This is a genomic window from Bacteroidota bacterium (assembly GCA_036522515.1).
Taxonomy (GTDB): domain Bacteria; phylum Bacteroidota; class Ignavibacteria; order UBA10030; family SZUA-254; genus VBOC01.
Genome location: DATDFQ010000058.1, coordinates 1 through 57671 on the forward strand (window position 1 = coordinate 1; position 57671 = coordinate 57671).

The following is a 57671-nucleotide window of genomic DNA, read 5'->3' on the forward strand; positions in this document are numbered from 1 at the left end:
ACTACAAATATAATACACTAACGAGCTTTTGCGAGGGGCACAGATAGATTTTTTTCTCGCATGATCTCACGCTCGGAGCCCCTTCGACGGAGGAACATCCGGAGGGGTTTTCACACAGTCTGAGAGCGTGGGAACGAGAAACCTTCAGGTTCGGTAGCCGCAAGCTTTAGCTTGCGGGCTTTTCTAGCGTATAAAGAACAAAAACCAAACCAGCGCAAAGACCGGGAGCAGCACCGGCAGCGAATACCGGAGGATGTAGGTGGAGAAGGCGGGACATTCTGCCCCCATCTGTTCGGAGATCGACTTCACCATGAAGTTGGGCCCGTTGCCGATATAGGTCACCGCCCCGAAAAAGACCGACCCGATCGAGATGGCCTTGAGATAAAGGGCCTGGTTTGCGATCAGAAACGAGACCTTGATCAACTCCGGTGAAACGGTCCCCGCCGCCACAAGATCGGCGTGGTAACGCTCGAGCACCCCAAAGGTCATTCGCGCCTGATCCGCGGTCGCTCCCCCAAGGGCCGCCGCGTCCCCCCCGTGCCTCGCCACCAGGAGCTGCACTTGCGCAACCATATTCTGGTCGACGAAAAGGCCGATCGCAGCACTCAGGAAACTCCGGTACGCCGGCGCGTTGTCGAGCACGCCCGAAAGGATTCCGGACCCCCAGTAGAACTGGCCGGGGCTCGCGATCCCGACGTGAGCCGCGTTCATTTCGAGCCAGTCAAGAGCCGGCACCATGGTCGCGAAGATTCCGAAGAAGAGAATCGCCACCTCCTTCATCGGCCTGAAATTGAACTCGTTCGCCCTGTGTACTTCCTTCTTCGTCGTAACGTACGAAGCCGCCGCAGCCGTGATCATCAGCCCCTCCCGCAGGAGCCTCGGGTGCTCGACGAATACCGACAGGACAATCACGCAGACGAACAGGAAATTGTGCGTCCCCGCGGTCCCGGCCTCCTCATGGCGTCCATCCCTTTCCGCCGCAGGCCCGATCCTCCGGAAGTTGACCGTATCCACGGCGTAAAACACGAGCGCAAGAAGCGCGACAGCGACCGCCCAGATCGGCCAGGTGTTTTCCAGCACCCAGAAAAATGGAACGCCGCTCAAGTATCCGAGGAAGAGGGGCGGATCACCGATCGGCGAAAGCGCTCCGCCGATGTTGGCGACGAGAAAGATGAAGAACACGATGTGATACCCCCGGAGGCGGCGCCTGTTCGATCGAATGAAGGGCCTGATCAGGATCATCGAAGCGCCTGTCGTCCCCAGAACGCTCGATGCCAGCGCGCCGGCGGAGAGCAAGAGGGTGTTCGAAAGGGGTGTCGAATCCCCCCGGATCCGGAGATGGATCCCTCCCGCCGCCACGAAGAGCGAGCCGATCAGCACGATGAAACTGAAGTAGTCCATGCCGGTCGCGGCCATGCGATCCGGGTTTCGAAGGACGACCAGATAGTAGAGAATGGTGACGCATCCCAGGCCTGCCGATACCAAAGGATATCTCTTTTCCCACCAGATCCGGCGCAGAAAGGGCATGACCGCGATCAAGAGGAGAAGGAGCAGAAACGGAATGAGCATGAAGGGAGAGACGGACGCCGCTCCGTTTTCCGCGCAGGCAGGTGCGGGGGCGCCAAAGAGCAGGGCAGCTACCGCCGGGAGTGAGCTCCTGCGGAGCCTGAGTTTCATTTGGGCGCCGGCACCGACTCGCCCGGCCGGCCGGCGGCCACCGTGCTGCGGTCGTGCGGTTGCACCGTCGAGATGATCTGCCTCGAAGAGGCGGCAGTCTTTGCCAGAAACGGGGCGGGATAGACTCCGATCCAGACGATCAACGCGAGGACCGGAAGGAGGAGCGCGATTTCGCGTTTCGAGAGGTCGCGGAGGCCGCGGTTCGCCGGATTTGTAACGGCGCCGAACATGACCCGCTGGTACATGGTGAGGAGATAGACCGCCGCCAGGATGACGCCTGTGGCGGCGACGATCGTATACCAGGGGGAAAGGTAGGCGGAGCGGAACGATCCGAGCAGGATGAGGAACTCGCCCACAAACCCGTTCAGGCCCGGAAGCCCGATCGAGGAAAGCATCACGATCATGAACGCGGTGGCGAAGAGCGGCATCACCTTCGCGAGGCCTCCGAACTCGGAGATGGTCCGTGTATGCCGCCTTTCGTAGATCATCCCGACGATGAGGAAGAGCGCTCCGGTCGAGAGCCCGTGGTTCACCATCTGGAGAATGCTCCCCTGGACCCCCTCCTCCGTGAAGGAAAAGATTCCCAGCGCGACGAAACCCAGATGGCTGACCGAAGAGTAGGCGACGAGTTTCTTCATGTCCGTCTGAACCACCGAGAGCAGCGCCCCATAGACGATCCCGATGACGGCGAGAGTCGCGACGACAGGCGTGAACGCGACCGCCGCCTGTGGAAAGAGCGGAAGGCAAAACCGCAGGAAACCGTACGCCCCCATCTTGAGGAGCACGCCAGCAAGCAATACGCTCCCCGCCGTGGGGGCCTCCACGTGGGCGTCGGGAAGCCAGGTATGGAACGGGAAGAGCGGAATCTTGATCGCAAAACTGAGCGCGAACGCGAGGAACATCCATGATTGGATGTGGAACGGTATCCCGGGCCCGACCGTATAGAGGACGGAGAGATCGGTGGTGAATTTCCCTCCCGGCGCCAGGGACGCCTCAACCCCGAGCACCACGATCGCGACGAGCATCAGCATGCTTCCCGCCATCGTGTAGAGGAAGAATTTGAACGCAGCGTAAACCTTTCTCTCTCCCCCCCAGATGCCGATGAGGAAATACATCGGGACGAGCATCGCTTCCCAGAATATATAAAAGAGGAAGAGATCGAGCGCGCAGAAGACTCCGATCATTCCCGTCTCGAGGAGAAGCAGCATGAACGTGTACTCTTTGACCCGGGCCTGCCCGGTGCGGCTTGAAATGGATTCCCAGGAGGAGAGCATCGCGACAGGGACGAGAAACGCCGTGAGGAGAACGAGCATGAGCGAGAGTCCGTCGATCCCGATGGAGAATGAAACGTTCAGACCGGGGATCCAGAGGACCCGGCTCGCATATTGCATCCCGGAGGCCGCCGTATCGAATTTGACGTAGAGGACCAGGGCGAGGACCAGGGTGGCCGCACTCACCGCGAATCCCAGGGCTTTGATCAGCCCCTCGCGTTGCCGCGGCACGAAGAGCAGGAGCAGGCCTCCGATGAGCGGGAGAAGTATGACGGTCGTGAGCGCCATTCAGGATTCCAGGATCTGTCTCATCGCAGGGCCAGGAGTGCGAGGATCAGAATGATCCCCATCACGAAGGCGAGGGCATAGCTTTGCGCGACTCCCGTCTGGAGTCGGCGCGCTCCGTTGGCGCATGCGGCGACCAGGCGCCCGGCGCCGTTCACAACCCCGTCGATCAATCCGGTATCGACTCCTTTGGAGAGAATGGAGCGTGACGCCCGCTCGACCGGGATCACCACACCCCCCTCGTAAAGCTCGTCGACGTAATACTTATGGAGCGTGAGCGTATAGAGGGGGCCGAACAAGGCCGCCGCCCTCGCTGCAAGTCCGGTCCCTCTCCTGTAGAAAAGATACGCGCAATAAATTCCCCCGGCGGCAATTCCGACCGAAGCGACCATGAGGAGGTATTCGGTGGAAAGGCCGGCCTCACCCGCGGAGGCGATCCGCGCATTCGCCTTCTCAAAGACGGGCTCAAGCCATCGTTCCAGCCACTCTCCCCCGCCGAGGCTCGCGGGGATTCCGGCAACTCCGCCGATGGCGGAAAGGAGCGCGAGGACCCCGAGGGGAACGGTCATCACTCCGGGCATTTCGTGCGGGTGCTTGCCGGGCGACCAGCGCGACGATCCTTCGAAGGTCAGATTAAAGAGCCGGAAGATGTAGAAGGCGGTTAATCCGGCGGTCAGCCATCCGACCAGCCAGAAGACCGCCCCGCCGCCCGAGAAGGCGTGCAGAAGAATGGCGTCCTTGCTGAAAAAGCCCGAGAGAGGCGGAATTCCCGCGATCGCCAGCGCCCCGATCAGGAATGTACGGCGGGTGACAGGCATCGCCTCTTTCAGCCCCCCCATCTTCTGTATGTCCTGTTCTCCCTTCATGGCGTGTATCACGGCACCGGCCCCGAGGAAGAGAAGCGCCTTAAAGAACGCATGAGTCATCAGGTGGAAAATGCCGGAACTGAATGCCCCCACGCCGAGCGCAAGGAACATATACCCGAGCTGGCTTATGGTGGAGTAGGCGAGGACCTTCTTGATGTCGTTCTGCACAAGCCCGATGGTGGCCGCGAAGATCGCAGTCAGGAGGCCGACGGCAGCGACGATGTGCATCGTCGCGGGGGAAAGAGCGTAGAGAATCGAGCAGCGGGCGATCATGTAGACGCCCGCCGTGACCATCGTGGCGGCATGAATCAGGGCGCTCACCGGAGTCGGTCCCGCCATCGCATCGGGGAGCCAGACATAGAGCGGTATCTGGGCGGACTTTCCGGTCGCCCCGACAAACAACAAGAGCGTGATCCAGAATATGGTCGATTCGCCGGCGGGTGTCACGGCCGCCGCCCGCGGAAAGACCTCGCCGAAGGAAATGCTCCCGAACGATTTGAAGATCAATAAGATCGCCAGAAGGAACCCGAAGTCGCCGATCCGGTTGACGATGAACGCCTTTCTCGCGGCGTCGCTCGTGGTGGAGGTCCCGGGGGGGTACCCTCCCGTCTCGAAGGGCCGGTCGTGCCAGAAACCGATCAGCAAATAGGAGCAGAGCCCCACGCCTTCCCACCCGAGAAACATCAGGAGGAAATTATCCGCGAGGACCAGGTTGAGCATCATGAAAATGAAGAGGTTCAGGTACGCGAAAAACCTCCAGAAGCCCGGGTCGCCGTGCATGTATCCGATCGAATAAAGATGGATCAGGAATCCGACGCCGGTGATAATCAGGCAGAGGATGATCGAGAGCTGGTCGATCCGGTACGCCGCGGAGACGGACAGGTTCCCCGCCGCGATCCATTGAAACAGGGTGACCGAAAGCGGGCGGGTCTCCGCGGGCGAACCGAGCATCCCGGCGAAGATGGAAGCCGAAAGGAGGAACGAGAGCCCGACCGCGCCGCTCCCGATGAGCCCGCTCAGGCGCTCGGAATTGATTTTCTTTCCGAGGACGCCGTTGAGCAGAAAACCGGCGAGCGGAACAAGGACGATATAGCCGATGAGGTTCACCATTTCATGATGTTGATCTCGTCGATATTCACCGTCTGCTTGTTGCGGAAGAGCGCGATGACGATCGCGAGTCCCACGGCCGCTTCGGCCGCGGCGACGGCCATCACGAAGAAGACGAACACCTGGCCGCGGGGATCGCCGAGGAAGCTGGAGAACGCCACCAGCGTCAGGTTTACCGAGTTGAGCATCAACTCGATGCTGATGAACACGATGATCGCGTTCCGCCGGATGAGAACTCCCAGCATTCCGATCGTGAACAGGATGGCGCTCAGGACCAGGTAGTGGGAGAGCGGGATATGGAGTTCACCCATGGTCAGCCCGGTTTTTTCTTGGCCAGCACAATCACCCCCACCATCGCCGCGAGGAGCAGGATCGAGGTGATTTCAAACGGCAGCAGGTAACCGGTGTACAGAACGGCGCCCACCGATTCGACGGTCCCCATGCCCGCGGCCCGGTCCGACTGAGCCGGGGCGCTCTGCAGATGGAGGACCCCCGCCCCGATCAGGATCTCCGCCAGGACCGCCGCCGCGAGGGCGATGGCGCCCAGTTTCGCGACCCCCGGCTTCACCGCCGTTCGCGTTTCATCCCCCAGGTTGAGCAGCATGATGACGAACAGGAAGAGCACCATGATCGCGCCCGCATAGACGATGATCTGTATGACCGCGATAAACTGGGCCTGGAGAGTCAGGTAGAGGACCGCGAGGCAGAAAAAATTGACGATCAGGAACAGGACGCTTTTGATGGGATTCGCCCGCGTGACGACGAGCAGGCCGGAGACCACGGCGAGACCTGCCACGAGGAAGAAAAAGAGAGTTTCGGTGTTCATGCCGGAGCAATTCGCGTTCGCAAAATGTGACCCAAGATAGAAAAAACCGGGATAAGTATCAACGGGAGCGCATCAACTTCAGGAGTTCTCCCACTGACGGGCGCTTCCCGTAGAGGAGCATCGTCGTACGGAAAATCTTCCCCGCCAGCCACATCGCCCCCGCCGCGGAGGCCGCCAGGAGGATCATCGTCGACGCCAGTTCCGCGGGAGGCGGCATCTCGATCGGTATCCTCAGCGCCATCATCGAGGGGGTAAGAAGGGGAATGAACGACAGGACCCTGATCATCGTGGAATGGGGATTCTGAACGACCATGAAGGCCACCGCGATCGGGATGACGAGGATCAAGACGAGATAGCTCGTGATCTGCTGCGCCTCCTGTTCCGTCGAGACCGGCGCTCCGGCGGCGACGAAGATCGACGCGTAGAGCAGATAGCCGAGAGCGAAGTAGCAGGCGAGAATCAGGGCGCTTCCCAGCGGGATCAGGGTGATCGCATACCTGGCGCTGACGGAGAGGCCGATGACGACCCAGAACGACATCTGCGTTAGCCCGAGCGCGCTCAGCCCCAGGATTTTGCCGGTCATCAGGTCCCGGGAGGAACACGACGAGAGGAGAAGCTCCACGACCCGGTTTGATTTCTCCTCCAGGATGCTGCGAACAAGAAGCTGCCCGGAGGTCATGACAAGGAAAAACAACATCATCATGAAGACGTAGGCACGGAAGAACACCTGTGTAAACCCCGATTCCTCGGCCTCCCCCGTTTTCGAGAGCTTGATGGTCTTCAGTTCGATCGGGGCGGTCAATTCCTTGACCACCGACGGGTCGAGGCCGCGCGAGCGGAGCTTGCGCTCGGTGACGATCTCCCTGACCGCCCCCGTCAGGCGTTCGGTGGTCTTGAAGTTCCCGATGTTTCCGGAGCGGTATTCGAGGACCGTGTCGTTCATGACCGTGGCGGGGATGATCACATACCCTTCGATCTCTTCGCCGGTCGCAAGCGAGTCCGCCCCATGAATCGTCGCGGGGAGGCCGCCCGGACCGTCGACCGGAATATCGCGGATGAGGTAATTGGGCTGGCCGTCCGGAAGCTTGTACCGGTCGACGAGCGCACGGGAGAGGGCGCCGGTGAAACTGCCCGATTGATCCACCACCCCGATGGTACGGGTCTCCGTATCGCCCCGGGTTGCGAGCACGCTCGGAAGGAACGCGACCGTGAACATGATCACCGGCATGAGAAAGAGCGAAAGAATGAACGCCTTGGACTTGATCCGTTCGAGATACTCCCATCGTGCGACCGAAAGGGCCTTGGTCATGGGAGCGGGTTCCTTCCCACCGGTTGCTCGTTGCCCGATCCCACCGCGCCGAGGAAGATGGCGTTCAGCGAGGGCGATGTGACCTCGAATTTCGAGAGATCGAGCCGCTCCGCCAATTCCCGGACGATCGCGGGGAGGCGTTCGTGGTCCCGCAACTCGATCTCGGCGAAATTCTCGTAGAGGTGGACCGATTTGACCCACTCGAGCGACGGGATGAACGACCCGTCTCCGGTGAATTCGATCAGCAGGGTGTTTTTCCCGTACCGGTTCTTCACGTCGCCGAGCGCCCCCTCGAGCACCACCTTTCCCTTGTTGATGAGGCAGATCCGGTCGCATAGTTTCTCCGCCTGATCCATCTGGTGGGTCGAAAAAATGATCGCCTTCCCCTGCTGCTTCAACTCCATCAGGATGTCCTTGAGGACGATCTGATTCACGGGGTCGAGCCCGGAAAACGGCTCGTCGAGGATGACCAGCTGCGGCTGGTGGATGATCGAGATGATAAACTGCACCTTCTGCTGGTTTCCTTTCGACAGCTCCTCCACCCTCCTGTCGAAGGCGGTGAGGAGATCGAATCGCTTCAGCCAATCATAGGCCCTTCGCTTCGCCTCGGCGGGCTCGACGCGCTTCAAACGGGCGAAGTAGAGAATGGTGTTCAGCACCTTGCTCTTGCGGTAGAGGCCGCGTTCTTCGGGCAGGTATCCGACTCCGTCGCGCGTGGCTTCGGTGAATTCCCTGCCGTCGAACGTGATTCGTCCGGCATCGGGGGGGTTGATGTTCAGGATCATCCTGATCGTGGTGGTCTTGCCCGCGCCGTTTGGCCCGAGCAGACCGAGGATCTGGCCCCGCTCCACCGCCAGAGAAACATTATCGACCGCCAGGACGGTCGAGTATGCTTTTCTGACCCCGACAACGCTCAGCATCGGCCGGTCCTCAGGGGGTGAGCCGGTAGATCATCCGGGGAAAGGGAATCGTCTCCCGCACGTGGTCGAGCCCGCAAATCCAGGAGAGGGTCCTCTCGACCCCGAGGCCGAAACCGGAGTGCGGCACCGAACCGTATCTGCGGAGATCGAGATACCACTCGAAGGCCGATTGGGGAAGGTTATGTTCCTTGATTCTCCCGAGGAGGGTTTCGTAGTCGTCCTCCCTCTGGCTTCCGCCCACGATCTCGCCGTACCCCTCGGGGGCCAGCACGTCCATGGCAAGCGCGAGCTCAGAATTGAGCGGATCACGCTTCATGTAAAACGATTTTATCCTGGCCGGGTAGCGGTGGACGATGACCGGACGGTCAAATTGTTCCGAGATCACGGTTTCATCCGTTCCCCCGAAATCGGTACCCCACTCCACCTGCACGCCTTTCTTGTGGAGGATGTCGATGGCCTCGTCGTAGGTGATCCGGGGGAGCGGTTTCTTCACGCGTTCCAGATAGGACGTATTCCGCTCCAGCACCTTCAGCTCCTGGGAGCACTTTCCCAGCACCGCGGAAACGACATGTTCGAGGAACTCCTCCACCAGCGCCATGTTGTCGTTCAGGTCGTTGAACGCCACCTCCGGCTCGACCATCCAGAACTCCGTCAGATGCCGCCGGGTCTTCGATTTCTCCGCCCGGAACGTCGGACCGAACACGTACACCTTTCCAAGCGCCGCCGCCCCCGCCTCGCCGTAGAGCTGACCCGACTGCGTCAGGTAGGCCTTGCCGAGGTCAAAGTAATCGGTTTCGAACAGGGTGGTCGTTCCCTCGCAAGCGGCCGGAGTAAATATCGGGGCGTCGAGCAAAATAAACCCGCGCCCGTCGAAGAAGTCACGGATCGCCCGTATGAGGTGGTGCCGGACCCGGAGGATCGCGGTCTGGCGCTGCGAGCGAAGCCACAGGTGGCGGTGATCCATCAGGAAATCCACGCCGTGCTCCTTGGGCGTGATCGGGTACTCCTGGGCGATGTGAACCGGCTCCACCATGGAAAGGTCCATTTCGCATCCCCCGGGGGCCCTCGCGTCCATCTTGATCAAGCCCGTCACGATGACGGAGGACTCCTGCGTCAATTTGTCGAACACCCCGAACACTTCGTCGGTGACGGCGTTCTTCGCCATGACGCACTGAAGGATCCCGGTCCCGTCGCGAACGACCAAAAATCGAATTTTTCCGCTGGACCTCTTATGGTACAGCCAGCCGCGGATGGAAACGGTTTCTCCGGCGTGCCGGGGAAGATCCTCAATGGAAATGCGTGACATATGGGGTGCTCTCAGGATAAAATGATATTTAAATGGGTGGCCGCAACATTCAGGCTGCGGGCCGGTTCACGCGGGCTGAAGCCCGCGCCTACCGATCCCTCGCGGAGACGATCCTCTCCAGCTCCGACACCACCAGCCGGGGATTGTCGTCGAGGAAGTGTCTCGAGAATCGCCGCGCGCGGCGCACCTCGTTCTCATCGATGGTTGCGAAGACCAGATCTTCTTCGAACAATTTCGCCTGGACGGAAATCTCGCCGTTGGGGGCGACCACCTCTGACCCGCCCCAGAAGTTCACCCCGTCCTCAATCCCGACGCGGTTGCAGAAGACCACGTAGGAGCTCAGCAACCTCGCGTACGCCTTGTGCTGTTCGGTGTTGACCCGCGCGTTCGCGATCCGCTCCCCTTCTCCCGCGAGCCGGGTGGGACTCGCGGCAATGCCGATGATGACCTGCGCGCCTGCCTGGGCCAGCAGATACGGCAGCGGCAGGTGCCAGAGGTCCTCGCAGATCAGGACTCCGAGCCTGCCCAGGATGGAATCGAACGCCCGCACCGAATCCCCCGGACTGAAGTACCTGAGCTCCTCGAACATGCCGTAGGCCGGCGGGTAGACTTTCCGGTGAACCGATCGCACCGTCTGCCGCTCGAAGAACAGCGCGGAATTGTGGATCCCGAATCCGGCCGTCTCCTCGACGCATCCCAGAAGAATGGAAATATCCGAGCTCGCCCTGATGATATCGCGGAGCGGGTGGGCGTCCTGGCTGCCGGCTCCGGGGGCTGCGATCGCGACGTCCCAGTTGCTGTCCTTCAGGGAGTACCCTGTCAGGCTCAGCTCCGGAAACACCACGAGGTCGGCGCCGCCCTCGCGCGCCCTCGCGATAAACTCGAGGTGGTGCTGCACGTTCTTTTTGAGATCGGCAAGGACGTTGTCCACCTGCGCGAGCGCCAGCGTAAACTTCATCGGATTCCCCCGGCCGGGGTCGTCTGGAGGCCTCCGCGCATCAGGAGAGATCGATCATCCGGATGTCCTTGATGTACTTGATCGTCCTGTCGACCTTGAGGGAGCGGAGCTTTTCCAGCTTGTCGGCGATCCTCGCGACGTTCTCCTCGATGATTTTCACGAAGTTTTTCTGGATTTCCGGCGGAAGCACCGCCCTGAGGCTGCCGGAAGTCCGCTTCATCTCAACGAGCGGGGTCTCGAAATCCTTGATGACGCGGGCGAGGGTCTCGTGAATCGCCTGGAGCCTCTGCCGGCTGATCTCGATTCCCATCAGCTGGTCCTTCAGGCGGCGTTTTTCAATCACGCTCAGGACCGTTTTGGGCAGCACCGGCGAGCTGATCTCCTCCTTGACGAGGTAATCGTCGATTCCAACCTTCATGACGTCGACGGCGAGATCAAAGTCCTTGTTGACGGTCAGGAACACGACCGGCGTCGTGATGTTCTTCTTCCGCATCTCTTTGGTGATCTCGAGGCCGTTTTTGCCCGGAAGAAAGTAATCCATCAGGACGATATCGATCTCCTGGTTGGTCTCGAGCTCCGCGATCGCCTCGGCGTGATTTTCCTTCCATACGACCGAAAATGCGTCCTTGTCAAACCGGCGAAGGTAGACCTGCACCAGCTTGGCGAAATCCTTATTGTCTTCGACAAGGAGTATGTTGATTTTCTTTTCGTCCAAGGTTCTCTCCTAGCAAATGATGGAACAACCCTAGCCATCTGTCATCCTGAGGGAGCGCAGCGCCTTCTTGTCATCCTGAGGGAGCGGAGCGACCGAAGGATCTGCGGCGTCTCCCGGCAAGATCCTTCGCTGCGCTCAGGATGACAACTTTGAGCTCAGGATGACAGGCGCGCTATGTCCCGGTGATGCCGGACGCGGGGAATGACAAATAAAACGTCGAGCCCTTCCCCAGTTCAGATTCGACCCAGACCCTTCCGCCGTGCCTCTCCATGATCTTCTTGACGATCGCGAGGCCGGCGCCGCTCCCCTCGTACAGCTCGCGGGGATGCAGACGTTGAAAGATGACGAAAATCTTTTCGAAGAACTCCGGCTCGATCCCGATCCCGTTGTCCCTGACGCTGAAAAGATATGAATTATTTTCGCCATTGTGAAATCCGATTTCGACGACCGGATCGGGCCGGTCGGTGAACTTGACCGCGTTGCCGATCAGGTTCCGGAACAGGACTTTGAGCTGCGTCTCGTTTCCGTACACGCTCGGGAGGTCCGCCGGGACGATCATCCGGACCTTCTTCTGACGGATCGTGAACTCCATGTCCGCCGTGATCTCGTCGATCAGGGACTTCACCTGGACCATCTTGAACGCCTCCATCGGCCGGCTCATCCGGGAGAGCATCAGCAGGTCGTCGATCAGGCCTTTCATTCTGGTCGAAGCCGCGACGATGGAATCGAGATATTCCCTTCCCTCCGCTTGTATGACGCCGCCGTAATCCGACTGGAGGATCCGGCTGAACCCTTCGACGCTGATCAGCGGCTCCTTCAGATCGTGCGATACAACGTAGGTGAAATCATCCAGCTCCTTGTTCCGCTGTTGAATCTCGTGGGAGATCCTGATCGTTTCCTCGTAAAGCTTTCCCTTTTCGAGCGCGATCGCGGTGAGGCTCGCTACGCTCTCAAGCACCCGGGCCTGCGCGTCGGTGATCTGGCCTCCCGCAGCGGAGGTGATCGACATGATCCCCATGATGGCCTCCTTGGAGAGCATCGGGACGTTGATCGACCTGCCCGAGTGATCGCGGTAGGAGCTCTTCGTGGAAAGGACCGACCATTTCGCGCTGTCGAGCCGGACCGGAGCGGGTGGGGCGATCTCGGTCATGACGATCCGTTCGCCCTCCGCGACCCTGACGCGAAACGCGGGGCGGCTTGTCTCGGTGGAAGGGTCGTAGAAATCGATCCGGAACTCCTCGTAGGGAACGATCCGCTCGCTGCTCTCGCACACGGCAAGAAAGATCTGGTCGATGTCCAGAGTCGAGGTAAGCTCCTGGCTCAGCTCGTAGAGAGCCGTCAGGCGGTCGATCTGCTCGCGCAACTGGGCGTAGAGCCGTGCGTTCTCGATGGCCGCTCCGAGCTGATTTCCCACGAGGGAGAGGAGGCGGCGCTCCTGTTCGGGAAATCCGTGCGGTTGCCGGTACAGGAGATTGAGGGCCCCCTGCGCGACCTCCTTCGAGGCCAGCGGAATAATCGCCATCGCATCCAGGCCCGTGGCTCGAAGCAACTCCCTGTTCTTCGGAATGACCCGCTGATCCTGATACGCCTTCTCGGAGATGTACGTGGGCGTGTTGCGCTCGACGGCCTTGCCGGTGACCGAGTCGGAGGGGGTAAGCCGCGAGATCGACGGGACAACCGACTCGTCGAAGCCCGACTGCTTCACCAGCAGGAGATCGGTCCCTTCGGTCTCCCTGAGATAGACGAGCGCGACATCCGCCTCCATCGCCTTCTTGAGGAGGGGAACCGCGCCTTCCAGTATGTCCTCGATCCGGAGCGAGGTGCTGGCGAGCGCAGAAATCTCATTCAGAGCCAGGAGCTGCTCGTTGTTCCGCTTGAGCACCTCCTCGGCGTGCTTGACCTCCGTGATGTCCACGTGCGCGAACACAAGCCCGGTGATGCGCTGGCCGATCAGCATCGGGTTGATCGTAAGCTGGTAGACCCGATCCCGCGCCGGAAACCGGACGGTGTGCTCCTCGGAGAAAAACCGGATCGATCCTGCCAGCAATTGATCCACCACCGCCTGAATCTTGAGTTTCAGCGCGGGGTCGGGGAGGAAATCGAACAGGTTGGGGTTGACCCCGTCGGCCGGCGAATCCATTCCGCATTCACGGAGGTATTCATGCCATGCCTTGTTCCCTTCCCGTATCCTGCACTGTGGATCGACGGTGTAAACGATGCTGTCGATCGAATTGAGAAGCGTATGGACGTACGCGGCGTCGTCGCTCACCTGCCGGAACAGGTTCACCCGGTCGATGACACTGCCGAGCTCCTGGGCGAGGGGCTCGAGGATTCCCACGTGCTCCTCGGAGAAGGCGTACGGCTCCGAGCTCCCGATATTGAGGGCGCCGATCAGCTGTCCCTTCAGCCTGATGGGAATGGCGATCTGGGAGCGCAGCCCCTTCGCCAGCGACGCCATCTCCCGGAGCTTCGGATCGGCTGCAAGGTCATTCACCACGACGGGACGGTTTTCCCGGAGCGCGAACTGCGTGATGGTCTTCCCCAGGGGGATTGACGAACCCTTGAGCGAGGAGCGCGTGCCGGCGGCTGCGAACACCACCAGCGTGTCCGCGCGGTCCCCGACCAGGCCGATGTCGATCATGTCTGAGGCGAGTACGTCGTTGATCTCCTTCACCACCGCCGCGAAGACGACCTCAAAATTCATGGTTTGGTTCGCGGTTCCGATGACCCTGTTGATCATCTCGATCTGCTTGTTCCGGTGCTCAAGGTCCTTCGTGAGCCTGGCCCGCTCGGTGATGTCTCTCGCGATGTTCAGCATGGCGACCGGCTCGCCCATAGAATTTCTGAGAAGCGTCGTGCTCAGGCTTACCGAGATGGAGTGGCCGGCCTTCCCTTTCCATGTCATGTCGAAATCATGAAGCCAGTTCCGGTCCCTCAGGTTGGAGATCCACGTGACGTACCGCCCCATCTCCTCCTCGACCAGCCACGGGTACGGGAACGAGAGACCGAGGGCCTCCGCGCGGGGATAGCCGAGCAGCTCGACGAACGGCTTGTTCACCTGGAGAAGTTTCCCTTCGAGGTCGGTGATGATAAGGATGTCGGCCATCGTATCGATGATGTTCCGGAGGACCTGCTCCGATTCGCGCAGATCGGTCTCGAGTTTCTTCCGGAAGGTGACGTCGGTGACAATACCCATCAATCCCGTGACCGAGCCCGAGGCATCGCGGAGCGGCGAGAACGAGCCGCGGAGAATTCCCTTTTTCCCGGTCCGCGGAATTTCATACGATATCCCGTCCGACCTCACCGTCTGGCCTTCGAGCACCTGGGAGAGCAGAGAAGAGAGATCGCGGTCGTCGTATCCCGGGAGAGTCTCGGCGGCAGGCCTGCCCGCCACCTCCTCCGGGCTCAATCCGGTGATTTCCTCCATTCCCCGGTTCCATTGCAGGCACCGAAGCTGCCGGTCGTACGCGAACACCCCCTCTTCGATTTTGGAGACGATTTCATCCCTCCGGCGGGCATCCGCGCCGGCGCTCTCCTCGCGGAGCCGCTCATCCGTGATGTCGGTGATGATGCCCGAAGGACGAGCGTCCCCTTGTTCGCCCTCCTTCCCCTGTTTCATCGTGTCCCGCACCCACCGGTAGGAGGCCTTCCCCTTGGGACGGACCCGGTATTCCCTGACCGCGCTTGTGCCGTCGGAATGCCCGCGAATCGTGGCCTCCAAAAGCAGCTTCTTGTCGTCCGGATGGATGAGTGAGAGCCAGAGAGTCTTGTTCCGGTAAAACTCCCGTTGTGCATATCCCACAAGGCGTTCGACCCCGGGACTTATGAATTCAATCGAGCCTCCCGGAGATCCGATATAAAGGACGTCCGGGATGCCCGCAATGAGGGCTGCATACTCTTCCTCCCGGGCCTTGATCTCGTTGTAGATCATCGAGGTTTCAATCGAGGAGCCGAGCTGGTGCCCGATCGCCGAGAGGAGATCCGGAGAGTATCTCTCCTCCCGCTCTTCGCGCTTGGAGCAGAGGAGCAGGATCCCCACTAATCGTTCGCGGCTTACCAGAGGGATGAGGCAGATCGCTCCCACTCCGGCCTCTTTCCAGAGGGCCCGGAACGGGAGGTGGCTCGGATATTTTCTGATCTGGAAGAGATGAGGCGCCAGCGTCTTCGTGACAAATCCGCCCAGCCCGGTGTCGCGTTCGAGGGTATCGAGTGTCTTGAGAATCGTTGCGGGGAGGCCGCGGTGCGCGCTGATTTTTAATACCCCTGTCGCAGGGGGCGAGGCCGAGTAGAGGGCCCCCATTTGCCAGCCGAGAACATCCATGATATTGGCGAGGCTCGACCGGAGCATCTTCGGGATGTCCGCGGTGACCGCGCCCGAAGGAACAACCTCGCGCAGCAGCTTTTGTTCCTCAAGCCTTCGGCGCACCTCTTCCCCGGCCAGCGTTTCGCGCGTGATATCGCGCAAATAGACGAGGGTTCTCCCTTTGACATGCTTGAACGGAACGATCGCCGCTTCGATTTCGACCTTCCCCCCGTCCTTCCGGAGTCCTCGAAACCGGACGACTTTCAACGGCTCCCCTCCCAGGTCCTTCCGCGTGCCCCCCTCCTTCAGCCATGAGAGCTCCGGGTCTTCCTGAAACCGGGTGTATTCCTTCCCGACGATCTCCTCAACGGCTTCGTATCCGAATAGGTCTAGAAACGCACGGTTCACGTAGAAGTACTTTCCGTCCTCGATCATCGCGAGGGCCGCGGAGGTCCGTTCGACGAGCTCGCGGTTCTGCGCCTCGGAAGCCGCCAGCTTCCGAAGCTGATCATGCTCCCTTTCCATCTGCAACCGGGGGCCTGCGTCCCGGATAATGCCCAGATAGATACCGTGGTCGAGTTTCCCAGCGCTAAGCTCAACCTGAAGCGTCTTTCCATTTTTTCGGATCAGGTCGACGTCGACCCGCCCTTTCTTCTTCTTGCGGAACTCTGCCAGGAATCTCAGGAAACGGATGCGATGAGCGGGTGAGATCAGGGTTAACGGATTCAGAATGCGCAGTTCGTCTTCGGAATACCCCACCGCCCTCTCCAATTCCGCGTTCGCTTCGCGGTACCCCCCGTCGAGCGCGAAGAGGAACATCGCCTCCTGTGCCCTTCGGAAAACTTCCTGATACGCGCTTGTGGCGGGGAAGACGGATCCCTCCAGCGCCCTCATGCGGTTCCCCTGGGCTTCGTTCGGGATCGCCTCAACCGGCTCATCCGTGCGGGAGGGGGGCCTCGACAGATCCTTCGGCTCAAACCGGAACGGGATCGAGCCGCCGGGAAGATATTTACCCCTGAGCGCGATGAGAGAACAGAAGAGATCCTGCTTGTAGGTGTTGAAATCGAGGCATGCCGTGGCTGAGTCTTTGAGAAGACCGAGAGTATCCAGCCCCAACCCCGGCTTCAACGCGCTGGCGATGAGGACCGACCTCTGCTCCGATGCAATCTTCGAAAGAAGCCTGAATAATTCCACTACCCGACGCTCGCTCCGGAGAAGAGCCTTCCATGCCGAGAGGTCCTCGAGGACGATGTATCGTCCTTTCCCCCATTTTTTCACCGCGCGGCCGATCGCCCCGGGTGAAGATTGGGATTTCGGACCCGCAAAGGTGAGGGACTTCAAGCGGTAGGCGTTGCGCAATTCCTCGCAAGGAGAGTCGTCCGCAGCCAGGTAGAGGACAGGGATCTGCATGGAGGAGGAGTATTCGGAGAGGGGTTGAATCAGATCCCGCCGCTCTCCTTCCGAGGAGATCAGCGAGAGAAGCACATCCCCGGGTGTCACATTTCCGATGGCCTGATCGAGCCTAGGGAGCCCGGTGGAGAAAAACTTACGCGGCATGTCGGAAGAATCGAGCGCTGGTCATCTCTGCGTTAAATGTACCAAACTTTGAAGAGGGGGTCAACTCTGCTGTCATCCTGAACGAAGTGAAGGATCTCCCCGGCATCGAGACCCTTCGCTGGCGCTCAGGGTGACAACGCGCGGTCCATCCAAGAAAAAGGGCGATCCGTTTGCGGCAGATCGCCCTTCGAACCAACAACCGCTACCGTTCGATTAGTCGCCGAAAGCGAAGCTGGCGGTCAGGTAGCCAAACGAATTGATATTGTCCGAGGCGCCGATCAAACCGAGGCCGCGGCGGAGCGCTTCTTCGCTCACCGTTGCATCGATACACGCACCGCCGAACTTGAATCCGAGACCCATCGTCACCATACCGTCATAGTTCCCCGGGTTGATCCCACCGATCGACACAAAGCTGTTCGGGGCGGAGAAGTTCGACTCGCTCGTTCCCCCGGTCGATTCCGATTTGGTATTAATCTTGCCGATCGAGCGGAAATACCCGGCCCGTCCTGCAAGCCAATCGGTAAACCACCACTCACCGCCGAGGTTTAGCACGGGTATGGCGGTATAGGTGATTGTGTTTGTGATGGATCCAGTTGGCAAAGGCGCATTGTATTCGCCCTTCAGACGCAAGGACTGCCAGCTCACACCGCCCGCGAAATAGAATGAAGATGTGCGGTACTCACCGCCGGCGCCGAGTGCGTAGGCGAGAACCGTCGCTTTTTCGCTAATCTGAGTACCCGATACGGTACTGGGCGGAACATCTTCCTTCGGTTCCGCGGAGATCGAAACGAGGGTTCCGTACGGCACGAAGTTGAATTTGCTGCTGACGTTTAGCTTGAAACGCAGGTTTGCCTGAAACTCGGACGCTGAAGAGGAATAATTCCCCGAGTTCGCTGCAACCACCGGTGAGCTCGTCCGGTTGTCAGTTGCTTTGTCGTTCCTATATGCGACGCTCGCATCCAGCGATGAACCGCCGCCAAGATTCGCATTCACGCCGCCACGAACCCCCCACATACTTGAAGAAGCTTCCCTGGTTCCGGAAGTGGGTGTGGAGGTATTGAAATTATTGTCTGAATTGGACCAACCATACATAAATCCAACACCGAAATCAATCGAGCTGGCACGATAGGCGGCGCTGGCTTCCCAGACATTCGCAATCGCTGGAATGCTTTGCGCTGTGCGGGGGGCCTGCGTGAAGGCGGGAAATAGTCCGCCGCCGGCGATCAGGGTGTTGTTCAGGTTTGCCGCTGACGGGTCGTAGCTCAGAATGGCACCCACCGACCATTGGTCGTTAAGCCCGAATGCCACACCGGCAAACTGATGGCCGTACCCGTCGTCTCCGATCGGGCCGCCGCCACTCGAGAGTCCCGTCAAGGCGCCTCCTGCTACATTGGCCCAAGCATAATCGCGATAAGAGGCCTGATATGCAGGATTCACCAGCATCAGAGACGGATCATCCATAATGAATGGATTGAGAACAAGCATCGTTCCGGCGTTGGAGCCGCCCATCGCTAATTCGCGGGCGATTCCACCGGGCTTGGCCTGCCCGAACAGGCTGACGATGCCTGCGACCAGGAGGAACGCTACCAGAGTAAATCTTTTCATATTACCCCTCTATGAATGTGAAGAATAGTGTGATTAAAGGTACATAATGAGTTCAAATAAGACGCACACAAAGCGCGCAACCGATATGGAATTAAACTTATCATTATGTACGATACAGCGAACGGAAAGAGTATAGCAAATTATTAAATGTTTGTCAAGTCTTTTCTGCTTTATCCTTTAACTAATGCCCATAACTCCTTATATTCGAGTAATTTAATCGACCCGGACCGCCCGAAAACAAGAAAGGAAGCCCTTGGGGCTTCCTTTCGAGTCTGGAACTGAAGAAATGACCTACTGGAGCATGAATTCCAAACCGATTCCAAAATCGATCCAGGCTGTGCTGGAAACGTCTGTGAAAACATCGGTATAGGCGCCATGCACGTCGACATTCATCTTATCCCCTGCCTTGAACTGGACTCCAAGCGTCGGGTTGATACCGAACTTTGATTCATTCGTGCTTGCGCTGACGGTAACGCCATTGACGGTCGCATCGGCTGACGCGTTCAGCAGATAGAGACCCGCTTCTGCCGCACCATAGACGCGAGTATCCCCGGGCATGAAGTAGTAGCGCAACCCGGCCGTTATCGGAACGACGCCATAATTTGTCTTGACTGTCACGCCCTGGATGATATAATCCTTGCCGGAGAACCGTGTGTATCCCGATCTGAGCGTGACGGCACAACTCGGGTCAAACATATAACCAGCCCAAACTGTCCCTCCAAAGCCAAAATCAGTCGCATTCTTAAAATCGCCGGTCGGGACGCCGCCTTCTGCCTTAACGCCGAGAACCCACTGGCTGGCTGCTGCGCCCTGCCCGAATGCAGCGCATGAAGTCAGAACAACTAGTGCAAACATCAATAGTGCCAACTGTTTCATCAGAGATACCCCTTTCAAGTGTTTTTGTAAAAGTACCTATTTATTAGTAAAAACTTCGACCTGAAAATAGTAAGAAAAAACCACGTTGTCAAGTAATATCTTGGCCCCCGTGATAAGGCCCCGGACATCCCTCTTTAGCGCCCCATTTTGGCCAAAACGGTGTCCGAGGACACAGCATCTGGCGGCCGGATCATCTTGCCCTGTAAAGAGATACGAGATTATGGGAGCGTATACCGGATCCCTGAGGTAAGCGCCAGATAAAACGTTGTGGAACCGGTGGTGAAGACCGGTCCCAGCTGTATATCCGCCGGTACTTCGAGGTCGGGGGCGATCCTAAACAAGACCCCTCCTCCCGCCCTGATTCCGAAGTAAGGACCGCCGGTAAGGAACCACAAACCGAAACCCCCGTCGAGATAGGGCTGGTACGTAGCTCCTTCAGGCACCTGGAGAAAGTATTTGACCGAATTAGCCCATTCCGTCGGCGTACCCCCCTGCGTGTTCACGTTGAGATCCGACTCGAAATACATCCCGTGCTGAAATTCATAATCGAACGTGGGGCCGATCTGTATTCCCGCCGAGGACCCGTTTCCATAGCTGAAGAAGGAAAGCCCGCCCCTGGCTCCCACGGTGATCTTCTGGGCCCGGGCCGAGATCGGGTAAAGTGAGAGTATCCAGAGGAGGATCGAAACACGCAAAACGGTTCTGTTCATGTCGCACTCCGCGTTGATGTTGGGGTTAGTTCTTGAGCAATCCGCGTGAAATCACGATCCGCTGAACCTCCGACGTTCCTTCATAAATCTCCGTAATCTTCGCATCGCGCAGGTATCGTTCGACCGAATAGTCTTTGATATATCCATACCCGCCGTGGATCTGGATGGCCTCCAGGGCGCATTCCACCGCGATCTTCGATGAATAAAGTTTTGCCATCGCCGCGTTCTGGGCGAACGGCTTGTCTGCGTCCTTGAGCGCCGCCGCCTTCAGGGTGAGCATTTGAGCGGCATCTATTTTTGTGGCCATTTCGGCGATCTTGAACTGGATGGCCTGAAGATCGGAGAGGTAATGGCTGAAAGCTCTCCTCTGCTTGGAGTACCGGATCGATGCGTCTCTCGATGCCATCGCGATTCCCAGAGCCTGGGCCGCGATCCCGATTCGGCCGCCATCGAGTGTTTTCATCGCGAACTTGAATCCGAATCCTTCCTCCCCGATCCGGTTCTCCGCCGGTACGCGACAGTCCTGGAACGCCAGCGAGACGGTGTCCGAGCTTCTGATCCCGAGTTTGCGCTCCTTTTTGGCGACAGAAAAACCCTTCGTCCCCTTCTCCACGATGAAGGTGCTGATTCCGTTGGCGCCCTTCGACTTGTCCGTCGTCGCCATGACCAGGACGACATCCGCATTCGCGCCGTTTGTGATGAAGTTCTTGGTCCCCGTAAGCAGATATCCGTCTCCGGACCCCACCGCCACCGTGCGCTGGTTCGTGGCGTCGCTGCCTGCCTCGGGTTCGGAGAGGGCGAAAGCTCCGAGCTTTCTCCCCGATGCGAGGTCGCGGAGGTACTTCTCCTTCTGGACGCCGGAGCCCCAGCGTTCGAGCCCGTAGCAAACCAGTGAGTTGTTCACGGACATGATCACCCCGCAGGAGGCATCCACTTTCGAGATTTCCTCCATGGCGAGCACGTAGCTGACCATGTCGAGTCCGGCGCCCCCATACTCGGGAGAAACCATCATTCCCAGGAAACCGAGCTCTCCGAGCTTCTTTACCGCTTCGTGGGGAAACTCCTCCTTCTCATCCCGTTCGGAGGCCGAGGGAGCAAGCTCCTCCTCCGCAAACTTGCTCGCAGTCTCGCGAATCATCAACTGGGTTTCGGTAAAATCGAATGTCATCTCAGTTCCGCCCTTTCACTCATGCCTGGGGAGCATACGTATAGAATCCCCGGCCGGTCTTTCGTCCGAGGTGTCCCGCCGCCACCATCTTTCTTAACAGAGGGCACGCCCGGTACTTCGGGTCTCCGAGACCCTCCTGGAGAACGTCCATGATGGCAAGGCAGACGTCGAGGCCGATGAAGTCGGCGAGAGCCAAGGGCCCCATCGGATGATTCATTCCCAGCTTCATCACCGTGTCGATGGCTTCGGCGGAAGCGACCCCCTCCATCACGCAATAGACCGCCTCGTTGATCATCGGGAGGAGAATCCGGTTCGAGACGAAACCGGGGTAGTCGCGGACTTCCACCGGGACTTTCTGAAGCTTGGCGGCGAGCGACGAGACGACGGCAAACGTTTCATCCGAGGTGTCAAGCCCGCGGATGATCTCGACGAGCTTCATGAGGGGGACGGGGTTCATGAAATGCATGCCGATGACCCGGGCCGGCCGTTTGGTGGCCGCGCCGAGCTCCGTGATGGAAATGGAAGATGTGTTCGAAGCGAGGAAGGCGCCGGCCGGCGCGGCGGAGTCGAGCGCCCGAAACAGTTGCTTCTTGACCGCCTTGTCCTCCGTCGCCGCCTCGATGACCAGATCCGCGAATCCGACCGAACTTCCGAGATCGGCGCTCGTCGTGATCCGGGAGAGAACTTCTTTCCTGGAATCGTCGGTGAGGGTCCCTTTCTTCACCTGGCGGTCGAGGCTGGAGCGTATCGCGCCGAGTCCGCGCTCGAGAAGGCCTGCGGAAAGGTCGTGCATCGTCACGGCGAATTCGTACTGGGCGAACACCTGGGCGATCCCGTTGCCCATCGTTCCCGCGCCGATAACGGTGACGTTCTTAACTTCCATTCAGGCTCGCACCGGGCGTTCCACGAGCATCCCTGCGGCTTCCCCCCCGCCGATGCAGATCGCCGCCAACCCCCTGCGGACATTGCGCCGTTCCATCGCATGGAGAAGGGTGACGAGAATTCTTGCCCCGCTCGCGCCGATGGGATGCCCCAGGGCAACAGCGCCCCCGTGCACGTTGACTTTGTCCACGTCAAGGCCGAGAATACCATTCACCGCCAGGTTGACCACCGCGAACGCTTCATTGATCTCGAAGAGATCGACGTCGTCCTTCGCAACGCCCGCCTTCGCCAGCACTTTTGGGATGACATCGGCTGGGGCCGTGGTGAACCATTCGGGCTTCTTCGCAGCGGAGTCGTAGGAGACGATTCGCGCCATCGGGCGGATCCCGAGGGCCGCCGCCTTTTCCGCCGGCATCAGCACGACTGCCGCAGCGCCGTCGTTAATCTTCGAGGCATTTGCCGCGGTCACAGTCCCCTCCTTCTGAAATGCGGGCTTCAGCGACCGGATCTTCTCGAACTTCACCTTCTTCGGCTCCTCATCCTCGCTGATTACGACAATGCTGGAATCCTTCTGCGGGATGGTAACACCGGTGATCTCTTCGCGGAAATACGAGTGCTCCTGGGCATCGAGGGCGCGCTTGTAGCTCAGAATGGCATACTCATCCTGCGCCTCGCGGCTCACCCTGCATTCCCTCGCGCAGAGCTCGGCCGCAGAACCCATGTGAAAATCGTTATACACGTCCCAGAGCCCGTCCTTGATGATGGAATCGACGATTTGCCGGTTGCCCATTTTATACCCGTTTCGGACCATTTCGAGCAGGTAGGGGGCGTTCGACATGCTTTCCATTCCCCCGGCGACGACAATTTCGGAATCACCCAGCAGGATCGCCTGCGCAGCGAGCATGATGGACTTCAAACCGGAACCGCAGACCTTGTTGACGGTCGTCGCGCCCACGGAAGGGGGCAGCCCCGCGAATATCGCCGCCTGCCGGGCGGGCGCCTGCCCAACCCCGGCGGTGAGAACGCAACCCATGATGACTTCGTCGACCTGATCCTTCGAAAGTCTCGCCCGTTTGACCGCCTCTTCGATGACGATGGCCCCGAGGCGCGGGGCGCTCAGTGAACTCAAAGATCCGCAAAACGAGCCGATCGGGGTTCTGCAGGCACTCGCAATGACAACTTCTTTCGGCATGCTCGCTCAGCACTCCATCAAGTATGAATAGCCCATAGTAAGATAAATCCGTAAAAAATGCAAAAAAAATCCCGGTCCCGCGCGGGCGGGATCGGGATCGGGACCTCGTTCAGTCCCTTATTTAATTCTGGCAAACTCGATGCGCCGGTTCTTTGCGCGTCCCTCTGCGGTGGCGTTGTCTGCGACGGGCTTGGTGTAGCCGTAGCCCTTCGTGGAGATCCGTGCGGCCGCCACCCCCTTGCTCACGAGATACGCCTTGACGGAATTCGCCCGGCCGAGGGACAAATTCATGTTGTATTTGGCGCCGCCCACGTTATCGGTATGACCGTAAATGGCGACTTCAGCCGAGGGATAGGCCTGGAGAGCGGACGCCACCTGGTCCAGAATCTTTTTGGCGCCGGGCAGGAGCGTCGTTTTTGCCGTCTCGAAATTCACCCCTTCGAGCACAATCTTTTCGCCGACATCCACAATCACCACGTCATCTTTCGGGTCGAGGGGGTTGAGGCCGAGCTGGACTTCCTTCCCGTCGGGCATGCCGCCGTGATCGGTGTCCTTTTCAAGAGGATTTGTATGGTATTTCAGCACTTCGTCGCCATCCGTGAGCGTATCCCCGTCCGTGTCGCGATTGAGCGGGTCGGTGTGATACTTGAGAACCTCGTCGCCGTCGGTGAGCCCGTCGCCGTCGGTATCCTTCTTCAGGGGATCGGTATGGTACTTGAGGACTTCATCCCCGTCGGTCAGGCCGTCGCCGTCGGTATCCTTGTTCAACGGGTCGGTGCCGTACTTCAGGACCTCTTCTCCGTCGGTCAGGCCGTCGCCGTCGGTATCCTTGTTCAGCGGGTCGGTATGATATTTCAGAACTTCCTCGCCGTCGGTAAGCCCGTCTCCGTCGGTATCCTTCTTGAGCGGATCGGTCTTGTAGACATGGACCTCTTCTCCGTCCCGCAATCCGTCGCCGTCGGTGTCGGGATTGCGCGGGTCGGTGCCGAGCACCTTCTCCTCCGAATTCGTGAGCCCGTCGCCGTCCAGGTCGTTATTCGGGGCCTCCAGGAAGGCGAAAATGGTCATGGTGACGCTCCAGTACGAGTCGTTCCCCCCCACCTTGATGTCGTCCAGATTATCGGTGAGCGTGTAATTGTAGGTTCCGCGAAGGCCGACCGAGGTGACGTCCGAAACGAGATACTCGGCCCCGGCCCCCAGGGGGACGAAGGGGGTCACGCGGCGGTACTCGTCGCGCGAATTTCTGAGAAGGGGGGCGTCGGCTTTGTCGACGGGATTGAAATAAACGATTCCGACCCCTGCGAACGCATAGGGTTGCAGTTTTCCCTGTCTGAGGGGCTGGAGCAGGAGGCGCGCGTCGATCGGGTAGATTGCCGTGGAGAAGAAGTTGCCGTCCGCCTCGGCCTCGAGGGCGCCGAGCCCGAGTCCGGCTTCCATCGCGAAATGCTGTTCGGGATAAAACCTCAGGAAGGCGCGTCCAAACGGGTACCTTCCATGGTCATTGATGTCGGTGACCGGAACCCCGACCCCGAAATCCATTCCCACGCCGAGCGCGTTCTTGAACTCCTGCGCATCGGTGCGCACCACTGCGAGGCCGCAGAGGAGCGTCAGGGAAAGCCACAATCCACGGTTATTCATATGAGAAGGATGAGTCTCAGCAGGAAGAACTTAACTATTCATCGAACGGAGAAATTCTTTGTTCGTTTTTGTCCCCCGCATCTTTTCGGTAAGGAATTCCATGGCGTCCACCGTCGAAAAATCGCTCAGGAATTTCCGCAGAATCCACACCTTGTTCAGCTCATCCGCCGGGAAGAGCAGCTCTTCCTTACGCGTGCCGGACCGGTTGACGTCGATCGACGGGAAGATTCGCTTGTCGCTCAACTTCCGGTCGAGAATGATTTCCATGTTACCGGTACCCTTGAATTCCTCGAAGATCACCTCGTCCATCCTGCTGCCGGTCTCCACCAGTGCGGTCGCTATGATCGTGAGGCTCCCCCCCTCCTCGACGTTTCTGGCGGCGCCGAAAAACCTCTTCGGGCGATGAAGCGCGTTCGCATCCACACCGCCGGAAAGGATCTTCCCGCTATGCGGGACGACGGTGTTATGGGCGCGGGCGAGCCTCGTGATGCTGTCGAGCAGGATCACGACGTCCTTTTTCGCCTCGACCAGCCGCTTCGCCTTCTCCTGAACCATGTCCGATACCTGAACGTGCCGTTCCGGCGGTTCATCGAAGGTCGAACTGACGACCTCGGCGTTCACCGAGCGTTCCATGTCGGTGACCTCTTCGGGCCGCTCGTCGATCAGCATCACAATGAGGAAGATCTCGGGGTGATTGCGCAGGATGCTGTTTGCGATTTTCTGAAGGAGGACGGTCTTGCCGGCCTTGGGGGGCGATACGATCATGCCGCGCTGGCCCTTCCCGAGGGGGGTCAACAGATCCATGATGCGCATTGAATATTCGCCGGGGGAGGTTTCGAGGTTGATCCGGTTGTTCGGGTAGAGGGGAGTAAGATTATCGAATAAGACCCTATCGCGTATCGCATCGGGGTTCTCGTCATTGACCGCCTCGACCCTCAGCAGGGCAAAAAAGCGCTCCCCTTCTTTCGGGGGGCGAACCTGGCCGCTGACGGTATCCCCGGTCCGGAGATTAAATTTCTTTATTTGGGATGGGGAAACGTAGATGTCGTCAGGCGAGGGGAGATAGTTGTAATCGACAGAGCGAAGGAATCCGTATCCGTCAGGCAACACTTCGAGCACCCCCTTGCTGAACGTGAGCCCATCCTTCTCGGTCTGCGCCTCGAGGATTTTGAAAATCATATCCTGCTTCCGCAGATCGGTATAACCGACAATATTGAGTTCTTTGGCGATTTGGGTCAGCTCGGAAATCTTTTTGGATTTGAGCTCCGCAATGTCCATTGGCATGGCTGTGCTGCTTCCTTATGAGTGAATAACTAGGGGGATATCCTGCGCGACAGACTTAATCTTTGTAGGCCAACGATTAAGTGATACGGAAAATGAGGATGAAAAGAAATTGATGTGCGAAGCGGTGGTTTGATTTCCTGCTACCCTGATAGGAGAACAGGGTTCCTCTCGTCCTGCTCCTGAAACCAATATATATGCTTTCCTTTTGAAAGTCAAGTCCTAAACTGCAAAATTAAGCGATTTTAACAGCTCTCCGACCACATAATGCGATCCGGTGACAAGAATCGGCTCTCCCTCTCTTCTCTCGCGCAGGGCAAGGTCAAGACCGGATTTGACCGTCCCGCCGTTCAGCGCGCGGCACCCCGCCGATTGAAAACCTTCCACGATGGTCTCCGTCTCAAGGGCCCGCCCTCCGTGCGGCCGGACTCCGATTGCAAGCCGGGAATGCGGCGCGAGGGCCTCCATCATGGCGCGGTAGTTCTTGTCCCGCATGACGCCAAAGAGAGTCACATACTCCCCCGCACCGAGCGCCTTGAGGGCGCGGGTGAGCGTCGCCGTTCCGTCCGGATTGTGCGCCACGTCTGCGATCAACATGGGATCAGTTCGAATCAGGTCGAGACGTCCGTGAAGACCGGTATTCTTCCGAATTGACTCGAGACCCCCGACAATGCTGTCTCTCGATATCTGTCGAAAGCTCTCCTTCCTGCCCAACTCTTCTGCTGCAAGAACCGCGAGCTGCGCATTGCGGGCCTGGTGATCGCCCGCCAAACCGACCGCCAGACCGTCGTAACGCCCCCCCGGCGTGCGGAGATTCAGACGGGTCAGGGTAAGGGAACGCCCCGCGACCGAGACGGATGAATTTCCGCCGGCGGTTATCAATTCAGCTCCCCGAATCCGCGCGAGCCTCCGGAGAACACCGAGCGGGCCGCGCTGGTCCACCCCGGTAACAAACGGTACCCCCGGTTTGATGATCCCCCCCTTTTCGAATGCGATGCGGGAGAGAGTGCGCCCGAGATATTCCGTATGGTCGAGCCCGATGTTGGTGATCACACTCAGCTCCGGCCGGATCACGTTTGTCGCATCCCATCTCCCTCCCAGGCCTGTTTCAACAACGGCGATATCGACCTTGCTCTCCGCGAAGTACTGGAAGGCCATCGCGGTCGTTGCCTCGAAAAACGTGGCCCGGTTCTTCCGGATCTCCGGTTTCATCCGGTCGGTGTATTGAATCACCTCTTCCCGGGGTATTTTTTTTCCGTCGATCCGAATCCTCTCCTCGAAATCGACGAGGTGGGGGGATGTGTAGAGGCCTGTCCGGTAGCCGGAGGCGGTGAGGATCGAGGCGATCATTGCGGATGTGGATCCCTTGCCGTTCGTCCCTGCGAGGTGGATTGAAGGAAAGCGGCGTTCGGGGTTTCCAAGGGAGAAGAGAAGCGCGCGGATATTGTCCAGTCCGGCCTTGATGCCGAAGAACTGGAGATCAAGAAGGAACTTGAGTGTGGTATCAGCCCGGGTCAAGAGCGAAACTCCCCGCGCGAAAGATCACAACCAGCTTTGCAGGACCGAGAGTCCCTCGGGCGCGACGAGTCCCCCGGTCAATTCGCGCACGCTTCCGATCCGGTGCCGGAGGCAGTATTCGTTCAGGCCTTCGACGATTGTGACGCCCGCGGCTGGATCGACGAAATTCGCAGTCCCGACCTGGACGGCCGAAGCGCCTGCGAGCAGAAACTCAATGGCATCCCGCGCGTTCATGATTCCCCCCACGCCGATCACAGGGATCCGGACGGATTGCGAGGCCTCGTAGACTTTTGCAAGAGCCACCGGCTTGATCGCGGGACCGGAGAGCCCGCCCGTCACCGTGGAAAGTGATGGCTTCCGGGTTTCGGTGTCGATCGCCATCCCGATCAGCGTGTTGATGACCGAAAGGGCGTCCGCCCCGGCATCGGCGGCTGCGCGGGCAAAGTCCGCGATGCGTGTGACGTTCGGAGTCAGCTTGATGATGAGCGTTTTTGCCGTCAGCGCCCGGAGCCTCCGGGTAACCTCCGCCGTCATCTCACAGCTTGTCCCAAAACTGAGTCCGCCGTCCTTGACATTGGGGCACGAGACGTTGATTTCATATCCGTGGATCCCCTCCTCGAGTTCGAGCGCGGACAGAACGGCGCAGTACTCGTCGACGCTGCTTGCCGCGATGTTTGCGATCACCCTGGTCCGGAGGGTCCGGAGAAACGGGAGTTTCTCCGCGATGAACCTGCGTACGCCGATATTCGCCAGTCCGATCGAGTTGAGCATCCCCGAGGGAGTCTCGACGATGCGGCCGGGTGGGTTCCCGGCGCGGGGCTCGAGCGAGAGGGACTTTGTGATTACTCCTCCGAGGAGGTTTGCATCGACGAGGTCCCGGCATTCGTCTCCGTACCCGAACGTCCCGGATGCCGCCAGGACCGGGTTGGCGAACGAGCACGTTCCGATGTCGACCCGCAAGTCCGTCATATTAGCAGATCCTCACTTTCTTGGAGTCGAAGACCGGCCCTTCCCTGCAGATCAGAGCATACCGCTTCTCATCCCCCGCCAGCGCTACGGGGCACCCCTGGCAGAGCCCGACGCCGCAGGCCATGGGACTTTCCAGCGAGACTTGGCACGGAATCCCGAATTCCTCCGCGAGTGTTGACAGCGCCTTGAGCATGGCGTTCGGACCGCAACCGAATATCATCGGCGTATCATAGTTGTCGCGTTGAAGATGCATTTTGAGGAGGTCGACGACTGTGCCCCGAAACTCCGAGGTTCCGTCGTCGGTCGCAAGGTGGGCCCCATCCAGGAAGGAGGAAACAATCCGGCCCCGGGTGCCAGCCCCCAGGAAGGTTACGATCCGCTTTCCGCTCCGGGCGAGGTGTTTCGCCGCAAGGGGGAATGGCGCGACGCCAAGGCCGCCGCCCACGAGGAGAGCAGTTCTGAAGCCCCCCTCGCAACTGTAAGACGCGCCCAGCGGACCGATGAGATCGACGAGCTCTCCCACCTGCTTCGAAGCGAGGATTTCCGTGCCGGTCCCGCGCACGTCGAAGATGATGCTGATCTCGTTCCCGTCGGCGTGATAGACGCTGAACGGCCTCCTCAGGAGTGGAAAGTCGGATCCGCTGACTTTGATATTGACAAATTGCCCGGGTCGTACGGAGGAGGCAATTTCGGGGGAATGATAACGCTCAACGAAGATGTTGGAGACGGGATTCTCACGAGCGGTAAGGCGAGAATGAGAGTGAATCATGCGCTCCCGGTCGACATCGGTCTGATCACTCAGTTATCGTCGTCCGGGTCGGGGGCGTCGTCGTCCTCGTCGGGCGGTGTCGGCTCATCCACGTCGGTGCTGTCGATGCCGCTTCCCTGGTTGATCTCCTCTTCCAATTGCCGCGCCTTGATACGGTCGACCGCGCTCTGCTTCGGAGGCTCGAGCTCCTGCTTTTTTTGCGAGAGAGAGTCGGCAGGCTTGCCACCCGGCTCGATTTTTTTCACTTTGATGAACTGCGGCAGGTTTGCGGGATTATTCCGAACCGCCAGCTTGGGCCCCACTTCCGACGCGTAGATCGAGTTGGGAAACTCGCTTGAAAGGTGGCGATACCAGGTCGCCGCGCTGTCGTTATTCAGCAACATGGTCTCATAGAGAAATCCCACCGCGTATGTCGCCTTGGGCTTTAACGGCGACCGGTGCGCCGTCGCGGCGATCCGTTTGAAAATCTTCAGCGCTTCGCGGGGCTTGCCCGATTCGACAAATTTCTCCGCCCGCTGATACTGCGCTTCCGTCGAATCGATGCGGACCTTCCCCGCCTCGAGGCCGAGAACCTTGCGCACCTGAGCGGCGTATTCCGTTTCGCCGTAGCGTTTCAGGATGACTTTGTAAAGAGAATCGACTCCGGACGTGTCATGCTTCGTGGCGCGTATCTCCGCCATCGCGTAGAGGGCGCGGGGGACGTAGGTAGACCTCGGAAACTCGCGGACAATCTTCTCGTAGAAGACCATCGCGGAATCGGGCCTGTTCAATTCAAGGAAATAGATCCCTCCGAGCTCAAAGTATCCTCCTGCGATAAGCGCCGCGGCGGAGTCCGCGGGGAGCGCGACCGCCGCTGCCGGGGCCGCCTGCGTGAGCAACGAATCCCTTTTTCCCGGAAGACCTGCGCCGCCGGCGACCGTTTTTACGTCCGGCCGGACCGATTTCACCGGGCCGGGGGCATCCTCGCCCGGATCCCGGAACAGGTCGCGGTCCGAAAGCCGCCTCCGGAGCGTTTCGCTCGCTCCTTGCGGTATATCCTCCACCGGCGTCTGCAATTGTTCTTTGATCACGTCGGGGGCCGGGAAGGTCTTTTTAGAATTATCCACGGACGCCGGAGTCTTCACCGCAAAGATCGAGTCGGCCTTCGCCGGGGTCTCGGGTGCGAGCGAAGGTAAGGGATGAAGAGATGAAGAGGCGGCCATCACCGAATCGCGGATAAGCGCCTGGACGTACAAGTCGCGGTTCTTCTTCAGCGCGTCGACCGAATTGAAAAAGTGATCGAAGCTCTCCGCTTTTCGCGCGGCGAGCGGAGTGATCTCCGAGCCGGGAAATTCAATCTTCGCCTTGTTGTAGTAGTCGCGTGCGGTCTTATAGTCGTATCGTTGATGCTCAAACATCAGGCCCCGGCGATAGTATCCCTTGGCCGACGCATCGGTATGCTTATAGGTCGAGTCGATCATCCCGTAAAGGGCGTTTCCCTGCGCGGTATCCCCCATCGCCAGATATGTGCTCCCGATCTCCAGGTCCACCAGCGCGTGCTGGTCCACCGAAAGCTGATCCTGGTTCATGTCGTCGAACACCCGAAGCGCGCGGCTGTGCTCACCCGTCGCCGACAACATGGTCCCGTACCGGAGCCGTGCCTGAAAATCGAGCGCTGGAGGAGGGCTGAATTTTCGGACCTTGTTGTAGGCTTCGGCGGCTTTTTCCCTGTCATTCAGTTTTTCGTAACTCTGGCCCAGCAAATATTGCGCGGTCGCCCGTAACGCGTCGTCTCCCGGTACCTCCGCGGCAAGCGCGTAGGATGCCGCCGCCTGATCGAATTCGAGGCGCTCGGTGAAAATGCGCGCCTGAAGCATCAGCGCTTCCAGCAGGATATCGTCCTTGCCGTTCGCCCTCGCTTCGGGGAACAGGTCTTTGATGACGGCAAGCGACTGGTCGTGCTGGTTCTGCGCGTATTTCGCTTTCGCATCCCAGAGTTTTGCCTCGAACCTCAGGTCGCTCTCCGGAAAATGATCCAGAAGTTCCTTGAATTTCCGCCCCGCCGATTCATATTCGCCCAGGTATACGTACGATTCCGCGATCATCAACAGGGCGTCATCCACCCACTTGCTCTTCGGGTAGAACTGGATCAGCTTCGAGCTTTTCTCGATGACCTTGTCGAACTTGTCCTGCGTATTCTGGGGAACCGTGTAGCGGGCGAAGTAATTTGTGTCCCGATCGCGCTGAGATTGGAGACGGGCGTCTGCGGACGCCTCTTCGAAAAGATGCCGCGCGTTATAGTACGTGTTGAAATAGCCGGTGACATTCTGGTAGGTCGAACAGCCTGACAGGTGGAAAAGGAACAACAGGGCGGCAACGGGGAGAGGAATCGCGAATCGATTGAACAATCGGGGTCTCGTTTGCAACATCATCGGGGTCTTTGCATAGGTAACAGGTGTATAATACGCAAAAGTTCCCCTATATGCAACAGAATCGGTAATCTGGGCAGCGGATAGCCGCAAATTGTCCTCTCTCGTATCGTTCCCACGCTCCTCCTCCGGCCTCTCGTTCCCACGCTCCTCAGAATCTCGTTCCCACGCTCTGCGTGGGAACGCATACCGCGGCGCTCCGCGCCGCCACCTTCGTCTTACTCCCACGCTCCTCCCCACCGCCTTCTCGTTCCCACGCTCCGCGTGGCGCTCTGCGCCACCCCATTCATCTCAACCCCCCGCTCCGCGTCCGCCTCACCCCGAACTTCTTTGCATCATGGTTCGGATTCTTCTCGTTCCCACGCTCCGCGTGGGAACGCATACCGCGGCGCTCCGCGCCGCAACCCTATTGAATCCCCATTCAGCTCCATTCAGTCATGACTTTCAAAATCCCCGGCCGCCCCGCGTAAATGCGCGCGCTCGAATACCGCCAATCTTCCGCTTCGTCCACATACCCTCTGCGGACCGGGTTCATGTGGATGTACACCGTTTTCTGCCGCATCATATCGACCCCCTGGATCAGCTCGGGATGCGACCCTTCTTGCCACACTTGATGGATCCGGTCGGCTTTGTGACGCCGCCGATAAAAGTGAAGTTGCCTGAGGATTCCGCTTGATTTGCTCAGGTTGAGATGGTCGATGATCTCGCGGGCGGTGTATGACTTAAAACTCGCGAGCTCTCTGGAGAGATTCTCCGACGATGCGATGAGATGCAGGTGGTTTTCCATAATTACATATGCGTACAGTCGCAATCGTCCACTCGTTTGCAGGTGCTGGAGGGAATTAAGGACCAACTCGACTATCGCGGGTTTTGAGAAGAGGGGGAACCAGTTGATCACCGTGCACGTGAGGAAGTACGGCGCCTGATCATCCGTGATTATGTAGCGCGATCTACCCATTGTAAGGTTCTATGCCGAAAGCGGGGACGCGGAGCGTCCCGGTATGGGTTCCCACGCAGAGCGTGGGAACCAGTAATGCCGAAAGCGGGGACGCAGAGCGTCCCCGTATGGGTTCCCACGCAGAGCGTGGGAACCAGACGTGCGCTACGGCATGCCGCCAGCTATCGGACCAAGAGAGGTGGTTCATGTCCTCCAAAGGCTCCGATCCAAACTCCGGTATTGAATCGCCTCGCTCAGGTGTTCGGCCCGGATATTTTGCGACTGTGCCAGGTCCGCGATCGTCCGCGCCACTTTGAGAATCCTGTCGTACGCCCGCGCAGAAAGCCCGAGCTTGGTGATAGCCGTCTTGAGAAGCTCCGTGCCCGGAGAGTCCAGGCGACAATAGGTGCGAAGATCCGCGGGCTGCATGGCCGCGTTCGAATACGTCCCCGTCCCCGAGCTGAAACGCTTCATCTGGACCTCGCGGGCTCTGGTTACCCGATCCCGAATAGACTGAGAAGATTCGGCGAGCTCCGCGCTCGAGAGGTCGCGGTATTTAAGAGCGGGCACCTCGATGTGGAGGTCGATCCGATCCAGGAGCGGGCCGGAGATTTTCGCCATGTACTTCAGAATCTGCATCGGGTTGCAGGTGCACTCTTTTGCGGGGTCGGTGAAGTAGCCGCAGGGACAAGGATTCATCGCGCACACGAGCATGAAGTTCGCGGGGAATTCCACTGTCATTCTCGTGCGGCTGATCGTCACCCGGCATTCTTCAAGCGGTTGGCGCAACACCTCGAGGACGTGCCGGCTGAATTCCGGGAGCTCGTCCAGGAAGAGCACGCCGTGGTGGGCAAGCGAAATTTCCCCGGGCCGGGGGAGAATCCCGCCTCCGACGAGGGCACCGTCGGAGATCGTATGATGAGGCGCGCGAAAGGGGCGGCCATTGAGCATCGCCGTATCCCGGGGAAGGATTCCGGCGACGGAATGAATCTGGGTGGTTTCGATCGACTCATCGAATGTGAGAGGCGGCAGTATGGAGGGGATTCTCGATGCGAGCATCGTCTTCCCGGAGCCCGGGGGTCCGATCATCACGATATTGTGCGAGCCCGCTGCCGCCACCTCCAGGGCTCTCTTCACATTTTCCTGCCCTTTAACATCCCGGAAATCCAGCGGGTAGCCCTGGTCTTGCGAACATTGCTGTTCGGCAGCCCCTTGGATTGGAGTTCTTGAACCGGTTCGATCATTTAGAAACTCGACTGTTTGACTTAGGGAGTCCATCGGATATACTTCGATCCCCGACACCATCGCGGCTTCCTTCGCGTTCGGCGCGGGTACGAGCATGCCTTTGAGCCGTCGCAACTTCACCTCAACGGCGATCGAAAGCGCCCCGTGAATCGGACGCAATGTTCCGTCGAGCGCGAGCTCGCCGAGAATCACATAGCGATCCAATAGATCGGGGGAAACCTGTGCTGATGCCGCAAGCAAGCCGATCGCGATCGGAAGATCGAAAGCCGACCCTTCTTTCTTCAGATCGGCTGGGGCAAGATTGACGGTAAGCCGTTGAGGGGGAAAGCGAAATCCGGATGTCTTGATCGCTGCATAGACCCTGTCGCGGCTCTCCTTGACCGCGCTATCGGGGAGACCGACGACGTTGAACGCGGGGAGAGACGGAGAGATGTGCGCTTCGACTTGAACGAGATGGGCCTTGATACCACAGATCGTGGCACTGATCGCGTGTGAAAACATGGAGTCCTCCCCGGGGCGGGGAGAAAGTTAGTAAATACATGCGAGGATTGCAAGCGGGAAGCGCAGAGGTCAACCGGGAGATACCGGGCGAGGCATGCCTCGCCCCTACAAGAAACAGGCTAGACAGTGAAGACTCATGGATGGCGCGAGGAATGAGCAACGGCGCGGACCGCCTACATATGCGTGCCCACGCGGGGCGTGGAAACGAGCCAAAAAATGCCGACGCGAGCGCATCGTCATCATTTCATCAGAACGAGTTTCCTTGTTAAGGTAACGTCGCCGGCTTGCAACCGACAGAAATAAACGCCGCTCGCCACGCCAACCGCATTCCACTCCACGGACTTATACCCGGCATCTTCGCTTCCATCGACGAGAACGGCGACCTCACGCCCAAAGAGATCGTAAATCGCCACTCGCACATGCGAGCGCGCCGGCAGGTCATACTCGATCGTCGTCCGGGGGTTGAAAGGATTGGGGTAGTTCTGCGCAAGGCGATACTCGCCAGGCACCGGGAAAGAGCCACGGCCTTTCACGCCAGTGACCTGATTACTTACGAGCAGCGAATCATCGATCGTGCCATCATTTCCGTGATCGACCAGGATTTTGAGATCGCCGTTACCTAGTGTTGACCAGTTTGGCTGAATAATATGTGAGGAGTTTCCCGCCAATTGTACTAAGTCGTGTGCAAAACGCCGCCTCCCCGTGAAATAGTTATCCAGCTCCAATTCCAGTTTATATGTCCTTGCTGACGAGCCGAAAGAGCTGAACTTTATTCCGTCATTTGCGGTATTTTCCATTCTCACCGAATCATTGGCCGATAATGTCAACGACCGAAGCGAGAATACCTTTTCTTGACCCTGGTGAACAAACTGGTTGAGTATGTTGACAAAGCGCAAGGTCTTCGCATCGGTGTCCGGATTCGCGACAGAAACACCTCCATTGAAATAGATCTTGTCGGTCTGACCCTGGGTAGCTCCGGTTCGTTCGACACCGAACGTTTTATCCTCGACAAAGAAGAATATCCGTGAGATTTCCGAAGAAAAATTACTCATCGAAACGGAATACGCGGAGTCGGGCAAGGTGTATCCATAGGGCGGTGTCGTGCTTCCGTTCAGGATGATATCCGGCCGCGATCCCGGAATCCCGGCAAGAATCACGCTGTCGGAGTATCCTGTTTCGTATCCATGGATATCCCGGATATGTATCGAAGCTGAGCGGACCGGATTGATCTCGAGCAGGTTCGGCGGTACTACGAACGGTGATGCACGCCATGCAGGGTTGTTTTTCGGCAACGTCGGATGCGAAAGGTAGTCTATCGCCGGGTCTGCAAGGTATATCCCTCTGTTCCCTCCCCAATGGAGCCACAGTGGATACTCCCAACTCCCATGACCGGAGTTCTGCGCGGTATCAATGGTGATCTGTGCGTCCAGAACGTCGGGATAGGAATTATCGTACACGCTGAGGTAGTAGAGATTCCGTTGGACGGCATCCTGTTTGAGCTTGTACGGCAAGATCGAGTGCCCTCCGCCATCGGGACCGTTGTTATAGATATTCAACGTTCGTACCGGTGCGTCGTCGCTCAGGAGCATCGACTTCAATTCATTCACGGTTAGTGTGGGAGTCATCGATTCCCAGCGAGAGTCATTGTATGCTTGGTGGGGATTGCCGAACTGATGTGTAAACAGTTCATTGATCACCGGAAGCGTATTCGTATCCGAACCCACCTCATTGGCGGAGACGTAAAAAGGAAAATCGGCGTACTTATTTCTAAAATTCGTCTGATTGCGAAATGCGATCGCGTTTGATGTGGAGATGCCGAAACAGGACCCGCCCCAATTGCCTTTGATGCCCTCCCACCGCGCTACTGCCGTCGGTGAGTAGAGAGAGGCGGACGCTTTGACATACGACGCATCCACGCCGAACGTGTTGACGAAAGAAGGCCAGTCGGGGTGGTCCGCCGGATGAGCATTGAGAAAGACCTCGGCCGCGAAGTTCTCACCCAACAGGTAGCTCCCGCCCGTGAATGGGTCTACGCCCGTGTAGTCGAACCGGTGATACCAATACTGTGGCCAACAATCCAGCGGAGTATTTCCAAACCCCCACCGGTCGGATTGGATGCTATACGGGATATAGTCGTCGGTCGGTGACATTTTCGTGAGAACGTATCCCTTGATCTTAAAGATCTCGCTCGTATCATTTTTCGAGAAGTCGGAGGCCGACGTAACAAGAATTCGTACTTTCGTCGAGATCGTGTCCGGTACGCTCCAGAGGTACTTCCCCTCATCCGCCGGATAATTGGTCTCGATGAGCCTCCATGTCTGGCCGCCGTTGAGACTGTACCAGAGGATGACTTTCTCCCCCGGATCGAGGCCGGACCTCCATCGAATGGTATCGATGTCCCCGCTGATCCACTTCACGCCTGACGCCGGATCTTTCAGGAAGATGTCCCCCCTTTTCAGGAGCACCGATTGTACGAAGTTCGGATAAGCCCTCTGAACGGCCTGACAGAGAATATCTCCCTGATTGTTGATGCCGGTCCCCCCGACGAGTTCCCACCCTCCCGTCGTGTCGGTCACAGTATTCAGGTCGGTCATGACGCCGTTGCGCCAGACAAAGGCGTGAGTGTTAACCTGGTAGGTGGGGGAAGCCCAAGTTGATTGGCCGACCACGACTCCTGCGTCGTTGATATCATTTGCAACAGACCAACCCGAAGCATTTCCGGGGATTCCAATGTATCCCAGATCCGTGAGCCCTCCATCCCAGAGGATCGCGTCGGTACCGCTGGGCCCGTCGAGGCTCGAGCTCCCAACGATTTGACCGATATTATTAATCGCCCTTGCTTCGGAGTAAGTACCACCACCAAAAGTTCCGAGATCCGTCACGCCCCCATTTTGCCAAACGTAGGCGTGGACGGTAGTATCATTGAGTCGTGAGCTACCGACTACTTGTCCCATATTGTTGATTCCCGCGGCACCGGAACCCTGGTTGCCGGGTGTTGCCATATCAATTGCCACTCCATTTTTCCAAAAGAACGGGTGAGCCCCCGTGGTATCGAACGCGTTTCCCGCTATTTCGCCGGAGTCGTTGATACAGGTGGCTTCGCTGTAAAGGTTGCTCACAATTCCGAGGTCAGTCATGACAAAATTCTGCCAGAGGAAAGCATGGACGTTCTGGTTTAGGCCTGGCGGGGCGTAACCCACCACCTGCTTGGAATTATTTAACCCATGCGCGAGCGATGCACCTCCGGGATAGAGCCCACCTATGCCGATACTGGCCTCGTTTTCCCAGAGGTAGGCATGCGTGCCGTCGGAGCCTATGATCGCTCCCGAGTCGTTGATTCCGTAAGGAAACTGAAAAGGGAGAGATTTGAGTTCATACACCTGAGCGGAGCCGATTGACGAGAGTAGCCCGCTCATTGCGCAGAGCAAAAGCAAAGAAAAATACGGTGTCTTCGTGGCTTTTTCCCTTTCCATCGCAGAGATGAGAGCTTTCATTCAAGGGTTAAAAAACGTTGGACAGGAACCGTTGGCAAACCTGAGGCACTCCCATCGGAAACTTGCCTCCTCACAACGGCAACTTCATTTTTTTCATGAAAACGGCGTAGCGCGGGTCTTTTTCGATGTTGCGCAGGAGCGGATCACCCTTCATTCCGCATAGACCGCCATCACGCTGCTTGTATGCGCGCTCAAGCCATTCGAATGACTTATCCGCCTCGCCCCGATACGCGTAGATTTCTGCAATCTGGTATGCGCCAATATCGCCAAATTCCTTTATATCGGAATCCAGCGCATTATTGGCTTCCTTCTTCTTACCTAATGCGTGATACACCAGTGCAAACCCATGTCGCTGCCAGGACGGTTCGGTTTCCATTTTCATTTCCAGGAGTGCGGAATCGGGTTTTCCTTTTTCCAAATACACGAGACCGAGGTTAAAGTGCACTAATGAATACTTCGGGTTCCACTCAATAGATTTTTTATATGCAGCCTCCGATTCGTCGAGTTGCCCGGCGTAGAAAGCATAAATACCGAGATTCGAGTAAAAGACCGCTCTGACCGGGTCGAGTTCAATCGCGCGACGAGTTAATCTCATTGCCTCATCGAACCGCCCAAGTGTGGATGCTAAGTTGCTATAATTAACGATAGCACTAAGATTGCCAGGCTCCAGTTCGAGCGCTCTTTTGAAGGATGCGTCTGCCGCGCTCCAATCCCAATCGTAATTCGTTTGAATCAACCCCATCCTGGAATGTGCCGTGGCAAGGTTGGGATCGAGTTGGAGCGCCTTTTCTGCTTCCTGCCTCGCTTTGCGATAGCCCTCATCTGTAAGAATGTAGCCAATATCAGCCTGGGAAGCGTGGACCATTGCCAAATCGGCCCACGCCGGAGCGTAACCGGGATCGATCGAGAGCGCTTGCTCGAAGTAGTGGATCGCCTTCTCAAGATTTTCTTTACCGCGCATGTTAAAGAAACTCTTCCCGAGCAAGAAGGCATTGTACGCTTCAGGTTTAGTTGTTGCGGGATTGGCAATCCGCGCCTGTTCCGCCGTGGTCAGCTTTGCCTGAAGCGACGAAGCAATCTTCTGTGCAATCTCGCTCTGGATCGTAAAGACCTCTTTAAATTCTCTGTCATAGTTGTCCGCCCAAAGATGTTCGTCTGTGTTGGCGTCGATTAACTGAGCGGTGATCCGTACCTGATTGCCGGCTCGCCGCACACTGCCTTCTAGAACAACTCCCGCATTGAGTTCCTTGCCGATTTCACGTATCGTCTTTTTTGTTCCTTTATACTGAATAACGGAAGTGCGGGATATGACCTTAAGGTCGGCAATTTTTGCGAGCTGCGTCAGGATGTCCTCGGTGATCCCGTCGCTGAAGTATTCATCCTCTTTCTGATCGCTGCTCATATTAGCAAATGGCAGCACGGCGATTGTTTTACTGTTCGCACCGGTGGGATGGGCTCCCGGCATAAACAGATAGAGACCCGCGGCAATAACGAGAACTGCCGCGGCGGCAAGAATCCACGGGAGCTTTGAACGCTCTTTCACGATGACGGTTTTTACCGTGCCCGTTGTTTCGCTCTGAAGTGCGCGCAAGTCGGCAACAATCTCGTCGGCTTTCTGGTAGCGCTGTGTTCTGTCTTTATGGAGACATTTTGCGATGACCTGCTCCAGTGCCGGAGGAATATTCTGCCGGAGAGATTTTACCGGCGCGGGTTCTTCATTCGCGATCGAATAGGTCAAAGCAGCTTCATGCTCGCCACGGAAAGGAAGCCGCAATGTTGTCATTTCATACAGGACGACGCCGAGCGAAAACAAATCGGCACGGTGGTCAATATCTTCTCCCCGCAACTGCTCCGGCGCCATGTAGGCAAGCGTACCGATGGTACTGCCGGTTTTCGTCAACTGTGTGGTGCCGCGAAGCTTCGCAAGGCCAAAGTCGGTGATTTTCACTTTCCCTTCACCGGTCAGCATCACGTTATCGCTCTTGATGTCACGGTGAACGATCTGTTGCCGGTGGGCGTGAGCCAGGCCATCGGCAATCTGGATACCATCGTCGATCACTTCGGCAATTGTAAACTCTTTGTCTTCCGACTTCAGCTTCTTGAGTTTTGATTTCAGTGTGCCGCCGGCAATGTACTCCAGCACGAGGAACTTCTTCCCATCGGCTTCATCGATATCAAAGATTGTGGCGATGTTGGGATGGTTGAGTGCGGAGATCGCTCTGGCTTCCTGTTCGAACCGCGCCACATCCTCCGGCGATGAAACGACGCTTGCCGGAAGAAATTTTAATGCGACATCGCGATCGAGCTTGGTGTCGTGGGCTTTATAGACAATGCCCATGCCGCCCTCGCCGAGCTTCTCAAGGATCTTGTAGTGAGACATTGTTTGGTTGATCATTCGCGCACAAGCAACGCAATTCAAAGAATTGAGGCTAAACTAACCAATCCGTCAACCATTATCAAATGCGGCGCGGCCTGCGGCGGGATCGAACCTTACGGCCGAAGACTCTGTAGTTCGACTGTAACCCGCTGGAAGGTATTTTCCAACTGGAGGAGCAAAGGAGGTACTTCATCAAGCTTGCCTTGTTTGCTTTTTCCATCGATCTGGCCACACAGATCAGCAACACCGACAATCCCCAGATTCATGCTTGATCCCTTGAGCCGGTGAGCGACAGCATGCACCCCCGCGGAATCGCCTGCCTTAACGGACTGACGCAATTGGTCGAGGAAACCGGTACACTCGTCCAGATACAGGTCGATAAGCTGCTGTAGCATCGGGGGATCATTGCCTTGTGAGATGGAATTGATTTCTCTGACCCTTCGTATGTCGATCAGCGAATCCGATTCGGCACGCTTGACTTCCGTGTGGACTCCTGACAAGGCCATGGAACCCCAATGCTCAATGGCCTGCTGAATCTCGACGATCTTTATCGGCTTGCTGATGTAATGATCCATTCCGGCTTCGAGACATTTCTTCCGGTCTTCTTCCATCGCGTACGCGGTAGTGCCGATAATAAACGGCCTTCTAAACCCTTGGGGATGCTGTGTAATGGCCCGTGTGGCTTCGAGCCCGTCCATTTCCGGCATTTCAACATCCATGAAGATCAGGTGATACTGCTGACGTTTCATTGCGTCAAGGACTTCGAGTCCATTCGCAGCCAGATCCGCGCCATAACCCATCTGTTGCAGAATACGCAACAGGAGTTTCTGGTTGACGGAATTATCTTCAGCGACCAGGATCCGTAACGGCAACCGTGACGCGAGCGTGCTGTCAAGTTTCGGTTCTTCGCGTTGCCTGCCGATTTTCACGGGCGAATCAGCGAACACGCTCACCAGGATATCGAAGAGTTGCGATTTCTTGATCGGTTTTGCGACGTAGGCTGAAAATATCTCCTTCGCGGCCCTCTCGATATCCTCTCTCTTCCCCAAGGATGTAAGCAGAATAATCGGCAATTCATTCCTGGTCCGGACTTTTCGGATCTGGCCCCCGAGCTGCAAACCATCCATACCGGGCATCTGCATATCGAGTATGGCGACGTCGAAGTGATCTCCCCGTTCAAGCCAGGAGAGCGCTTCCTTGCCCGACGTCGTCGCGCGGGGAAGCATTCCCCACTGTTTGCACTGCGTCAGCAGTATCTTCAGATTTGTTTCATTGTCATCAACCAGCAACACGTGGTTATTTGTTATCACCGGGAGGCCGCCATGGACAGCCGTCGTTGAAGATGCGGCGGCGGCTTGAGTCCTCATCGTGAACGAAAACGTCGACCCCTGCCCTTCGGTTGATTCCACGGAGATCGAACCCTTCATCAAGTCGACCAGCTTCGCAGAGATCGCCAAACCCAAACCTGTGCCGCCGTACTTCCGGGTTGTCGAGGTGTCCACCTGAGAGAATGGCTTGAAGAGCCGGTCGATCTTGTCCTTCGGTATTCCAATTCCGCTGTCCTTCACCGAGAACTGGAGCACCATCGCGCCCTCTTGTTCGGGCAGCTTGCGCACCGAAATCAGGATCTCCCCTTTCTCCGTGAACTTTAACGCATTGCCCGCAAGATTGACAAGGATCTGCCGAAGCCGTGTGACATCGCCGATGATGACGGGGGGGACATCTGCATGGACGGAGTAGACCAAATCGAGTTTTTTCTCATGAGCCTTGTGCGCCAATAAATCAAACACGTCCTCGATGCATCCCCCGATTTCAAACGGATGCTCCTCCAGCTCGAGCCTGGATGATTCGATCTTGGAGAAATCCAGGATATCGTTGATAATCGTGAGCAACGATTCGCTGCTCGCCCGGACCGTTTCCGCATAGTCGCGCTGTTCGGCAGTCAGATCAGTCTCAAGGAGCAATCCGGTCATACCGATGATCGCGTTCATCGGTGTGCGAATCTCGTGGCTCATGACGGCCAGGAACTCAGCTTTTGAGTTGGCAGCGCGCTCGGCCGTTTCCTTCGCCTCAAGCAGCTCAACTTCCGCACGTTTTCGTTCCACAAACTGGCCGATCTGACTCCCATGTGCTGCCATCATCTGCAACAGGTTGTCATCCGGCTCCTCGATCTTATGACTGAATGACTCGATGATGCCCGTGACCTGGCCTCCAAAAAGGATTGGAAAGCCAAAGGCCCCATGAAGGTTGCTGTTTGCAGCGGCTTGTGCCCGCGGAAAGTTGGGATCACGGACGACGTCAATAATCCATGCCGGTTGTCCGTTGCTCCACACACGCCCCGGCAATCCAATTCCGCTGGAAAACGTGATGTTCCGTGTCATCTCCTCGAAGGCGGACACGTCGACTTCTGTGCCATGCCAGGTGTCCACACAGCGCAGGACTCCAGCGCTTTGATCAACGCGCCAGATCGTTCCAACCTCCCAGCCGGCGCCTTCACAGATTGCACGAAGGATTTTTGGAGTTGCTTCGGAGAGAGTCGAGGATTCGGCGAGAGCGCGGGTTACCGCGTACTGGGCAGCAAGCCGTTTCTCTGCAGCTTTCCGCTCTTCTTCCTCATGATGTAACTGGGCGAGATCGCGGCGCAGCCGGCGGAGCTCGTCAAGAAGTTCAGCTTTTGGCCTCTCTTCGTCGTGCATTATTGTCGCCCAACCGGAAAGGTCATATCACGCAAGCGGTATCGTTACCACAACCGTATTGCCATTTCCTTTGTATTCGATGTCCAGGGCGAATGCCGTCATCGCAATTCCCCGTCCGTGATTGTCGAACACACGGGCCTCGTCGAAATCGAGATACTTCGCGTAATCAAATCCTTTTCCCTGATCCTCGATCGTGATTCTCAGCTTCGAAACTTGTTTCTCAACGTGCAGGCGTACGTACTTGTTTTCGTACTCGGGCATTGCCAGTCGACGCTCGACTTCATCGCGCAATCTTCCTCCCGCCAGGCAAGCCGTCTTTTCGTCATACGTGATGCCGAGATTTCCATGCTCGATGGCGTTCGTGATGAGCTCGGAGATGACCAGAGCCTTCTCCGATTCGGGCGACGCATGCGCGATCCGGACGGCAAGGAATTCGCCCTCACCCAGAGTCCGAAAATGAAATGTGCCATCGATCAGAAGTCCGAACGGGTTTTCATTCTCCCTGACGTTCTGAAGCAGGGTCTCCCGCGAACGGACATCCGTCACCGCCGCCCGGACGATCGAGACGAGCACACCCTTGTCAACAGGTTTCGTAAGATAATAGTAAGCGCCGGCATTGATGCCCTCCCTGATGTGTTCGGCGCTGTCCCTGGCGGTTTGCATGATCACCGGCGTGTGCTCGAATTCGGATTGATCTTTCAGCCATCGCAGCAACTCGATCCCGCTCATCTTCGGCATCTCCCAATCAAGAAGGATCGCCGTGATCGATTTGCCCTGCTGTTGAATAAGCGACTGAGCCTCGGCTCCGTCCTTCGCGGTGAGAAGACGATACTGCTCTTTTCCCAGAATCGCCGTGATCAGAAGCAGAGTGGTCGGATCGTCGTCAACGATGAGGATCGTATCGTCTGGCATATGCGGACTCAGTTCAAGAGAAGTGGTGCCCGGGGCATGTTCTCAGAAACGCTCGCTGTGCACTGTACGCTGTCCCGTCTCGGATGGGTTTGGCGGGGTGTTTCAGGCTTTGGCTAAAAAGTAGGAAGAAGATCCACCATTATCAAATACCGAACTGTTTTACTCCCTCAGTGGTTCCCGTCGCTTACGCAAGGATCGTACCCCACGTTGCCAAAATTTCTGAGCGAGAGTTGGTACCCGAGGTTTCTGACTATATTCCACCAGAGGCCCGTTCGTGATTTCCACATGCGCTGAACGATCGAGCGTGAGGAATAGAACTTGCGCGCCATCCATTCCATGCCCATTAACAGTTCCTCCGGCGACATGCGGGCCGGCTGAAAGACAACGTGTTTCTTGCCGTCGTATTTGGACCAATCCCGGGTCAGAATCCTCCCTTCGGCTTCAAGACGCAGAAAGAGCGGTGTGTTGGGAAATGGGATAAGCACGCTGATCGTTGCGGAGTCGATTGCGATGTCGCGGAAATAATCCAACGTGTCGCGAAAAATCGATTTTTCGTCATGATCAAACCCGAACACCGTTCCTGCCTGGATCGCGATTCGGTGTTCGTGAAGCCGCGACACCACCTCCCGGTAGGCAGACACCTTGTTATGCTTCTTGTTCGCCGCATTCAGACTCTGTTGAGACACAGATTCCAAACCTATGAAGAACGCCTTGCACCCGCTTCGGGCTGCGAGTTGCAAGAACTCGTCGTCGAACGCGGCGTCATGAGTCACCTGGCTGGTCCACCACCGCCGAAAAGGAGCGATTGCCCGAAAGAGTTCCTTCGCGTACTCCCGATTCGCGCCGATATTATCGTCCCAAAAAATGAGAGCTCGACCCGGCATGCGGCGGATTTCATCAACCACCTCACCGATGGGCCGGTATCGCATCCGGCGGCTGTACATGGCCGGAATCGTGCAGTAATCGCACGCAAAGGGACAACCCCTGGTTGCAATGGAAACCCCTTTTCCGTGCACACGCCCTTTGATCAAATCCCAACGGGGTGCAGGCATCTTTTTGAGATCGGGCAGGTGGTCGTCGCGATAGAACTTCGCCAGTCGGCCATTCTCAACATCTTCCAGAATGCGAGGCCAAACTAGTTCGCCTTCGCCGATCACAACCGCGTCCGCGTGCTGTGCCACCTCCCCGGGCATGAGAGTCGCATGAGGTCCGCCGATGACAACCGGTATTCCCCGGTCATGATATCGCTTTGCGAGGCCGTATGCGTGAGGCGCGGCAGCCGTATTTGCCGTAATTCCAACAAGCGAAAACGGTTTGTCAAAGCGGACTTTCTGGACGATTTCGTCGGTGTGTGTGACCCGCCAGTGAGGCGGCGTGTGCGCAGCCAGCAACGGCATCGTGAGTTGCGGGAAGCGAATGATTCTCCGGTGACGAACGAATCGGGAGGCGTCGGATTCAGCCGTGATCAATTCGACCCAGTATCTATGTTTCGTCATCCCCTTCCCTCCTTGGCAAAGCGCGCGATCTTGCTTCCGCCCGGCATTCGAATGTTCTTAACACAAGAGTGAGCGACACCAAACTAGCCAATATCTCAACTACTATCAACTCCCTTCATCGTCAGGCAGTGTCTCAATTTCACCGAGCATGTCATCCTGAGGGAGCGTAGCGACCGAAGGATCTCGTCTATCCGATCTGCGAGATCCTTCGCTTCGCTCAGGATGACAAAATAAGACGCCACCCATCGTCAGGTACTGCCTGAACTTCGGTGTGATCCCGTTACGCGACCTGAAGGTCGCGCCTACCGATGCCTCGGACCTGGCAGGCGCAGCCTTTTGGTATATTCGCAGGAACCCGTACCTTGAGGGGTCCGGGTGGACCCCGGGAAATCAGAATGGAATGAGGAATGTCAAATGAAAATACATCTCATCGACGGCACGTACGAGCTCTTCCGCAACTACTTCGGCGCTCCGAAGAGGCAAGCGCCGGATGGAAGCGAGGTCGGGGCGACCGTTGGCCTCGTCCGGAGCCTCATTTCGCTTCTTCATACGCACGGGACAACGCACCTTGCATGCGCGTTCGATCACGTGATCAAATCTTTCCGCAATAAGCTCTATGCCGGCTACAAAACCGAAGAAGGGGTTGACAAGGAACTTCTTGCGCAGTTCTCCCTGGCGGAGAAGGCGGTCTCCGCTCTGGGTATTGTCGTGTGGCCGATGGTCGAGTTCGAAGCGGACGATGCTCTCTCAACGGCTGCATCGCGCTTCAGGGACGCAAAGGGGGTCGATCAGGTCGTCATATGCTCGCCGGACAAGGATCTTGCCCAGTCGGTGCGGGGCAAAAAGGTGGTTTGCTGGGACAGGCGCCGTGAGATCGTGCTCGATGAAAAAGGCGTTCTCCAGAAGTTCGGAGTGCGACCGGAATCGATCCCGGACTGGCTTGCGCTGGTGGGAGACTCTGCCGATGGTTACCCCGGAATTCCCGGGTGGGGGGAAAAATCGACCTCCGCGGTACTTGCCCGGTTCAGGCATCTGGAACAAATCCCGGCTGACTTCAAGAAATGGAGAGTGCCGGTGAGCCGCGCACAATATCTCTCGGAGAATCTTGAAGGCCATCGCATCGACGCCTTGTTATTTCGCCGGTTGGCCACCCTCCGCGAGGACGTTCCGCTCCGGGAGAAGCTTCCTGATTTGAAATGGCGCGGTGCGAAAAGAAGTTTCAAGTCTCTTTGCGCGGACCTGGGAGTGAACACCCTCCCGGAGCGCATTTCAGCGTGGCGTTCCTAATGTGGCGGGTGGGATCAACCGTCTTCTGACGAGCGAATCATTCCCGAATCTTTTCTTCACCCGCCGCCCACTCCGTCCGCTGGAGGGGAGCCCGGGTTCGTCATCGGTTCAAGCATCGCCACCACGACCTCACGCGGTCCCTCGAAGGGCTCCCGACCGTGCGCGGTGCGAATATTGTCCACGAGCAGCAGATCGCCATCCTGCCATCGCTCGCGTGCGGCGTTCGCATCGTACACTTCGTTGATCGCCCGGACGACGTCCGCTCCGAACGCTTCGCCGTCGCCAAAGCGGGTGTTGAACGGCAGCCCCTGCTCGCCGTAGAGGTCTATCAGGTATTCGCGCACTTCCGGATCGAGCGTCCATTCGTTCAGGAAAGCGATCTGGTTGAACCAGCACCGCCGGCCGTTAAGGGGGTGTTGTCGGATTGCGTTCCGCCGCTGCCAGGTTCGCAGCCCGCCGCCGGGCTGCCACTCGAACCTGATGGCGTTGGCCCGGCAATAACTCTCGACGGCGGCACGGTCGTTTGTGCCGAATGCCTCGGCGAACGACGCCCCGATCTCTTCATTATAATTGCGGATCAAGAGCCAACCCAGCCGCTCAAAGCGGCGGACCAACTCTGCGGGAAGCGCCTCAAGCACTGCGGCCGAATCGGCCACCGGGGTGGCTCCCCCGGAAGTTGCCGCCCTCAGGCATGCGAAGAGGATGAGGCCGGGGGGCGCGTGCAGATAACTGAGTTCGTGGTGCATGCACATCGCCTGGCCGGGCGGCCACTTGGACGCGGAGTAGACCCCCTGAGCATAGACGTGCCGGGGTGCGAATGCCTCTTTCTCTTCGATGAGGTTCCCCAATTGCCGGAAGACGGCACCGGCGCCTGCTGCGTCCCGGAGCCCCAGGCCGCGCACCATGAGCGAGCCGTGCTCATTTACAAGGTCACGCAACATGGCACAGTGCCCGGCAGCCCAGCGCACCGCGTCGCCGTTCGGTTCTGCAGTGAGCATCGGCGGCTTCCCGGGGCGCAAATCCACGTTGACGATGGAGATCGAGGGCGAGCTCATTTCAGCACACCCCCTTCGCCTTTTCTATCGATCAACTCCGCCTGATCGGCGAGGATCGGGTGCGCCGTCACGTCCTTCGTGGAGACCTCACGATCGAGAACAATCGCCAGCCTCACGGCGGAGAGCGATGTGCCCCCGAGGTCGAAAAAGTGATCCCGCCTGCCTATCTGTTCTTTGGCAATGCCAAGTACCTCCGCCCACGCGGCCGCCAACCGTTGCTCGGTCTTCGTGCCCGGCCCCTCGTGGCGTTGGTCGGCGTGATCGAGCTCTCCGGCGAGCGCCGTCAGCGCCTTCCGGTCGATCTTGCCGTTCCCCGTCAGCGGCAGCACGCGCCGCCAGGAGAAAGCGGACGGAACCATATACCTGGGCAGCAACTCGCCGAGCCGCTCCCGCATCATGGCGGGATCCACCTGGTCGCCTGAGTAGAAAGCCACCAATTGCCGGCTCTGGTCGGGGCGTTCCGTGATTACAACGGCGGCTTCGCTCACACCGGGGACACGGAGAAGTTTGTTCTCAATCTCTCCGATCTCTATCCGGAATCCGCTGATCTTCACCTGACTATCCTTGCGGCCGAGGTACTCCAGCTTCCCGTCAGGCAACCAACGGCCAAAGTCCCCGCTCCGATACATCCGTTGGCCCGGGCGGCACGGATCAGCGAGGAACGCCTGTTCCGTCCGCTCGGGATCGTTGATGTATCCCCTGCCGACACAAACCCCGGAAAAGCAGATCTCGCCGGCAGCGCCCGCGGACACCGGCGATAGCTGTTCGTCCATGAGGTAGATGTTCACGTTACTGATGGGCCGGCCGAGGGGAACTCGCTCCCCGGACGGGGCCCGATCCATGATCTCGTGGTTGGTATCGTCCGAGGTTTCGGTGAGCCCGTACGCGTTCACAAGTCTGATCCGGGGTTGAACCGCGAACCAACGCTCGACCAACTCCTTCTTCAAAGCCTCGCCCGTGGCCACCACATATTGGAGATCGGGCAACGAGCGCGGGGTCCGCGATAGATCGGAAATGAGTACTTCGAGGTAGGAGGGCACAACCTGAACGATATTGACTCCGGTTTCGACGATCCTCTGGAGGAACCGCCCTGCGTCGAGAATGATCTCCTGCTCGACCAGGTGCGTGCGACCGCCTGCCAGCACCGCTGAAATCAGCTGCCAGAGAGAGATGTCGAAGCACTGTGGCGCCGTCTGGGCCACCACCGTTCCCTCGCCGATTTCGAGATCGTCGATCTTCGCGATGAGGTGGTTGAGCATCCCTTCATGCTCGCACATCGCCCCTTTGGGTTCGCCGGTTGAGCCGGATGTGAAGTAAATATATGCGAGCTGGTTGGGCGCCACGGGAATTCTAAGATCGCCGTCGGGATGATTTTCTCTGAATGCCTCCTCGATGAAAAACCTCCCGACTCCCGGCACCGAGTCGAGCGCCCGTTCGAGCATCACAATGCTGCCCCGTTCTGTCAGGACGAGCCGGCAACCCGCCCGCGAGAGCATTTTGGCGATTCGATCAGGGGGAAAATGCGGCTCGACGGGTAAGTACGCCCCGCCGGCCTTGAAGATTGCGATCACCGCGGTCAACCAGTCCAGATTGCGTTCGGTCACCACCCCCACGACACCTTCGCGTGAGAGCCCCCGTTTCACCAGAGCCCTGGCCAGTTGATTGGCGCGAGAATTGAGCTCCCGGTACGTCATCTGTCCGTTGCCGTTCGTGGCTGCGATGGCGGTCGGGCGCGCCCGGGCCTGGTCCTCGAAGAGTTCGTGGACCCGGCTATCGGGAAGGGTCCGGCTGGGTCCAACACCCTGCACACTGCCGGGGTCGATCATCTTACGCCTCCCCCACCCGGCGCCACTTTCGTGAGCGATCGGTTTTCATTGAGTGACGGATCATACGGATTACGCGCAGCCGACCGGACGGCATCGCGCCGAAATGGCTGGTGTTCACCGTATGTCAGCGTCCGCCAGAGCCACTCGAGCGGTCCGAACCGAAAATGGCGAAGCCAGATTGGGGCCATCACGAGTTGGGAGGAATAAATCGCGAAGACGATGAGGATCTGGCCGGTGCGGGGCACGCTCCCAAAATAACCGAAACCGGTTCCATAAAAGATCATCGTGCAGATGAGGGTTTGCAGGATGTAATTCGAAAATGCCATGCGGCCAACGGCTGCCATCCGCTCCCTTAGGGCCAAAGCCCGCGAGCTCTGGCACCAGAGCATGACAAGGCCGGTCCATCCCAGCGCGACGAGATAGCTTCCCCAGTAGTTGTATTGCCCTCCCAGATAGGCCGAATATCCGGCGTCCCAGTTTCTCGAGAAGTTCTGAACGACCCCGAACAGGATCACGGGAATTCCAACGAGCAGCCCCGTCCCCATGAGCGCCCGGTACCGCCCGCGGCTCCACCGCGCATGGAAAGCGCCGAGCTTGAACAGGGCCATCCCGAGGAGCATCAGGCTCGAGACCTTCCAGGCGTAAAATGTGAGAAACTCCGAGGTCTCTATGTCGAGCGCGCTCTCTACGCGGTCCGGCATCTGCTCGATCCAGGAGCCCCGATACGCCGCCAGCTCCTCGTTGATCGATTGCGGACCCGGCCGCCAGTCGTCGATGAAATCGGCTCTGCTCCCGGGAGAGAGGTGCGGTACCCAGAACAAAGCGAGTCCGATTGCGATCAGCGAGCCGATCGCCGCCAGAACCAGAGCATAGGATACGAGCGTCCCCGGGCTTTTGCGCCGAACAAGGTAGGCGAAAAGCCCGCACATTCCGAACGTATAAAGAATGTCGCCATACCAGAGCAGATACGCGTGCAGAAGCCCGAACAGGATCAGCCAGCCCATCCGCCGATAATGGAGGCGCGTCGCCCGGGCTCCCGACCGTTCCGCATTCTGCCACATGAGAACGATGCCCGCCCCGAACAGCATCGAGAATATCGAAATGAATTTCTGATCCGCCAGCAGGTGCGAGAAGAGCCACACGAGGAAATTTGTCCCGGTCAGATCGCCGTACGCCGCCGGATTCTGGTACACCGCCTCCACCATCGCGAACAATTGGATATTCATCACGAGGATTCCGAGCAGCGCAAAGCCGCGCAGCACATCCATCGGGACGATCCGTTCCGTTTCGCCCACAGGCCCCGCAAACGCCCTGCCGCCCGCGGCAGAGGTCAATCCGTCGTGGTCTCGCAAGCTCACGGCAGTCATCCTATATCTCCCTCGCCGGGTTGCCACCCCACCGCGCTCCCGGCGGAATAGTCTCCCCCTTCATCAGAAAGGAGTCCGCCGCGAGCACCGCGCCATCCCCCATCGTCACGCCGTAGTGCACGAACGCGCCCACCCCGATGGTGCAGCCGGAGCCAATCGCGATGGGGCCCGATTTATAGGTGCCGTCCTCCTGCGAATCACACTGGACAATGGTTTGCTGATTGAGCACGCACTCGTCCCCGATGACGGTGAGCGTCGGCTCGGAGATGAAGACGCCGTCGTCGAACACCCTCCTGCCGAACTTCACACCTATCAGACGCCAGAGAATGCTCTTGAACGGCGTGCCATCGAAGAGGTGAAGGAAGTTGATCGGGTGCAGCTTCCAGACGCGCTCAACCCACCAAAAACCCCGGTCATAGATCGAACAGATGGCCGGCGGTGGCGGGCCGAGCGCCTCGAACCACCGTTCCACGAGCGCGTAGTAGGTCGCGGCGACCACAGCGCTGAGGGCGAACATCGCCGCCATGACCGCATGGCCGAATGCGTCGGCGAATAACTCGAGGGCCGCAAGGTCGATGAGCGCTATGAGGAAAACACCGAGCCACCGCGTGGAGAGAAAGATGCCGATCGTCCAGAGGTTGAAGCGGTTCTTCGCGGCCAGGCCCCGGCGCAGCGCTTCGCCCGTGCGCAGATGGTCGAAGCGGCTGTCGCGCTCGACGGACCGCGGAATCTCAAAAGGCGGCGACCCGAGCAGGCCCACCCCTTCCCGAATCTTGCCGTCGATCGGGACCATGACCTTCGTCCCGAGCAGGACGTTATCGCCCGTCCTCCCGCCGGCGGGGTAGGTGACGTAATTGCCCAGGAAGTTGCGGGGGCCTATCGCCGCCTGCGACAGTCGGAACGACGAGCTCGAGATCTCATCGGTGATCACGTTCAGGCCGTCGGCGACCATGGTGCCGGTACCGACGGACGTCAGGAAAGGGTACGAGGTGGTCACTTCGCTGCCAAAATTCGATCCGGTTTGCACGAAGGGCGTGAGGCGATAGCCGGCCCACCTCAAAAAGTGGACGATGTAGGAGCTGTCACCGAAGAGCATCGGATAGAACCGCAGCCTGCTGAGAGCCGCGGTGAACCGGTAGAGGGTGTAGCGGAACCCATAAAGCGGATAGACCGTATCCGGCTTGATGAAGATCCTCAACGCGCGGGGGACGGTGCCGATGGCGAGGAGACCGACGAGCATCTCGCCGAAGAAGAGAACGGACGAGAAGGCAAACGCCTCGATCAGGAGTCCGCTCGCCGTCAAAACACCGGCGCCGGCGTGCACGCCCGGGTCGAGCATCTCGACCAGTGAAGACACCTGGGCAAACAGAATCCCCAGGCCAAGCTCGAGGAGCGGGGCGGCGATTAACAGGATTCTGATCAGCGTGAGGGCGCCGGAAACGGCCCGTCGGACCGTGCCGTTCCCCCCGGGAGACGGCGGAATTCGCAAGTAGTTGGTTTCCGTGCGCAGCGCCGGGGATCCGTGCCATCGCTCTCCGGCCGGCACCGCCTGACCGCGCAGGAGCGCGGAGGAATGACCGAGCTGCGCTCCGTCGCCCATTGCGGTATCGATATCGAGGACGGACATCTCGCCCACGAAAACGTTCCGGCCGAGAGTCACAGGTCCGATCTCTATCCGGCCGGCCTGCGCCCGGTAGCAGAGGAGGCTCGCCTCCCTGCGGATGACCGTTCCCGCGCCGATCGTCAGCAGGTCGGTGCAGACGGGGATGCGCCGCGAGAGGATCACCGCCCCGGCGCCGACTTTGGCGCCCAGCGCCCGCAGATAGAGACCGTACAGCGGCGAGCCGACAAACAGGTAGGGGGCTGGATTCGAATGAATCAGTGTCTTGACGATCCAGAAGCGGACGTACCCCAGGCTCCAGAGGCGAATCTTTCGCGCCTCCCAGCGGCCGACCAGCAGCCATTTCGCCGCAATGGGCACCGTACATACGACCAGGAAAACCACGCCGCCGAAGAGCACGAGGCGTACTATCCGCTCGGCGCCCGCAGCTCCGGCGACGAGCGATTGATAGCCCCCCAGGGCAGCGAGGACGCCGAGATACGAAAACCCGAAGTAGAAGAGGGCCTGCAGGGCACCGGCTACCACGTACTCGCGCGAGACGATAGGTGTAGGTGGATCCGGCGCCTCCGCTGTCGGGGTGCCGGCGGGATGGGCGGGAGTGGCTTCTGCGACCGCCGCCGCGAGGCCGCTGATCGTCGGATGCGCGTAGACGTCTTTCATCGAGATCGACGGCAGGCCGCCGCGCTTTCTCACCCGCGCGCAGAAATGCGCCATGACCAGCGAGTCCGCCCCGAGGTCACAAAAGAAATTGCTATCCACAGAGACGCGATCGAGCTTCAGCACTTCAGCGAGCAGCTCGGCGAAGCCAGTCTCGACGTCCGTCGCCTCGTCCGGGAGATGCTCCTCAACGGCCGTTCTCATCGGGCAGTCTCGTAAAAAAAGTCCGTTACCCGGAGGTCTTGCCCTGAGGCGACCGCCTGGTCGTACACCCACTTGCCGACCGCCACATCCAGGATCCCCATACCGAAGGGGGAAAAAATGATCGGCCGCTCCCGGTTCACCGACCGGTGACCCAGGATGATGTCGCTCAAAGTGCCCGTGACGAAGGCCCGGTTCCCGGTCTGCTGCTCGGTGAGATGCGGGGAAGTATTTGCCTTCATGACATGATCCACATCGTCGACCACGTTCTGGGATCTGAGGAGGATTCCGGGGGCCAGATCGCGAAGCGAGATGTGCAGGACCAGCGGGTTGTGCCCGAACAGCGCCGGATCGGTGATGTGAGGAGCGGAGGCGACCGTCGTGAAGACGATCATGTCGGACTCCCTGAGAAGCTCCGTCACTTCGGAAACGGCCCTCACCGTGCGATGGAGCTCGGGGCGGCACGCCGTGTTTCGAAATTTCTCGCTCTCGGAAGGCAACGCGTCGCACAGGCGGACGTTATCGATCGCCCATCCCGTATCAACCAGGAAGTCGTAGACGTACCGGGCGATAAATCCCGTGCCCACGATCCCCAGCGTGCGAGCCCTGCGCTCCCGCCCATTCATCCAGTACGCGGCGAGAGCGGCCGATGCCGCCGTGCGCGCAGCCGAGATGATCGAGCTTTCGATGATGGCAAAAGGGTATCCGGTCTCGTAACTATTAAGCACGAGCACCGCCGAAGCGCGCGGAAAGCCGCGCCGGACGTTCTCAGGAAAACTGGCGATCCACTTCAGTCCTGCAACGCCCACCCCGTCTCCCAGGTAAGCCGGAAGCGCAATGATCCGGCAGTCCGGCTTGTCGGGGAACCGGAGGAAATGGCTGTCGGGATTGACGGTCTGATTGTTGGCGTGCGCGAGATAGGCATCCCGAACGACGTCGATGCACTCCGCGCGATGCGCGCGGATGACATCGGAGACTGTCTTGCCATTGATGATCGAGATCGGGAATTCCATGGTCGTCCGTCAAAGTTGGGCTGCCCACGACGGGTTGAATACCGTATCAAGGTATGCCGTTCCACGGTCAGCGCACAGGAACAGGACCGTCGGGAGCTTCCCGTTATGCATCCGCCATCTGTATCGTTTGATCGCAGCGTAGGCCGTCCCGCTCGACCCGCCCACCAGGAGTCCATGGGTCATGAGCAGCTCGCGGCACGCTTCCACAGTTTCCCGCTCAGGCACCAGCACCACGTCGTCGATGACGGCATGAGATAACAACGGGGGGACGATGCTCGAGCCGACGCCGGGAATATGGCGCTTCGCGGGCGTGTCACCGAAAATGACAGATCCCGCCGCGTCAACGGCGATGATCCGGATGGAGGGATAGCGCAGTTTGAGCCGTCGGGACATACCCGCGATGGTTCCCGCAGTGCTCACGCCGATGAAGGCGTAGTCGAGCGAATCGAACTCAGCGCATATCTCCCCCGCGGTGAGCTCGTAATGCGCTTCCATAGCGTCCGGGTTCCCATACTGGTTGGTCCAAAAGGAATCCGGTATACTGGCGCACAGCCGCTTCACCATATCCAGCCGGGTCTTGAGAAACCCTCCGGTGTCGTCGCGCTCCTCAACCTTCACCACCCGCGGACAGAGACGGCGAAGGAACGCTTCATACGTTCCGGAAATGTTCGGATCGATTACCGGTATGAACTTGAGCCCCAGCAGGTGCGTGTAGGCGGCAAGGGCGCAGGCGAAATTCCCGGAGGAGGACTCTATCACCGTGGTCTCTTCGGAGATCTCTCCCCTCTCGGCAGCCCGCTTAAGAATCCAGTAGGCCGAACGGTCCTTGACACTTCCGACGGGATTGGTGTATTCAAGTTTCGCGAAGAGCCGCATCCCCTCCATGGTGAGCGGCACATGAGGCGTGGGCCGCAGTATTTTGCGGAGCTGCTCTAGGCGGGTAACCAGATCGGGGGCCCTTTTGGGTACCGGGCGGATTTCCGGAAACGGACTCCGGAAGGCTCTGCCTACAGCCGGAGAGCGCATTTGGAACCCGAAGTCCGGGCTAATGTCGCTGTATCTTTTGATGTAGGTCATTCGCCAACCCTCCATATTGAGGCGTTTTATCGCTGATTGGCGCACTTCAACGCAGGGAGCGCTGAAGCGGTTTCTTTTCAAAAGCAAGCGGGCGTCACGGATAGGGGCAAAGCTCGGATGAAGGTCCCCTCTTCACTGTTCAAGTTATGACCCGGGGGTGGCAAAAACAATGGGGTGAAACGGGTATTTTTTTCCTACGGGAATTAGCTGAGGAAACCCCATCGCTGCCCGCGATATGAGCCTTCCCGACGAATTTTGGAGGGTTCCCGGGTGGCGCGATTCGATTGTAAAGAAGTTTGTGGACGGTCCTATTCGCCTACCGAACCAACACGAGCTTCCTTGTTTGTGTGAACCTTCCAGCCGATAACCGGTAAAAATAGACTCCGCTTGCCATACCGGTCGCATCCCACTGAACGGACTTGAACCCCGCATCCTGAACCCCATCCACAAGTGTTGCGACTTCACGCCCGAAGAGATCATATACTTTAAGCACGACCGGCGTTGGGGTCGGAATCTCATAGCTGATGATCGTTCGGGGGTTGAACGGGTTCGGGAAATTCTGGTAGAGCTTGAATTCCGACGGGATGCCGGCCGCCAGGCCCTCCCGGACCCCGGTAACTTCGTTCTGGACGAAGATCGAGTCGTCGATTGTCCCGTCATTCCCGAGATCGATCAGGATCTTCAAATTGGACCCGGGAGAAATGGCATTCCAATCCGGCTGAATGATGTGGGACGAATTTCCGTCCAATGTCACCTGGTCATGCCTGAAGCGTTTGCTCCCGGTACTCGCGTCCAATTCGAGTCCCAGCCTGTACGTTCTCGAATCTGAACCGTACATGTTGAGTTTGAGCCCGTCGGCGGGAAGGTTCTCAATTCGTACGGAGTCGTCCATGGAGATCGGCAGCGATCCGATTGTCCAGACATATTCCCCGATTCCAAGGTTGTTCTTGTTGACAACATCCGTCAGGTTGATCGTCTTCGATCCGGTATCCGGATTTGAGACGGAGAGACTTCCGTCGAAGGTGAGATGGTCCGTCTGCGTGCTGCTCGATCCGGAGCGATCGAACAGGAATGTTCTGTTCCCGGTCGAGAGAAACACATGCGATTTGTCCCCCGGGAAATCGCTCAGAGTAATCGCGTATCTATTCGTGGGAAGTCGATAGCCATACGGGGGCGACGCGCTTCCGTTGAGAAGCATCAGGGGATGGGCGCCGGGCAGGGTATTATGAATGACACTGTCGGAGTACCCAATCTCCCCTCCCAACGTGTCGAGTACCCGTATCGCCGCTCCGGAGATGGGGTGGATCTCGAGAGTGTTTGGAGAAAGAAGAAACGGGGTTACGCTACGCTCCGGAGGATGCTTTGGTAATGTCGGATTGTTCAGGTAGAGCACAGACGGGTCTGCGAGGACTAACCCTGCATCCCCTCCCCACCCTGGCCAGAGCGGGAATTCCCACGTTCCATTACCCCCGTTCCCTGCCGTATCAATTGTGATTTCCGCATTGAGGACGCCATTGTGAGCATTATCATAAACCCCAATGCGGTAAATGCTCCCGAAGGAGGGGTCCTTCCAGACTTTATACGGAAGAACCGAGTGAGCGCCACTCCCATGATTGTTATAGATGTTGAACGTGTGAACCGCGGCTTCGTCACTTAAGAGGCGTTCCTTCAATTCACGCAGAGTCACATTCGGAGTCTTGGAACTGACCGCGTCGAAGTTGCTCTGGTGCGGTTCGCCAAACTGGTGGGTGAAGACCTCATTGATGACGGGTATCGTGTTCGTATCGGAGTGG

General features: G+C 58.4%; 37 protein-coding genes and 1 pseudogene (1 of these 38 running past the window's edge). 1 reads left to right on the forward strand and 37 read right to left on the reverse strand.

Translation table 11 applies throughout. From position 1 onward, the window contains the following. Positions 1-183: 183 nt before the first annotated feature. From VI215_12545 to VI215_12690, 30 genes are all read right to left on the reverse strand, one after another. Positions 184-1677, reverse strand: a complete 1494-nt coding sequence (locus VI215_12545) for a sodium:proton antiporter (GenBank protein ID HEY6193144.1) — start codon at positions 1675-1677, stop codon at positions 184-186. Next, positions 1674-3236, reverse strand: a complete 1563-nt coding sequence (locus VI215_12550) for an NADH-quinone oxidoreductase subunit M (GenBank protein HEY6193145.1) — start codon at positions 3234-3236, stop codon at positions 1674-1676. The genes VI215_12545 and VI215_12550 overlap by 4 nt, the downstream gene beginning before the upstream one ends. 20 nt (positions 3237-3256) lie before the next feature. Continuing rightward, positions 3257-5209 carry an NADH-quinone oxidoreductase subunit L gene (gene nuoL, locus VI215_12555; GenBank protein HEY6193146.1) on the reverse strand — a complete coding sequence of 651 codons (1953 nt, stop codon included), beginning with the start codon at positions 5207-5209 and terminating at the stop codon, positions 3257-3259. Next, positions 5203-5517: an NADH-quinone oxidoreductase subunit NuoK gene (gene nuoK, locus VI215_12560; GenBank protein HEY6193147.1), complete on the reverse strand. Its 315-nt coding sequence runs from the start codon at positions 5515-5517 to the stop codon at positions 5203-5205. Before nuoK ends, nuoL begins: the two co-directional genes overlap by 7 nt. Positions 5518-5519: 2 nt before the next feature. Continuing rightward, on the reverse strand, positions 5520-6032 hold the full coding sequence (locus VI215_12565) for an NADH-quinone oxidoreductase subunit J (GenBank protein HEY6193148.1): 513 nt from the start codon (positions 6030-6032) through the stop codon (positions 5520-5522). Positions 6033-6090: 58 nt separating this feature from the next. After that, positions 6091-7341, reverse strand: a complete 1251-nt coding sequence (locus tag VI215_12570; GenBank protein ID HEY6193149.1) for an ABC transporter permease — start codon at positions 7339-7341, stop codon at positions 6091-6093. Continuing rightward, the gene (locus VI215_12575; GenBank protein ID HEY6193150.1) at positions 7338-8261 is read right to left on the reverse strand and encodes an ATP-binding cassette domain-containing protein; all 924 of its coding nucleotides are present in this window, start codon (positions 8259-8261) and stop codon (positions 7338-7340) included. The genes VI215_12570 and VI215_12575 overlap by 4 nt, the downstream gene beginning before the upstream one ends. Positions 8262-8271: 10 nt before the next feature. Then, on the reverse strand, positions 8272-9567 hold the full coding sequence (asnS, locus tag VI215_12580; GenBank protein HEY6193151.1) for an asparagine--tRNA ligase: 1296 nt from the start codon (positions 9565-9567) through the stop codon (positions 8272-8274). Positions 9568-9655: 88 nt separating this feature from the next. Continuing rightward, entirely contained in the window at positions 9656-10525 is an 870-nt protein-coding gene (locus VI215_12585) for a nitrilase-related carbon-nitrogen hydrolase (protein HEY6193152.1), read from the reverse strand. Between the two features lie 40 nt (positions 10526-10565). Beyond that, positions 10566-11240: a response regulator gene (locus tag VI215_12590; protein HEY6193153.1), complete on the reverse strand. Its 675-nt coding sequence runs from the start codon at positions 11238-11240 to the stop codon at positions 10566-10568. 172 nt (positions 11241-11412) lie between these two features. Next, complete coding sequence (locus tag VI215_12595; GenBank protein ID HEY6193154.1) at positions 11413-17100, reverse strand: PAS domain S-box protein; 5688 nt, start codon at positions 17098-17100, stop codon at positions 11413-11415. Between the two features lie 213 nt (positions 17101-17313). After that, on the reverse strand, positions 17314-18705 hold the full coding sequence (locus VI215_12600; GenBank protein HEY6193155.1) for a hypothetical protein: 1392 nt from the start codon (positions 18703-18705) through the stop codon (positions 17314-17316). Between the two features lie 291 nt (positions 18706-18996). Beyond that, positions 18997-19581: an outer membrane beta-barrel protein gene (locus VI215_12605; protein HEY6193156.1), complete on the reverse strand. Its 585-nt coding sequence runs from the start codon at positions 19579-19581 to the stop codon at positions 18997-18999. A gap of 218 nt (positions 19582-19799) precedes the next feature. Then, positions 19800-20291 (reverse strand): hypothetical protein, encoded by a 492-nt coding sequence (locus VI215_12610; protein ID HEY6193157.1) that lies wholly within the window; start codon positions 20289-20291, stop codon positions 19800-19802. Between the two features lie 25 nt (positions 20292-20316). Beyond that, a complete protein-coding gene (locus tag VI215_12615) occupies positions 20317-21459 on the reverse strand; it encodes an acyl-CoA dehydrogenase (GenBank protein ID HEY6193158.1) in 1143 nt (380 codons plus the stop codon). A gap of 19 nt (positions 21460-21478) precedes the next feature. Next, a complete protein-coding gene (locus VI215_12620) occupies positions 21479-22342 on the reverse strand; it encodes a 3-hydroxybutyryl-CoA dehydrogenase (protein ID HEY6193159.1) in 864 nt (287 codons plus the stop codon). Then, the gene (locus VI215_12625; GenBank protein ID HEY6193160.1) at positions 22343-23533 is read right to left on the reverse strand and encodes a thiolase family protein; all 1191 of its coding nucleotides are present in this window, start codon (positions 23531-23533) and stop codon (positions 22343-22345) included. 117 nt (positions 23534-23650) lie between these two features. After that, a complete protein-coding gene (locus VI215_12630) occupies positions 23651-25171 on the reverse strand; it encodes an OmpA family protein (GenBank protein HEY6193161.1) in 1521 nt (506 codons plus the stop codon). 30 nt (positions 25172-25201) lie between these two features. After that, positions 25202-26449 carry a transcription termination factor Rho gene (gene rho / locus VI215_12635; GenBank protein ID HEY6193162.1) on the reverse strand — a complete coding sequence of 416 codons (1248 nt, stop codon included), beginning with the start codon at positions 26447-26449 and terminating at the stop codon, positions 25202-25204. A gap of 225 nt (positions 26450-26674) precedes the next feature. After that, complete coding sequence (locus VI215_12640; GenBank protein ID HEY6193163.1) at positions 26675-27970, reverse strand: folylpolyglutamate synthase/dihydrofolate synthase family protein; 1296 nt, start codon at positions 27968-27970, stop codon at positions 26675-26677. Positions 27971-27994: 24 nt separating this feature from the next. Further along, entirely contained in the window at positions 27995-28939 is a 945-nt protein-coding gene (locus tag VI215_12645; GenBank protein ID HEY6193164.1) for a dihydroorotate dehydrogenase, read from the reverse strand. A 1-nt stretch (position 28940) separates the two neighbouring features. Next, the gene (locus tag VI215_12650; GenBank protein HEY6193165.1) at positions 28941-29708 is read right to left on the reverse strand and encodes a dihydroorotate dehydrogenase electron transfer subunit; all 768 of its coding nucleotides are present in this window, start codon (positions 29706-29708) and stop codon (positions 28941-28943) included. A 29-nt stretch (positions 29709-29737) separates the two neighbouring features. Beyond that, a complete protein-coding gene (locus VI215_12655; GenBank protein ID HEY6193166.1) occupies positions 29738-32095 on the reverse strand; it encodes a tetratricopeptide repeat protein in 2358 nt (785 codons plus the stop codon). A 442-nt stretch (positions 32096-32537) separates the two neighbouring features. Continuing rightward, positions 32538-33074 carry a transposase gene (locus VI215_12660; protein HEY6193167.1) on the reverse strand — a complete coding sequence of 179 codons (537 nt, stop codon included), beginning with the start codon at positions 33072-33074 and terminating at the stop codon, positions 32538-32540. A 183-nt stretch (positions 33075-33257) separates the two neighbouring features. Beyond that, the gene (locus tag VI215_12665) at positions 33258-34799 is read right to left on the reverse strand and encodes a YifB family Mg chelatase-like AAA ATPase (GenBank protein ID HEY6193168.1); all 1542 of its coding nucleotides are present in this window, start codon (positions 34797-34799) and stop codon (positions 33258-33260) included. Positions 34800-35038: 239 nt separating this feature from the next. Further along, positions 35039-38215, reverse strand: coding sequence for a T9SS type A sorting domain-containing protein (locus VI215_12670; GenBank protein HEY6193169.1), 3177 nt, complete (start codon positions 38213-38215; stop codon positions 35039-35041). A gap of 148 nt (positions 38216-38363) precedes the next feature. Beyond that, complete coding sequence (locus tag VI215_12675) at positions 38364-40688, reverse strand: protein kinase (protein HEY6193170.1); 2325 nt, start codon at positions 40686-40688, stop codon at positions 38364-38366. A gap of 95 nt (positions 40689-40783) precedes the next feature. Next, positions 40784-43366, reverse strand: coding sequence for a response regulator (locus tag VI215_12680; GenBank protein HEY6193171.1), 2583 nt, complete (start codon positions 43364-43366; stop codon positions 40784-40786). A gap of 27 nt (positions 43367-43393) precedes the next feature. Next, on the reverse strand, positions 43394-44278 hold the full coding sequence (locus tag VI215_12685; GenBank protein ID HEY6193172.1) for a response regulator: 885 nt from the start codon (positions 44276-44278) through the stop codon (positions 43394-43396). Positions 44279-44445: 167 nt separating this feature from the next. Next, positions 44446-45774, reverse strand: coding sequence for a radical SAM protein (locus tag VI215_12690; GenBank protein HEY6193173.1), 1329 nt, complete (start codon positions 45772-45774; stop codon positions 44446-44448). 414 nt (positions 45775-46188) lie between these two features. Here VI215_12690 and VI215_12695 point away from each other — a divergent pair, with 414 nt between their 5' ends. Continuing rightward, positions 46189-47061, forward strand: a complete 873-nt coding sequence (locus VI215_12695) for a 5'-3' exonuclease H3TH domain-containing protein (GenBank protein ID HEY6193174.1) — start codon at positions 46189-46191, stop codon at positions 47059-47061. A 56-nt stretch (positions 47062-47117) separates the two neighbouring features. Here the strand turns inward: VI215_12695 and VI215_12700 are convergent, their stop codons facing one another. The 7 genes and pseudogenes from VI215_12700 to VI215_12730 all read right to left on the reverse strand — a co-directional run. Beyond that, the gene (locus VI215_12700; GenBank protein ID HEY6193175.1) at positions 47118-48116 is read right to left on the reverse strand and encodes a TauD/TfdA family dioxygenase; all 999 of its coding nucleotides are present in this window, start codon (positions 48114-48116) and stop codon (positions 47118-47120) included. Continuing rightward, positions 48113-49924, reverse strand: a pseudogene (locus tag VI215_12705) (non-ribosomal peptide synthetase). Before VI215_12705 ends, VI215_12700 begins: the two are co-directional and overlap by 4 nt. Before the next feature lie 14 nt (positions 49925-49938). Further along, the gene (locus VI215_12710; protein ID HEY6193176.1) at positions 49939-51300 is read right to left on the reverse strand and encodes a DUF418 domain-containing protein; all 1362 of its coding nucleotides are present in this window, start codon (positions 51298-51300) and stop codon (positions 49939-49941) included. 10 nt (positions 51301-51310) lie between these two features. Next, entirely contained in the window at positions 51311-53791 is a 2481-nt protein-coding gene (locus VI215_12715; protein HEY6193177.1) for a Pls/PosA family non-ribosomal peptide synthetase, read from the reverse strand. Then, positions 53788-54801 (reverse strand): 2,3-diaminopropionate biosynthesis protein SbnB, encoded by a 1014-nt coding sequence (gene sbnB, locus VI215_12720; GenBank protein HEY6193178.1) that lies wholly within the window; start codon positions 54799-54801, stop codon positions 53788-53790. Before sbnB ends, VI215_12715 begins: the two co-directional genes overlap by 4 nt. 9 nt (positions 54802-54810) lie before the next feature. Continuing rightward, entirely contained in the window at positions 54811-55779 is a 969-nt protein-coding gene (gene sbnA, locus VI215_12725) for a 2,3-diaminopropionate biosynthesis protein SbnA (protein ID HEY6193179.1), read from the reverse strand. A gap of 415 nt (positions 55780-56194) precedes the next feature. Beyond that, positions 56195-57671, reverse strand: partial view of a T9SS type A sorting domain-containing protein gene (locus VI215_12730; GenBank protein ID HEY6193180.1) — the 3' portion only. It continues 1751 nt past the right edge of the window; 1477 of the gene's 3228 nt are visible here — the last part of the coding sequence; its start codon lies beyond the right edge, outside the window; it ends in the stop codon at positions 56195-56197.

What these genes read in the sequence shown, in the direction of transcription:
- VI215_12545 (HEY6193144.1), bottom strand. Translation starts at nt 1,677, where the DNA reads ATGAAACTCAGGCTCCGCAGGAGCTCACTCCCGGCGGTAGCTGCCCTG.
- VI215_12550 (HEY6193145.1), bottom strand. Translation starts at nt 3,236, where the DNA reads ATGGCGCTCACGACCGTCATACTTCTCCCGCTCATCGGAGGCCTGCTC.
- nuoL (HEY6193146.1), bottom strand. Translation starts at nt 5,209, where the DNA reads ATGGTGAACCTCATCGGCTATATCGTCCTTGTTCCGCTCGCCGGTTTT.
- nuoK (HEY6193147.1), bottom strand. Translation starts at nt 5,517, where the DNA reads ATGGGTGAACTCCATATCCCGCTCTCCCACTACCTGGTCCTGAGCGCC.
- VI215_12565 (HEY6193148.1), bottom strand. Translation starts at nt 6,032, where the DNA reads ATGAACACCGAAACTCTCTTTTTCTTCCTCGTGGCAGGTCTCGCCGTG.
- VI215_12570 (HEY6193149.1), bottom strand. Translation starts at nt 7,341, where the DNA reads ATGACCAAGGCCCTTTCGGTCGCACGATGGGAGTATCTCGAACGGATC.
- VI215_12575 (HEY6193150.1), bottom strand. Translation starts at nt 8,261, where the DNA reads ATGCTGAGCGTTGTCGGGGTCAGAAAAGCATACTCGACCGTCCTGGCG.
- asnS (HEY6193151.1), bottom strand. Translation starts at nt 9,567, where the DNA reads ATGTCACGCATTTCCATTGAGGATCTTCCCCGGCACGCCGGAGAAACC.
- VI215_12585 (HEY6193152.1), bottom strand. Translation starts at nt 10,525, where the DNA reads ATGAAGTTTACGCTGGCGCTCGCGCAGGTGGACAACGTCCTTGCCGAT.
- VI215_12595 (HEY6193154.1), bottom strand. Translation starts at nt 17,100, where the DNA reads ATGCCGCGTAAGTTTTTCTCCACCGGGCTCCCTAGGCTCGATCAGGCC.
- VI215_12600 (HEY6193155.1), bottom strand. Translation starts at nt 18,705, where the DNA reads ATGAAAAGATTTACTCTGGTAGCGTTCCTCCTGGTCGCAGGCATCGTC.
- VI215_12605 (HEY6193156.1), bottom strand. Translation starts at nt 19,581, where the DNA reads ATGAAACAGTTGGCACTATTGATGTTTGCACTAGTTGTTCTGACTTCA.
- VI215_12610 (HEY6193157.1), bottom strand. Translation starts at nt 20,291, where the DNA reads ATGAACAGAACCGTTTTGCGTGTTTCGATCCTCCTCTGGATACTCTCA.
- VI215_12615 (HEY6193158.1), bottom strand. Translation starts at nt 21,459, where the DNA reads ATGACATTCGATTTTACCGAAACCCAGTTGATGATTCGCGAGACTGCG.
- VI215_12620 (HEY6193159.1), bottom strand. Translation starts at nt 22,342, where the DNA reads ATGGAAGTTAAGAACGTCACCGTTATCGGCGCGGGAACGATGGGCAAC.
- VI215_12625 (HEY6193160.1), bottom strand. Translation starts at nt 23,533, where the DNA reads ATGCCGAAAGAAGTTGTCATTGCGAGTGCCTGCAGAACCCCGATCGGC.
- VI215_12630 (HEY6193161.1), bottom strand. Translation starts at nt 25,171, where the DNA reads ATGAATAACCGTGGATTGTGGCTTTCCCTGACGCTCCTCTGCGGCCTC.
- rho (HEY6193162.1), bottom strand. Translation starts at nt 26,449, where the DNA reads ATGGACATTGCGGAGCTCAAATCCAAAAAGATTTCCGAGCTGACCCAA.
- VI215_12645 (HEY6193164.1), bottom strand. Translation starts at nt 28,939, where the DNA reads ATGACGGACTTGCGGGTCGACATCGGAACGTGCTCGTTCGCCAACCCG.
- VI215_12650 (HEY6193165.1), bottom strand. Translation starts at nt 29,708, where the DNA reads ATGATTCACTCTCATTCTCGCCTTACCGCTCGTGAGAATCCCGTCTCC.
- VI215_12660 (HEY6193167.1), bottom strand. Translation starts at nt 33,074, where the DNA reads ATGGGTAGATCGCGCTACATAATCACGGATGATCAGGCGCCGTACTTC.
- VI215_12665 (HEY6193168.1), bottom strand. Translation starts at nt 34,799, where the DNA reads ATGTTTTCACACGCGATCAGTGCCACGATCTGTGGTATCAAGGCCCAT.
- VI215_12670 (HEY6193169.1), bottom strand. Translation starts at nt 38,215, where the DNA reads ATGAGCGGGCTACTCTCGTCAATCGGCTCCGCTCAGGTGTATGAACTC.
- VI215_12675 (HEY6193170.1), bottom strand. Translation starts at nt 40,688, where the DNA reads ATGATCAACCAAACAATGTCTCACTACAAGATCCTTGAGAAGCTCGGC.
- VI215_12680 (HEY6193171.1), bottom strand. Translation starts at nt 43,366, where the DNA reads ATGCACGACGAAGAGAGGCCAAAAGCTGAACTTCTTGACGAGCTCCGC.
- VI215_12685 (HEY6193172.1), bottom strand. Translation starts at nt 44,278, where the DNA reads ATGCCAGACGATACGATCCTCATCGTTGACGACGATCCGACCACTCTG.
- VI215_12690 (HEY6193173.1), bottom strand. Translation starts at nt 45,774, where the DNA reads ATGACGAAACATAGATACTGGGTCGAATTGATCACGGCTGAATCCGAC.
- VI215_12695 (HEY6193174.1), top strand. Translation starts at nt 46,189, where the DNA reads ATGAAAATACATCTCATCGACGGCACGTACGAGCTCTTCCGCAACTAC.
- VI215_12700 (HEY6193175.1), bottom strand. Translation starts at nt 48,116, where the DNA reads ATGAGCTCGCCCTCGATCTCCATCGTCAACGTGGATTTGCGCCCCGGG.
- VI215_12715 (HEY6193177.1), bottom strand. Translation starts at nt 53,791, where the DNA reads ATGAGAACGGCCGTTGAGGAGCATCTCCCGGACGAGGCGACGGACGTC.
- sbnB (HEY6193178.1), bottom strand. Translation starts at nt 54,801, where the DNA reads ATGGAATTCCCGATCTCGATCATCAATGGCAAGACAGTCTCCGATGTC.